We start from the raw sequence: 56,331 nt of genomic DNA on the forward strand, positions 1-56,331 counted from the left end.
GGCTTTCAAGGATTTACGCGAGTTTATCGAGGAACTGGAATCGCGCGGGCTTTTGCGCCGCATCAAGACGGAGGTTGACGCCGAACTCGAAATCACCGAGATCACCGACCGTGTTTCCAAGATGGAGGGCGAGAAGAACGTCGCGCTGCTCTTTGAGAACGTCAAGGGCTACGACATGCCCGTGCTCATGAACGCTTTCGGCAGCATGGAACGCATGAGCATCGCTCTGGGCGTCGAGAGTCTTGACGAGATCGCCGATGATCTGCGCGATTTCATGCGTCTGCCGAAGATCTCGCTCGCGAACAAGATGGATCTCGTCACGCTCATTCCGAAGATGCGCAAGGCGGTGAACTTCCCCAAGTACGTTAAGAAAGCGCCGTGCCAGGAAGTCGTAGAGATGGATAATCCGTCGCTCGACATCCTGCCGATCTTGAAGTGCTGGCCTGAGGACGGCGGCCCCTTCATCACGCTGCCGCTCGTCTTTACGAAGAATCCCGAGACGGGCAAGCGCAACGTCGGCATGTACCGTCTGCAAAAATACGACAAGAATACGACGGGTATGCACTGGCATATTCATAAAAACGGCGCGGAGAACTTCCGCGCGGCGAAAGAGCAGGGCAAGGACCGCATCGAGGTCGCCGTTGCCATCGGCACGGATCCCGTCCTCACGTATGCCGCGACGGCGCCCCTGCCGCGCGACATCGACGAGATGGTTTTCGCGGGCTTTCTGCGCCACAAGTCGGTCGAGCTTGTCAAGTGCAAGACGGTCGACATCGAGGTGCCGGCGACGAGCGAGATCGTCTTGGAAGGCTATGTGCTGGAAAGCGAACGCCGCCGCGAAGGGCCGTTCGGCGACCACACAGGCTATTATTCTCTGGCGGACGATTACCCCGTGTTTCACATCACCTGCATCACGCACCGCAAGAATCCGATTTATCCGGCGACGATCGTCGGCAAGCCGCCGATGGAGGACTGCTTCCTCGCGAAGGCGACGGAGCGCATCTTCCTGCCTCTTTTGCAGCAGATGGTGCCCGAGATCGTCGACATCAATATGCCGCTCGAAGGCGTGTTCCACGACTGCTGCGTCGTCTCCATCAAGAAGACGTACCCGATGCAGGCGCGCCGCGTCATGCATGCGATCTGGGGCATGGGGCAGATGATGTTCTGCAAGATGATCATCGTCGTCGACGCGCATGTGAACGTGCAGGACATGAAGGAAGTCTGGTGGCGTGTCTTCAACAACATCGACGCGAAGTACGACCTTGAGATGGTCGAAGGACCTCTCGACGTGCTCGATCACTCCTCGCCGATGGCGAAGTGGGGCACGAAACTCGGCATCGATGCGACGAAGTCGTGGCCGGAAGAGGGGCATACGCGCGAATGGCCGGACGAGATCGTCATGACGGACGAGGTCAAGGCGCGTGTCGATGCGAAGTGGAGGGAACTCGGACTTGGCTAAACTCGGTGCGCACATCAACAACATCGCGCTCCATCATATCGTCTTCGCCCTGCCGTTTGCCTACATGAGCGCATTTTTGGCGGCGGGGGGGATGCCGCCCGTGATGGATCTCGTCTGGATCACGGTCGCCATCGCAGGCGCGAGGAGCGCGGCGCTCGCCTTGGACAACCTCGCCGACTTGAAGTACGACAAGAAGCAGCCGCGGCTCGCCTCACGCGCCATGGTGCGCGGCGACTTGAAGCCGCGCGAGGCGAAGATCTCGATCGTTTTTTATCTCATCGTCTGTATCTTGGCGGTGGCGCAGCTCAGACCAGTCTGTCTTTGGCTTCTGCCCGTCGCCGTCGTGCCGTTCTTGATCTATCCGTATACGAAGCGCTTCACATTCCTGTGTCACTTGGTGCTGGGAATCGCCATCGCCATGGCGCCGGCGGGCAGTTGGGTCGCGGTGACGGGAGAGCTTCCTCTGCCTGCCGTCGTCCTCTGCGTCGCTGTGGCGCTCTGGATCGGCGCGTTCGATGCCGTCTACGGTTCGCAGGACGAGGCGTTCGACCGCTCGGAGGGGCTTCACTCGCTGGCGACGCAGTTCACGGCGCACGGTGCGCTCGTCATCTGCCGCTTCGTGCACGCCGCAAGCATCGCGTGCTTCTATGGCCTCGGCATCCTCATGGAACTGCAGTGGCCGTACTTCATCGGTGTCGGCGTCGCGGCAGGAACGCTCGTCTACCAGCACCGCATCGTGAGTGCTGACGACTACAGCCGCGTCACGCAGCGCTACTTCATGCGCAACGGCATCGTTTCTATCGCCATGCTCATCTTTACCGTGGCGAGCTTGTACGTTTGATGGGGGAGTGAAATATGACAGCCCGATTGCTCGAAGGCAAGGTCTTTGCCCAAAAGATCAAGGACGAGGCGCGGGAGGAGGCGCTGGCTTTGCGCAGCGTACTCGGCAGGATGCCGGGGCTTGCCGTCGTCATCGTCGGCGAAGATCCGGCATCTGAGGTTTATGTGCGCAACAAGGAGCGCGCGTGCGAGGCGCTCGGTTTTTTTTCCGCTCTGATCGCCTTGCCCGAAACGACGACGAAGGAGGATCTTCTCGCCGAGATCGACCGGCTCAATGCGAGTCGCCGCATCGACGGCATCCTCGTGCAGCTTCCTCTGCCCGCGCACCTCGCGAAGAGCGCGGCAGAGATCATCGAGCGCATCGACCCGAAAAAGGACGTCGACGGTTTCCATCCGATCAATATCGGCCGCCTCGTGGCGGGGGAAACCGCGCTCGTGCCATGCACGCCTGCAGGCTGCATGAAGATGCTCAAGCTCGCGGGGATTCCCGTCGCGGGCAAACGCGCCTGCGTCATCGGCAGGAGCAATATCGTGGGCAAGCCGATCAGCCATCTCTTGCTCGCAGAGAATGCGACGGTCACGGTCTGTCACTCGCGCACGGAAGATCTCGCCGCTGTCGCACGCGAGGCGGACATCCTCGTCGCTGCTGTCGGCAAGCCGCGCTTCGTGACGGCGGATATGGTGAAGCTCGGCGCGACGGTCATCGACGTCGGCATCAACCGCATCGCCGAGAGGAAGCTTGTCGGCGATGTCGATTTTGACGCCGTGAAGGAGGTCGCGGGCGCGATCACGCCCGTGCCTGGCGGCGTCGGACTCCTGACCATCGCCACGCTTATGGCGAACACGGTGCAGGCGGCGAAGATGCGAGTGGAAAAGTGAGGAGGAGCAGCCATGAAATCTGATGTGGAAATCGCACAGGCGGCGAAGATGAAGCCGATCGAGGAGATTGCTTCGAAGATCGGCCTTGCGCCTGATGATTTGGAGCTTTACGGCAAATACAAGGCGAAGGTCACGCTTGACGCCTGGCAGCGCGTCAAGGACAGGCCGAACGGCAAGCTCATCCTCTGCACGGCGATCAATCCGACGCCGGCGGGCGAGGGCAAGACGACGACGAGCGTCGGGCTGGCCGATGCGCTTTCTCGCCGAGGCCGCAAGGCGGCGGCTGCGCTTCGTGAGCCGTCGATGGGGCCGTGCTTCGGCATGAAGGGCGGCGCGGCGGGCGGCGGCTATGCGCAGGTCGTGCCGATGGAGGACATCAATCTGCACTTTACGGGGGACTTTCATGCCATCACGACGGCGCACAACCTCCTTGCCGCCATCATCGACAACCATATCCAGCAGGGCAACGCGCTTGATCTCGACGTGCGCCGCATCACATGGAAGCGCGTCCTCGATCTCAACGACCGCGCACTGCGCCATGTCGTCATCGGCATGGGCGGCAAGGCGCACGGCGTGCCGCGTGAGACGGGTTTTGACATCACGGTGGCGTCGGAGATGATGGCGATCCTCTGCCTCTCGCGCGACCTCATGGACATGAAGGAGCGTCTCGGACGCATCGTCATCGGTTACACGCGCTCGGGCAGAGCTGTGCGTGCCGACGAGCTCGGCGCGACGGGCGCACTGACGCTGCTCTTCAAGGACGCGATCAAGCCGAACCTCGTGCAGACGCTCGAAGGCACGCCCGTCTTCATCCACGGCGGTCCTTTTGCCAACATCGCGCACGGCTGCAACAGCATCATGGCGACGAAGTTCGCGTTGAAGTTCGCCGACGTCGTTGTGACGGAGGCGGGGTTCGGCGCCGACCTCGGTGCGGAGAAGTTCCTCGACATCAAGTGTCGCTTTGCGGGGATTTCTCCCGACGCCGTCGTCATTGTCGCGACGGTGCGTGCGCTCAAGATGCACGGCGGACTTTCCAAGAAGGAATTGGAGAAGGTTGACATGACGGCGCTCAAAAAGGGCATGGCGAATCTCGCCAAGCACATCGAGAACGTGCAGAAGTTCGGTTTGCCCGCCGTCGTCGCCGTCAACGCCTTTCCGACCGATACGGCCGAAGAGCTTGATTTCGTGCGCCGCGAGTGCGAGGCGCTCGGCGCCGAGGTCGCTCTGTCCGAAGTTTGGGCGAAGGGAGGCGAGGGCGGCGAGGCGCTTGCCGAGAAGGTCGAGGCGGCGCTTCAAAAGAAGGCGGACTTTCGCTATATCTACGATGAGAAGGAGACGATTCCTGAAAAAATCGGCAAGATTGCGCGTGAGATTTACGGCGCGGCAGGCGTCGATTTTACGAAGGAAGCGCAAAGAGAGCTTGAGGAATTGGAAGCGCTGGGCTTCGACAAGATGCCCGTGTGCATGGCGAAGACGCAGTATTCGCTTTCCGACGACGCCGCGCTTCTTGGCAGGCCCGAGGGCTTTCGCATCACGGTGCGCGAGCTTCGCCTCGCGGCGGGCGCGGGGTTTGTCGTCGCCCTGACGGGCAGCATCCTCACGATGCCGGGGCTTCCCAAGCATCCGGCGGCGATGGATATGGACATCACGGAAGACGGCAGAATCACGGGATTGTTCTGACAGGAGGCTGACGTTTATGAGCAAAGTGTCGCTTGAACTTGTGCCGCGCGACGAGGCGGCGCTGCGTGAAGAACTCGCGCAGACGAAAAAATATGAGGGAAAGATCGATCTCATCAACGTCCCCGACCTCCTGCGACTTCCCGTGCGCAGTTGGGAGGGCGCGGCGATTGCGGGCGAGACTTTCCCCGCTGTGCCGCACATCCGCGCCATGGACATCGACATCACGAAGCCGCTGCCCATGGCGGACTACCTGCGCGAACATGCGATTCGAGAAGTCCTCGTCATCGAGGGAGATGCGCCGCAGAACATGGCGCACACCGTCTATCCGACGGAGAGCATCGACGTCATACGGAAGTTCCGCGAGGAAATGCCCGAGATTCGAGTCTTTGCGGGCATCGACCAGTATCGCGGCAGCATGAGGCAGGAAGATTACCGCATCCGCCGCAAACTGCAGGCGGGCGCTGTCGGCTTCTTCACACAGCCATTTTTCGATCGCCGCTTCCTCGCGATGTATGCGGACATGCTCGAAGGCATCGAGGTTTACTGGGGGCTCTCGCCCGTGACCTCGCAGCGCTCTGAGAGCTATTGGGAGACGAAGAATCAGGTCGTGTTCCCGAAGGACTTCGAACCGACGCTTGCATGGAGCGTCGCGTTTGCGCGTGATGTTTTGGCAGAAGCGCGGGCAAAGGGTGAACACGTCTACCTCATGCCGATTCGCACGGGGATTGACGAGTATTTGGGCGGCATATTTGCCGAAGGATAAAGGGCGTGTCAGAAATCTGATTCTTTGTTTTTAATGCAGAGGAGGGGCATTGGAATGTACAGAATCTTAAAGAAACAAGAGTTGTCACCGGGCATCCTTGAGTACGATATCGAGGCGCCCCGCGTGGCGAAGAAGGCTTTGCCGGGGCAGTTCATCGTCCTGCGCGTCAATGAGGAGGGCGAGCGTGTACCGCTGACAATCGCCGACTTTGATCGCGAAAAGGGAATCGTCACGATCCTCTTCCAGGTCGTCGGCGCATCGACTGAGCTTCTCGCCTCTCTCCAGGAAGGCGATTCTATTCTTGACTTCGTCGGTCCTCTGGGGCAGCCGTCGGAGCTTTCCAATCACATGGGAACCGTCGTTTTCGTCGGCGGCGGCATCGGCGTCGCACCCGTTTATCCGATCGCACGCGCGGCGCATGAACTTGGCAACAAGGTCATCTCGATTCTCGGTGCGAAGACGAAGGACATCCTCATCTTTGAAGATCGCATGAGGGCGATTTCCGACGAGGTTCTGATCACAACGGACGACGGCTCCTACGGCATCAAGGGGTTCGTCACGAACGCCATCGAAGAACTCGTGAAGCGCGGCGAGAAGATCGACCAGGTCACGGCGATCGGCCCGGGCGTCATGATGAAGAGCGTCGCCGAAGCCACGCGCCCCTACGGCATCAAGACCATCGTGAGCCTCAATCCCATCATGGTTGACGGTACGGGCATGTGCGGCGGCTGTCGCGTGCAGGTGGGCGAGGAGATGAAGTTCGCCTGCGTCGACGGCCCCGAGTTCGACGGTCATCTCGTCGATTTCCAGGGATTGATGGCGCGCGGCAGGATGTACCGCACGCAGGAAGCGAAGGAGAAGGATCACATCTGTAACATCGGCTTGGGGAGGAATTGACATGGCGTTGGTGCTGGAAAAACATAAGATGCCTGAGCAAGACCCGAAGGTTCGCGCCCACAACTTTGAAGAAGTGGCGTTGGGCTACGATGAGGAAACGGCGATCGCCGAGGCTGAGCGCTGTCTCAACTGCAAGGTGCCGCAGTGCCGCAAGGGCTGTCCTGTGTCCGTGCGCATCCCCGAGTTTATCCAGAAGATCAAGGCGCACGATTTTGCGGCGGCGATCGACATCATCAAGGGCGACAATGCGCTGCCCGCCGTCTGCGGCCGCGTCTGTCCGCAGGAGAACCAGTGCGAGAAGCTCTGCATCCTCGGCAAGCGCGGCGAGCCTGTCGGCATCGGCAGACTTGAGCGCTTCGCGGCGGATTGGCAGCTCGCGCAGGAAGAAGAGGTCAAGCCCGTCGAGTTCGCCCCGGACGCGCAGAAGGTCGCAATCATCGGCGCAGGTCCTGCGGGACTTTCGTGCGCCGGCGATCTCGCGAAAAAGGGCTACCGCGTGACGATCTTTGAGGCGCTGCATGTCGCGGGCGGCGTGCTCTCCTACGGCATTCCCGAGTTCCGCCTGCCGAAGGACGGCGTCGTGCAGAAGGAAGTCGAAAACCTCAGAAAGCTCGGCGTGACGATCGAGCTGAATTCCGTCGTCGGCAGGCTCTATACGATCGACGAACTCATGGAAGAAGAGGGATTCGACGCCGTCTTCGTCGGCACGGGCGCGGGCTTGCCGCATTTCATGAACATCCCCGGCGAAAACCTCAACGGCGTCTATTCCGCCAACGAGTTCCTGACGCGCTGCAACCTCATGAAGGCATACCGTTTCCCCGATTTTGCGACGCCGATTCACGTCGGCAGGGGCGTTGCCGTCGTCGGCGGCGGCAACGTCGCCATGGACGCGGCGCGCACGGCGCTGCGGCTCGGCGCGGAGAAAGTCTACATCGTCTACCGCCGCAGCGAGGAAGAACTGCCCGCAAGGCGCGAGGAAGTGCACCATGCGAAGGAAGAGGGCATCGACTTCCGCTTGCTGAACAATCCCGTCGAAATCTTGGGCAACGAAGACGGCTGGGTCAAGGCGATCCGCTGCATCAAGATGGAGCTTGGCGAGCCGGACGATTCGGGACGCCGCCGTCCCGTGCCCATCGAAGGCTCGGAGTTCGAGCTTCCCGTCGATACGGTCATCATGTCCATCGGCACGGGGCCGAATCCCATCGTCGCGACGACGACGCCCGGCATGGATACGACGAAGCGCGGCAACATCGTCGCTGACGAGGAGACGGGCGCTACGACGAAGGAAGGCGTGTTCGCGGGCGGCGACATCGTGACGGGCGCGGCGACCGTCATCCTGGCGATGGGCGCGGGCAAGAAGGCGGCCGCCGCCATCGACGAGTATCTGCAGAAGAAAAAGAACGTCTGAGCTTCGAAGAAGACCGAAGCGGCAGGCGTTTCCGAGGGACGCGGGAAGGGAGCGTCCCTCGGCGTGTGTATGGCGCGGCAGTGCCGCAGAAAGTGTTTTGCGAGGTGATCGCCATGATGAACTATATCGCGATTGATTTTGAAACGGCGACGGGCAGCATGAACTCCGCCTGCAGCGTGGCTACCGTAGAGGTGCGGGACGGACAGCTAAAGGAAGGGTGGACGACGCTCATTCAGCCGCCCGGACTTCGCTTCGACAGCTTCAACATCGGCATCCACGGCATAAGCCCCAAAGATGTGGCAGATGCGCCGACCTTCGCCGAGGTCTGGGAAGAGCTGAAGGAGCGCCTTGCCGGCAAGATCGTCGTCGCGCACAATGAGTCCTTCGACATGGGCGTGCTCAAGGCGTCGCTCCTTGCCAATCGCCTGCAGGCGCCGGATTTCCGCACATGCTGCACCGTGCGCATCGCACGCAAGGTTTGGCCTGCTCTTGATGATCACAAGCTCAATACCGTAGGCGCACACCTCAATATCAATTTCCGCCACCACCGCGCCTTGGACGATGCCAGAACGTGCGCCGCCATCCCGCTTTTTGCAGGCATGGAAACGGGCACCGACGACATAGAAGAGCTTGCGCAGAAAATCGGCGTAAGGATCGGCCGTTTCGGCGTGTGAGATAAGGAATAAAAGAGGCAGCAACTAGCCCTTTGTGAGTCGGTGCTGCCTCTTTTGATATGTGTTTGAAGTTTTTTCTTTGGTTTCAATAGTGCCCTTTGCAGGCTTTTACGATGATATTATCGCCTTCGACGGTGTATACGAGACGATTTTGTTCGTCGATGCGTCTGCTGAAATCGCCGCCGAGGTGCTTCAGCACTTCAGGCTTGCCAAGTCCGTTCAAGACGCCGTCGCGGTCGATGCTCTGCAGAAGTTGATTGATTTTTTTCAGCGTACGCTTGTCTTGCGTTTGCCAATAGAGATATTGTGCAAATGCGGGTTCTGTAAAGGTGATATTACTCATGTTCCATGGCCTTAAGCTCAGCAAACGTCTTCGTGATCGTGCGGCCTTCGCGAAGCGCTTGGTTGCTTTCTTCAAGCATCTTGAGATAGGCGGTTCTTTCTCGCTGGTGAAGTTCGGTAATCAATTTGTTGATGCAGCTGTCAATCGTAATCTTGTTCGATCGTGCGTAATCTTCCAGTATGCGGGCATTGGCATCATCAATCTCTATGGCAAGCGTGGTCATGGAAATCAAGCTCCTTTCCAGAGAATCTTTCGTTTTCTTGAGTATATCATTCTCCATTTCCTTGCGTCAAGTCGAGCGAGAAGTGCGATTCTTCCATGATCCCTGTCTGAAATAAGGCGACGATCTGCGCTGCGCTTACGGCTTGACTTCCTGGACGTTCACGCTAAATCACACGCACAAACGTCCACTTCGTGGACATAGTGCGCCGCCCTTACCAGAAACCTAGCCAATCAGTCTGCACCCTTCGAGTTTGACTTCTTGGGGTTTCGTGGTAAACTACACGCACAAACGTCCACTTTGTGGACATAGTGCGCCGCCCTTACCAGAAACCTAGCCAATCGGTCTGCACCCTTTGGGTTTGACTTCTTGGGGTTTCGTGGTAGAATGAAAAGACCTTGAGGGGGATGATGTGGAAGCAGTCATCAAGGAAGCGCTGAATTTATCAGTGCTTCCTCAAATACCTCTCCCACTTGAAGATTGAAAAGAGGCTATAAAAATGGAAAGACAGAAGAGAGTCTTGGCGATTCATGATATTTCGGGCGTGGGGAAGTGCTCGCTGACGGTGGCTTTGCCGATCATATCGGCGGCGGGCGTCGAGTGCTCGGTGCTGCCGACGGCGGTCTTGTCGACGCATACGGGCGGCTTCACGGGCTTCACCTATCGTGACTTGACCGAGGACATCTCGCCGATGGTCGCGCATTGGCAGTCGCTTCGTCTGAAATTCGACGGCATCTACACGGGCTTTCTCGGCTCTTTCGAGCAGATCAAGCTTGTCGGCGATGCTTTCTCCGCCTTGGCGGACAAGGATACGCTGCTCGTCGTCGATCCTGTGATGGCGGACGGCGGCAAGCTTTATTCCATTTTCGACGAGACATTCCCGCCGGCGATGAAGGGGCTTTGCTCCAAGGCGGACATCATTCTGCCCAACATGACGGAGGCAGCGTTCATGCTCGGCGAGGACTACGCGGAAGGTCCCTACACGCGCGAGTATGTGGAAGGTTTGCTGCGCCGCCTGGCGAAGGCGATTCCCGTCAAGCATATCGTGCTGACGGGCGTCTATTTTGACGACAAGGAACTTGGCGCGGCGGTTTATGATGCGGCGGCGGACAATGTTTGCTATGTCCTCGGCAAGAACATTCCGGGCAGTTACCACGGCACGGGCGATGTGTTCGGCAGCGCCTTCGTCGGCGCAGCGGTCGGTGGCAAGCTGATCGCGGAGGCCGCACGCATCGCCGTCGACTATACGGTGGAGTGCATCGCCTGGACGAAGGAGGCGGGTACGGACATCCGCTACGGCGTCAACTTCGAGCGCTACCTCGGAGACTACAGCAGGAAACTCGGTCTTTGAGGCCGGATATATGCCGGAACGCGCATGTCGAAGGCTTGCAAGGGCGAAGGAACTGTGCTATAATGCCAGAGAAGTTTTAAGGAAACGCTGATAAAATGAAGTTGCCCAGATTTGCACAGATACGCTGTTCCTGTCAAGGAGACAAACCGCAGGCGTAGCAGTGGCTACGTCGAGGATTTGGCGACGACGACAGGGCAGTGTAGATGTGTGAAGATGGGTAGCTGAATTTATCAGTGATTCCTTAAGGAATTCCGTAGCTACGACGCCGATTTCTCCGACGACGCCGTGGCCGCAGGAGAAAAGAAAGACGCTTAGGAGGGCTTATTCATGCTGACACAGGAAGCAAAGCAGAAGATCATCGAGGAAAATGCCGTACACGAAGGCGACACGGGTTCGCCCGAGGTGCAGATCGCGCTCTTGACGGCGCGGATCGTCTACCTCACGGAGCATCTGAAAGAGCACAAGAAGGATCACCATTCGAGACGCGGTCTTTTGAAGATGGTCGGTCATCGCAGGAGGCTTCTGAGCTACCTCTACAACAGTGACATCGAGCGCTATCGCGCGATTATCGCAAAACTGAACTTGAGGAAGTAAGAGAGAGGCGGGGATTTTTCCCCGCCTTTTTTTGCATGTGGCAAGGATAATGCGTTTTTTTGTCGAATAAGGTCATGAATCAAAGAGTGAAAATTTAGGAGGAACTCAAATGCAGAGTTTTGAAATGCAGGTTGGAGGCCGTCCGCTGATCATCGAGCAGGGAAAGATGGCGAAGCAGGCGAACGGCTCCGTTCTTGTCCGCTATGGCGATACGGCGGTGCTCGTCGCGGCGACTGCGTCGGCAGAGCCGCGCGAGGGCATCGACTTCTTTCCGCTGACGGTTGACTTCGAAGAAAAGATGTACGCTGCCGGCAAGATTCCGGGCGGCTTCATCAAGCGCGAAGGCCGCCCGAGCGAATCGGCGATTCTTTGCAGCCGTCTCATCGACCGTCCGATCCGCCCGCTGTTTCCCGAGGGTTTCCGCAACGATGTGCAGATCATCGCGACGGTGCTCTGCGTCGACCAGGACAATGCTCCCGAGATCGCAGGCATGATCGGCGCTTCGTGCGCTCTTTGCGTCTCGGACATCCCGTTTGCCGGACCGATCGCAGGCGTCAAGGTCGGCCGCGTCGACGGTGAACTCGTCATCAATCCGACGGAGGCGCAGCGTGCAGTTTCCGACTTGAATCTGACGGTTGCCGGCTCGCACGACGCCGTCATGATGGTCGAGGCGGGAGCGAACGAGCTTCCAGAGGAAGTCATCCTCGAAGCGATCCTCTTCGGGCACAAGGAGATTCAGCGCATCGTCGAGTTCCAGCAGGAGATCGCCGCTGCCTGCGGCAAGGAGAAGCGCGAAGTCAAGCTCTTCCTCGCGCCGGAAGAACTCGATCGGGCGATTCGCGACTACGCTTCTTCGCGTCTCGACGAAGCTGTGCGCAATCCCGACAAGCTCGACCGCGACGAGCATATCGCCGCCATCGGCGCGGAGGTTCTGGAGCATTTCCTTGCGGACTATCCCGAGAACGCCAAGGAGATCGCCGCCGTCACGCACAAGATCGTCAAGGAGAGCGTGCGCCGCATGATCACGCACGAGAAGATCCGTCCCGACGGGCGTGCGCTCGATGAGGTGCGCCCCGTGAGCTGCGAGGTCGGCCTTTTGCCGCGCACGCACGGCTCGGGGCTTTTCACGCGCGGGCAGACGCAGGTACTCACGATCACGACGCTCGGCTCTGTCGGCGACGAGCAGATCATCGACGGTCTTGGTCCCGAGCAGTCGAAACACTACATTCATCAGTACAACTTCCCCGGCTACAGCGTCGGTGAGGCGCGTCCCGCACGCGGTCCCGGCAGGCGCGAGATTGGTCACGGCGCTCTGGCGGAGCGTGCGCTCCTGCCCATGATTCCCTCGCTTGATGAGTTCCCCTATACGATCCGCCTCGTGTCGGAGGTCTTGGAGTCGAACGGCTCAAGCTCCATGGGCAGCGTCTGCGGCAGCACGCTCTCTCTGATGAACGCGGGTGTTCCGATCAAGCGTCCCGTGTCGGGCGTCGCCATGGGACTCGTCAAGGACGGCGACCACTATACGATCCTGACGGACATCCAGGGCATGGAGGACGCGCTCGGCGATATGGACTTCAAGGTCGCGGGCACGGAGAAGGGCGTGACGGCGATCCAGATGGACATCAAGATTGCCGGCATCACGCGCGACATTCTCCTTTCGGCGCTCTCGCAGGCGAAGCGCGGCCGCGCCTTCATCTTAGAGAAGATGCTCGCCGTCATCGACAAGCCGGCGGCCGATCTCTCGCCCTATGCGCCGCGCGTCACGGTCATGAAGATCCATGTCGACAAGATCCGCGAGGTCATCGGCTCGGGCGGCAAGACGATCAAGAAGATCATTGACGAGACGGGTGCGCAGATCGACATCCAGGAGGACGGCACGATCTTCATCGCGGCGGCGGACGGCGAGGGCGCAAAGAAGGCGCAGCAGATCATCGAGGATATCGTGCGCGATGTGGAGGTCGGCGCTGTTTACAAGGGCAAGGTCACGCGCATCATGAACTTCGGCGCCTTCGTTGAGATCCTGCCGGGCAAGGAGGGGCTTTGCCACATCTCCCAGCTTGCACGCCATCGTGTCGCTCAGGTCGAGGACGTCGTGCATGAAGGCGATGAGCTTGAAGTCAAGGTCGTCGAGATCGACAAGCAGGGACGTGTGAACCTCTCGCACAAGGTTCTTCTCTGAGTATAGGAATCGAAGACTCGCGCTGCTTGCTGCGGCGCGAGTCTTTTGTTGAGACTCATTTCCTATTCTTGCACCGCGTGCTTTTCGTGCTTATTGTCTTTTCTCTTCCATAACGGTATAATGGAATGGGAAGTTTTATTGGGAAGCTTTCGGAAAGGATGAATTTCGATGATAGGCGATCTTCTGCGCAGGGAACGCGAGAGGCAGAATTTATCGATCAAGGATATTGAAAAGGCTACGAGCATACGCGCTTTATATATAGATGCAATCGAGAAAGGCGAATACAAGACATTGCCCGGTGAGGTCTATGCGAAGGGCTTTGTCCGCAATTATGCAAACTATTTGAAGCTTAATGCCAACGAGATCGTAAACGCTTTCAATGAAGAGATGCACCCGCAGGAAGAGCTGCAGGACGCGGCAGGATCTTCTTCGGCGGAAGAAGCAAGGCAGGAGCAGTCTACAGAAAGGAACAGGGAGGAATACCGAGGGCCGAAGATCACCTCGCTTGAAAGTTATCCGATGGAGAAGAGATCCCATGGCGTTCGCAATGCTCTGATGGTGGCGGTGGCCGTCTTCGTCGTTGCCTTCGCGGCGCTCATCGCCTTCGGCGGGGACGAAGAGCCGAGCGCTCCCGCGCCGCGTGCAAAGACGCAGACGCAGCAGGGGCAGAAGCCGGGACAGAAGCAGACGGAGGCCGCGCCGAAGGCGGCGGCTGACGGTGTAGAGGTGAAGCTCAGTTTCACCGATCGCTGCTGGACGGAAGTCGTCGTTGACGGCAAGACGGAGTTCGAGGGGACGGCTGAAAAGGGCAAGGTCTTGACGCTCAAGGGCAAGGACAAGGTGCGCATCACGGCGGGCAATGCCGGAGCGCTCAACTATTCTCTGAATGGCAAGGACATGGGCGCGATCGGGCAGAAGGGCGAAGTGGTGGAGAAGACCTTTACCAAAGAGAATGCGGCGAAGTGATCGATGGTTGGAAGCGTGAAGGATTTTTTGCCGATGAGCCGGACGGACATGGAGGCAAGAGGCTGGGACGAGCTTGATTTCATCTTCGTTTCGGGCGACGCCTATGTCGACCATCCGGGCTTCGGCACTGCGATCATCTGCCGCGTGCTCGAAGCGCACGGCTATCGCGTCGGCATCATCGCCCAGCCCGATTGGCACAGTGCAAAAGATTTTCGACGTTTAGGCAAGCCTCGGCTTGCCTTTCTTGTATCGAGCGGCAATCTCGATTCCGTTCTCGCACGCTTCACGGCGGCGAAGAAACTGCGCCGGCAGGACACCTATTCACCTGGCGGACGCATGAATTGCAGGCCTGAGCGCGCTGTCAGCGTCTATGTGAAGCGGCTGCGTGAGGCTTGGGGTGAGATTCCCGTCATCATCGGCGGCATCGAGGCGAGCCTGCGCCGCATGGCGCATTACGACTATTGGCGCGATGAGGTGCGCCCGTCCATCCTCTTAGAGAGCGGCGCAGACCTTCTGATCTACGGCATGGGAGAGAAGCAGATCGTCGAGATCGCCGCCGAACTTCATGCGGGCGTTGCGATCGAGAACGTGCAGGATGTGCGCGGTACCTGCTACCGCGTGCCGAACCGCGACTATGTATGGGACTATGTGGAACTGCCGCCCTATGAGAAGGTCGCGAAGGACAAGGCGCAGTTTGCCGACGCCTTCCGCGTCGAATATCTGGAGCAGGACCCCCTGCGCGGGCGCAGGCTCATCCAGCAGAACGAAGAGATCTGCGTCGTGCAGAATCCTCCGGCGCTGCCCTTGACGACGGAAGAGATGGACGAGATCTACGAACTGTCGTATCGCTATACATGGCATCCAGTATACGACAAGGCGGGTGGCGTGCCCGCCATCGCCGAGGTCAAGTTCAGTCTCGTCAGCCAGAGGGGCTGCTTCGGCGGCTGTCATTTCTGCGCCATCGTGTCGCATCAGGGGCGCATCATCCAGCATAGGAGCAAGGAGTCGCTGCTGCGCGAGGCGAAGCGGCTCATTGCCCTGCCCGATTTCAAGGGCTATATCCACGATGTCGGCGGGCCGACGGCGAACTTCTATGAGCCGTCGTGCAGCGCCCAGCTCGTGCGCGGGACGTGCCGCGGCAAGGCGTGTCTTTCGCCCTTGTGCGAGAACCTGCGAGCCGATCACAGAGAATACTTGGCTATCCTAGAGAGCCTTCGCACGCTGCCTGGCGTGAAGAAGGTCTTCATCCGCTCGGGCATTCGCTTCGACTACCTGCAGCAGGCGCACGATGATTTTCTGGAAGTGCTGTGCCGTCATCATATCAGCGGACAGCTGCGCATCGCGCCCGAGCATGTATCGAGGCGCGTCACGCGACTCATGGGAAAGCCCGGAAAATCCGTATACCTGCGCTTCGTCAAGGCGTTCGAGGAAATGAACCGAAAGCTCGGTAAGAAGCAGTACCTCGTGCCGTACTTCATGTCAAGCCACCCGGGCGCGCACCTCGAAGACGCCGTCGAGCTTGCGGAGTTCATCCATGAGCGCGGCTACCATCCCGAGCAGGTGCAGGACTTCATCCCGACGCCCGGCACGCTTTCGACCTGCATGTACCACACGGGAATCAATCCTCTGACAGGCGAGAAGGTCTATACGGCGAAAAAGGCGGAGGAGAAGAGGATGCAGCGCGCGCTTCTGCAATATTGGCTGCCCGAGAACGACGCCATCGTGCGCAAGGCGCTGCATCTGGCGGGCAGGGGCGACCTCATTGGCTACGGGAAGAAGTGTCTGCTGCGTCCGAAGCGGCGCGAGACGGTAGAAAAAACGAGAAGAAAACGAAGGAAAGAGAAGGGGATATAGATGCGTTGCCCATTTTGCAAAGAGGAGGACAGCCGCGTCGTCGACTCGCGTGCAGCTGACGACGGCAATACCATTCGCCGCCGCAGGGAGTGCACGTCGTGCGGCAAGCGCTTTACGACATACGAGACAGTGGAGAAGATTCCGCTGATGGTTATTAAAAATGACGGCAGGCGCGTCGTCTTTGACCGCAACAAGCTGCTGAACGGCCTCATACGCTCGTGCGACAAGCGCGACATTCCGACGGAGCGCATCGTCGCCCTGGCGGATGAGATCGAAAAGGAGCTTCGCAACACGATGGATCGCGAGGTCTACACGCGCGACATCGGCGAACTCGTGATGGAGAAGCTCAAGAACTTCGACGAGGTCGCCTACATCCGCTTCGCCTCGGTCTACCGCAAGTTTGCCGACATCAGCGGCTTCCGCGAGGAGTTGGAAGCGCTGCTCAGGGAGAAGAACCCGTCTTGAGCTGGAAGATCAAGCGGCGTCTGCGCGAGCAGTTGGAACGCGAGCAAGGCTATTTTTCGTTTCCGACGGGCACGCGGCGCGCCTTCGCGCTCGTATACCCCAATTCCTACTTCGTCGGCATGTCGAACCTCGGGCTGCACATCATCTACGACCTCTTGAACCGACGCGGCGACACGGCGTGCGAGCGCTTCTTCCTGCCGAGCGACGAGGAACAGCGCGAGCATGAGCGTACGGGCACGCCGCTTCTGAGCCTGGAGAACCAGCAGCCGCTCCATCGCTTCTCTTTGATCGGCTTTGCCGTCTCCTTCGAGATGGACTACTTCAACCTGCTGCGCATCCTGCAGCTTGGCAAGGTCAAACTTCTGGCGGCGGAGCGCGGCGAGCAGGACGCCATCGTCCTCGCGGGCGGGCCTTGCGCCACGTTCAACCCCGAGCCGTTGAGTCTCTTCGTCGACGCCTTCGTCATCGGCGAGGGCGAGGTCGTCATGCCGGCTCTGATGGACGCATACGACGCCGCCGTGCGGCAGGGCCTTTCGCGTGCCGAGCTTCTGCGCGCCCTCTCGAAGGTCGAGGGCGTCTATGTGCCCTCGCTCTACGCGCACGACTACGATGCGTCGGGCCGCCTGTGCGCCATTCGCCCTGCGGCGGGCGCTCCTTCGCGCGTCACGCGCCAATGGGTGCGCGATCTCGACGAATTTCCCGCGCACACCGTCGTCGTCACCGACGATACGGAATTCAACCTTTACCTCATCGAGACGGCACGCGGCTGTGGCAGGCACTGTCGCTTTTGCATGGCGGGCTACTGCTTTCGACAGCCGCGCAATCGCTCGCTGAAGGTCTTGGAAAAGGAAGTCCAAGAGGCGAAGAAGTACGAAAAGCGCATCGGACTCATGGGAGCCGCCATCTCGGACTATCCCGAGATCGACGCTTTGTGCCGCGACATTCTGGCAGAAAATCTCGGTATGTCGGTCGCCTCCTTTCGCGCCGATTCCGTGACCGAGGAGCTTGTCGCGTCCCTTTCGAGGAGCGGGCTGCGCACGATCACGCTCGCCCCCGAAGCGGGCAGCGTGCGCATGAGGAAGATCATCAACAAGGGCATCGAGGAGGAGCATCTGCGCCATACGGTCGATCTCGCGCTGCAGGCGGGCATCCGCCAGTTCCGTCTCTACTTGATGATCGGTCTGCCCTACGAGGAGGAAGAGGACATCAAGGCCATCGTCGATATGACCGTGCGACTGCATGAGCATATTCGGGCGAAGAAGGAGCATGCGCAGATCACCTTGAGCATCAATCCGTTCATCCCCAAGCCATTCACGCCCTTCCAGTGGCTGCCTATGGCGGACGAGAAATGGGTCAAGGATGCGATGAAGACGATCCGAAAGGGGCTGGCGCCCTACAGGAGCATCCGCATCATCGCCGAATCGCCCAAGAGCGCCTATGTGCAGGGCGTGCTCGCGCGCGGCGACCGCCGCGTCGCTCGCGCCCTGCACCGCGCCTTCCTCGCGGGCGGCGCGAAATCGTTCAAGCGTGCGCTGAAGGAAGAGGGGCTTTCCTTTGCGGACTTTCTGCAGGTGCGGCACGCAGAAGATGCGGTATTCCCGTGGGATGCGCTCGACATGGGATTTCCCAAGCAGTACCTCTACCGCGAACTACAGAGGGCGGCGGCGCTGCAATATACGAAACCTTGCTTTTCGGGATGCACACGCTGCGGCGTTTGTGATACAATGGAGGAGAGACATGTTTCAGCTCAGACATAGCGGCGGCCTTTGGCGCGGCTCGTTCTCGCTCTTTCCCGAGGAGGGGCTGGCGCACGGCATTTCCACGCGCTTGGGCGGCGTCTCGAAGCCGCCGTTCGCCGCGCTGAACATGGCGCTCCACGTCGGCGACTGCGCCGCGGACGTCTCGGAGAATCGCTGTCTCTTTGCTGAGGCTCTGGGGCTTGACGCTGCGCGGATCGTCACGCCGCGCCAGGTGCACGGCGATGAAGTGCGCCTTGTCCGCGCCAGCGATGCGGGCATGGGCGCGAGCCGCTATGACGAGTCCGTGCCTGCCTGCGACGCCTTGATGACGGCGGAGTCGGGACTGCCCTTGTTGCTGTGTTTCGCCGACTGCGTGCCGCTCCTCTTCTTCGATCCTGTGCGCCGCGTCATTGCCGCCGCTCATGCGGGCTGGAAGGGAACGGTCGCCAAGATCGGACGAAAGACCGTGCAGCGCATGGCCGAGACGTTCGGCTCGCGTCCGCAGGACATCCTCGCGGGCATCGGCCCCTCCATCGGCGCGTGCTGCTTCGAGGTCGGCGAGGAGGTCGCGGCGGCTTTTCGCGCGGCATTTCCTGAAGCGCCGGAGCTTCTTTCGCACTCGCCCGAGGGAAAGCGGACGATTGACCTGTGGGCGGCCAACCGCCTGCAGCTCGAAGCGGCGGGACTCCTTCCCGCGCATATCGACAGCGCTGACGTATGCACGAAGTGCAATGCCGGACTCTTTTTTTCCTATCGCGAAGAGCACGGGACGACGGGACGCTTCGCCGCGTGGATCGCCTTGAAGTAGTTTGCAGGAGGTAAGCAAGTTGATCGAAGAGAATCTGCATGAAGTTTTGCGCTCCATCGAGGAGAGCAGGGCGAAGAGGACGATTGCCGACGCGAAAGAGCCTGTCCGCCTCGTGGCGGTGACGAAGAATCACGGCGTCGCCGAGATGCGCGAGGCGATCGCGCATGGCGTGACGGACATCGGCGAAAACCGCATACAAGAAGCGCGGGAGAAGTTCGAGACGCTTGAGCGCACGGCTGTATGGCATCTCATCGGTCACTTGCAGAAGAACAAGGCGAAGTACGCCGTGAAGCTCTTCGACCTCATTCATTCCGTTGACACCTTGGAGCTTGCCGAGGCATTGGACAAGGAAGCGGGCAAGATCGGCAAGCGGCAGGACGTCCTCGTGCAGGTCAACCTTGCCAAAGAAGCGTCGAAGTCCGGCATTTACGAAGAAGACTTGCAGCCCCTGCTCGAAGCTGTCGACGCACTGCCGCATCTGCGCCTTCGCGGTCTGATGTGCATAGCGCCCAACTACGACGAGGTCGAGGAGACGAGGCCGCTCTTTCGCCGCATGTATGAAATTTTTCAAAGGACGAAGGAGTTTCCGTGGAAAACGGCGAATATAAGTTATTTGTCAATGGGTATGACACATGATTATCGGATCGCTGTGGAAGAAGGCGCCAATATCGTTCGTGTCGGCACGGCCATTTTCGGGCCACGTCAATATTGAGGAGGGAACAAGATGGGCTTCATTGATAAGGTGTGCGGAAAAATCGGCCTGATCGATCCGGAAGACATCAACGATAAAAGGGATTTGCGCGACGAAGACGACGATTTTGCAGAGTTTGACGAGATGGAGCGCGAGGAAGCGCCGGCGTCGAATGTCGTGAACTTCCAAACGGCAGCGGCGAACGCTGCGATGAACAATGTCGCCGCCTACAAGATGAAGGTCGTCGTCATCGAGCCGAAGTCCTTCGACGATGCGCAGCAGGTGGCGAACTGTCTGCGCGAGAAGCGCCCCGTCGTCATCAACTTTGAGAACACCATCGAGGAGGACGCCAAGCGCATCACGGACTTCATCAGCGGCACGATCTACGCGCTGAACGGCGAGATCAAGAAGGTCAGCAACAACGTCTTCTTCTGTGCGCCGAGCAACGTCAATATCTCCTATTCGGAGGACAAGAAGTCGGTGTCGACGGAGATGCCGTGGCTGAAGAAGTAGGGCGGCGGCGATGAAACTTGCATTGATCGGCGGCGGCATGATGGCGGAGGCCGTCATCGCCGGCGTTCTGCGCGAAGAGGTGCTTCCTGCGGAGGCGGTCTTCGTCTCCGAGCACAAGGCGGCGCGCGCCGAGGAATTGAAGAAAACGTACGGCGTGCAGGCGTTCTGCAGCGCGCAGTCGTTCCTCGGCGATATGGACGTCGTCATTCTCGCCGTCAAGCCGAATGCGGCGGAAGCGGCGCTCTTGGAAATTCGCGGGGCTTTGCGCTCGGATGCCGTCCTCGTGTCCATCGTGGCAGGACTGCCGCTTCCTAAGCTCGAAGCGCTGCTTCCCGGTCAGCCCGTCATCCGCGTCATGCCCAATACGCCGCTCGCCGTGGGCGAGGGAATGTCTGCCTATGCGCTCGGCTCGCGTGCGGGCGCAGCTCACGAGGAAGCGATTCGCACGATTCTCGCGGCGGCGGGAAAGGTCGTCTGCGTCAAGGAGTCTTTGATGGACGCCGTCACGGGGCTTTCGGGCAGCGGACCGGCTTTCGCCTTCCTCGTCATCGACGCGCTCGCGGATGGCGGCGTGGCGGCGGGGCTTTCGCGCAAGGACGCGCGTCTTTTGGCGGCGCAGACATTGCTCGGCTCCGCCAAGATGGCGCTCGATACGGGCAGGCATCCCGACGAGCTGCGCGATCAGGTCACGTCGCCTGCGGGCACGACCATCGCAGGACTGCGCGTCCTTGAACAGCGTGCCGTGCGCGGCGCATTCCTTGACGCCGTCTTGAGCGCGGCGGAAAAATCGAAGTCTTTAGGGGAATAGGAGCACTATGTCGAATCGGGAAAAAATCCTGCGTTTCTATCGCGGCTCGGAAGGCGAAGAAACGGCAGTGAAATTAGTCGATGCCGCAGAAAAGGCGATGAAGAATCAAAAGTTCCGCCTGACGGCGTTCCTCGACCCCTTCGGGCAGGAAATCGCCGAGGTCGTGGCGGCCAACTTCGAAGGTCTCGCCGTCTCTTTCAACGGCGGCTATGCGGGGGCGGAGCGCCAGCGTGCCGTCTTTCAGCATGAAGATTTTCGCGGCACGCCCTCTTGGGAAATCGCCGTCGTGGAGGCGCAGTGGAAGGATGCGTTCGCGCACATCTCGCATCGAGACGTTCTCGGCGCGATCATGGGGCTCGGTGTCGAGCGCGAGATCATCGGCGACATCCAGATTCAGCAGGGCGCGGCGCGTATCGTCACGGCAGAGAACATGGCGGATTTCCTGCTGACGAACTGCGTGCAGTTCGGCGCAGCGCATGTGACGTGCTCGCTCGGCGAACTTTCCGCCCTCCTGCCGCGCGAGGAGCGCTGCAAGGAGATTCGCGCGACGGTCGCCTCCCTGCGCGCCGACTCGATTGCGGCGGCGGGCTTCGGCATGTCGCGCAGCCGGGCTGCAGCGGACATCGCGGCGGAAAAGCTCAAGCTCAACTGGCAGTCCGTAAAGAGCGCCTCCCAAGCCGTCAAGGAGGGCGATGTGCTTTCCATGCGCGGCAGGGGACGGCTTGAAGTGAAGGAGATTCGCGGTCAGACGAAGAAGGGGCGCATCAGCGTGCTCCTGCACCGCTATCTGTGATGACGAAACGAGGTTTCTCTAAGAGAAAGGACTGAGGCGGTTCTCGTGCCGATTTTTTTGAGCATTTGCATCGTAGTCTTGGATCAAGTCGTGAAATTCCTTGTCGCCCATGAGATGTTTCCGGGAATGTCAATCCCCGTCATACAAGATGTCTTTCATATCACGTTCGTTTTGAATCCCGGCGCTGCCTTCGGCATCCTCGCCCATCAGCGCTCTTTTTTTATCGTCATGGGCATCGTCATCGTCATCTTGGGCGGCCTTTTCTCGCCCTACATCCGCCGCCAGTGCCGCATCTTTCGCTGCGGCACGGCACTCCTGCTCGGCGGCGCCCTGGGCAATCTGATCGACCGCGTGCGCTTCGGGCATGTCATCGACTTCTTTGATTTCCGTATATGGCCGGTCTTCAATATCGCGGACATCGCCATCGTCGTCGGCGTCGCGGCCATCATCTACGCCATCCTCTTCAAGATGCACCCTGCGGAGGACGCTTGACATGAAGGAACGGCTGATCGTCGACGAAGGGGCTGCGGGAGAACGTCTCGACCGCTTTCTCGCCGGCAGGGAACTGGAGGTTTCGCGCTCCCATATCCAAAAGCTGATCGAAAGCGGCTGCGTCCTCGTCAACGGCAGGACGGCGAAGGCGAACGCCAAGCTGCGCGAAGGGGATGCCGTGGAGACGGAACTTCCCGAAGCGCAGGAGTTGGAGATCCTGCCGGAAGACATCCCCTTGGACATCCTCTACGAGGATTCGGACGTCATCGTCATCAATAAGGCGCGCGGCATGGTCGTTCATCCGGCGGCGGGAGCAGCGGACGGCACGCTCGTCAATGCGCTGCTCCATCACTGCGAGGATTTGTCGGGCATCAACGGCGTCATACGGCCGGGCATCGTGCACCGGCTCGACAAGGACACGTCGGGCGTCATGGTGGCGGCGAAGAACGATCGGGCGCACGTCGACCTCGCCGAGCAGATTCGGGAGAAGACGGCGCAGCGCATCTATCGGGCGATCGTCTGCGGCACGATTGCCGAGGACAGGGGCGAGATCCGTGCGCCGATCGGCCGCCATCCGACGGAGCGCAAGAAGATGGCAGTCGTGCCGGGCGGCAAGGAAGCGACGACGCTCTTTCGCGTCGTCGAGCGCTTCCCTGCGCACACGCTTGTCGAGTGCCGCTTGAAGACAGGGCGCACACACCAGATTCGCGTCCACATGGCCTATATCGGCCATCCGCTGCTCGGCGATCCGAAATACGGCAGGAAGACGCCCGATATAGCGGGGCAGGCGCTTCATTCCTGCGAGCTCTCGTTCACGCATCCGCGCACGAAAGAGCGCATGACATTCGCGGCAGAAATGCCCGAGGATATGAAAGCGATCCTTTATGCCTTGCGGCGAGGGCGCTGAAGCGGCTGAACACATGGAGAAGGCAGGGCAGTTGATGGACGAAAACGCCATCGAAGGACAGAAAGGGGCGGGATGATATGGCGACCTTAGTCGACAAGACGGTTCTGATGGATGAAGATGCGATCCGTCGCGCACTCACGCGCATTTCGCACGAGATCGTGGAGAGGAACAAGGGCACGGCGGGAATCGTCCTCGTCGGCATACGAAGCCGCGGCATTCCGCTCGCGGAGCGCATCGCGGCGGCGATTGAGAAGATTGAGGGTTCGAGGCCTGCCATCGGCGTCCTCGACATCACGCTGTACCGCGACGATCTCTCGACCCTCGCGTATCAGCCCGTCGTGCGCGAGACGGAGATTCCCGTCGACATCACGGGAAAGACCATCGTGCTCGTCGACGATGTGCTCTACACGGGGCGGACGATCCGCGCGGCGCTCGACGCTCTGATCGACATGGGGCGTCCGAAGAGCATCCAGCTCGCCGTCCTCATCGACCGAGGCCACAGGGAGCTGCCGATCCGCGCCGACTTCGTGGGAAAGAACGTGCCGACCTCCTCCAAGGAGGAGATTCGCGTCATGCTCGAAGAGCACGACGCAGAGGAGCGCGTCGTGCTTGCCGAGAGGCAGGAGGCGTGACATCTGCATACAAAAAAGAGAAGAGGCTGCAGCACTTTTGCCTGCAGCCTCTTCTCTTTTTCGTATCGTATCGGTCACAGCATCGCCTTGTATCGCGCTTGTTCCTCATTTGCCGTACATGCGAGCGAGCGGATTGTCCTTGAAGATGTTTCCCTGCTCAATGTAGCGGTGCACCATCTTCTCCGATTTGTGGCGCGTCTGGCGCATGATGGTCAAGGCGTCGACATCGTGCTGCGCGGCGCTCGTCGCGAAGCCTCGGCGCAGGCTGTGCCCGGCAAAATCCTCCTCGCTGAGGCCGGCTTTTTTGATGTACTTCTTGACGATGAGCGCCACGGACTTGTCCGAAAGCTGTGTATCGCGCAGTTCATGATTGCGCTTGAAGGGGCGGAAGAGCGGCCCTTTTTTGATGCCGCTGAGGGAGAGCCACGCACGCAGCGCACGAACGGCGCAGATTTCCTTGTCGGGCGCATAGGGAATGCCAATATAGCTTCCCTTGCCGAGTTGGTCGCCCTTCGATTTGCCGATGAAGACGACCATGCCTTCGGCGGAGAAGCTGACATCCTCGACCGTGAGCGCGACGAGTTCCGAGCGGCGGAACGCTCCTGCAAAGCCGAGGAGGAGCAGCGCCTTGTCACGAATCGAGGCCTCGTCCGTGCCGAAGCCGTCGGCGATCAGATAGAGCGTCTCCAGGAGGATCGGCGCCTTGCCGTGCTGGAAAGTTCCCTTCTCCCTGCGGATGGCGGACATGGCGTTTCGCACGAGTCCCGAGTGGGCGGGATTGTCGCGCTTGTAGCCGGCGGCGATGTGGTTCTCCGAGATGGCGGTGACGCGGCGCGAGACCGTGTTCGCCTTCGCATTGTCCGCGAGGTCATTGATGTAGTTGACGATGGTCTCGGGCTCTGCGGGCAGGGAAGCAGTCTGGTGATGCTCGCACCAGTCGGCGAAATCGTTCCAATCGCTCGCATACGATTTGATCGTATTGAACGATTTGCTCTTCTGCATGCGCCGCTTGCTCTTGGCGGAAAGTTTCTCGTTCTGCTCGACCTGCTGGTTCTTGGCGAGCAGGAAATCGTCGCGTACATCCATCACAAAACACCTCATGTGTCAAAATTCATTCAGCAGTATCACCATTATACAAGAATCTTGGATTTTTTCCAGATGGAAAAAGCGGATGCAGCTCGATGGCTTCGAGGTGCATCCGCTTTCTTTTCGGGAAAGTTTGTGAAATCGGGTTCTTCTTTTGCAGCGGCAGGCTTACTGTAGCGCCGTCTTCAGCGTTTCCATGTTCTTCTTCATGGTGTCGATGTAGGCATTGAGTGCCTGATCGTTCGCCTCGCCTGTGACGACGGGATCGAGCGTGTAGATCTTCGCGCCTGTCTCGCGCGCGATGGTTTCAGCGGCGCTTGGCGAGTACTGCGGCTCGGTGAAGAGAACCTTGACGGGCAGTTTCTTGACCTGTTCGATCGTCGCCTGCAGCTCGGCGGGCGTCGGCTCGGTGCCCGGCTCGCGCTCGACGACGCTGATGATGTTGAGGCCGAATTCCTTGGCGAAGTAGGGGAAGGCTTCGTGGAAGGTCACGATGTCCTTGTTCGGCACCGTGTCGAGTTCGGCGTGCATCTCGGCCTTGAGCGCTTCGAGTTTCTTGATGTAGGCGGCGGCGTTCTTCTCATAGGCGTCGGCGTGCTTGGGGTCGGCTGCCTTGAGCTGCTCGGCGATGTTCTTCACTTGCAGGATGGCGTCGGTGACGCTGAGCCAAACGTGCGGATTTTCCTCATCGTCGTCTTTCAGAAGCTCGATGCCCTTGGAGGCGTCGATGATCTTGAGGTTCTTCTGCTGCTCGACGACCTTGTCGAGGAAGCTCTCCATGCCTGCGCCGTTGATGACGAAGGCATCGGCCTTTTCGAGCGTCTTCATGTCCTCGGTCATGAGCTGGTAGTCGTGCAGGCAGCCTGTCTGCGGCTTCGTCATGTTGGTGACGGTCACGCCGTCGACGCCCTGCGTGATGTTGATGGTGGCGACGTACATGGGGTAGAAGGACGTGACGATGTGGAAAGATCCGTCCTTGCCGCCTCCCGCCGTGTTCGTGCTGCCGCATCCCGTGAGGAGCAGGCAGAGAGAGGCGAGAAGGCAAAAGAGCATGTTTTTGCGTTTCAAAAGAATGACCTCCTGTGCGTGGGGAAACGTCATGAACGATTTCCCGTGAGTAGTAATTTTACTATTTGATAGAATAGCACAGGAGATTTCATTTGACAAGCTTATTTTTTGTTGGAAAGAGGGATTCAAAGGCCTTTCTTTTCACGGCACTCTTGGCAGATGCCGTAGAATTCAAAGATGTGTCCCGTGATGAGGAAGCCTCTTGCCTCGGCTTCCTTCGTGTAGGCTTCCTGCATGGGACAGATGTCGATGCATTCCGTTTTGCCGCATTCCGTACAGACGAGGTGGTGATGGTGATGACCTGGCTCGACGATCTCGTAGACGTTTCCCGCTGCGCGGTAGATTTCATGAATAACGCCGAGATTCGAGAGGAGCGCGAGGTTGCGATAGATCGTATCGAGAGAAACATTGGAATGCTTCTTGCGCACGGTGGCAAGAAGCTGCTGCGCCGTGGGGAAGGGATCGCATTCATGGAAAGCGTCGAGGACGGCGCGCCGTTGCGGGGTCAGTTTGTAGCCTTTGGAGCGCAGGAGTTCCAGATGATCTTCAGTCATGACATCCTCCTTTGTTCGAGGGTATACACGGTTTTTCTCATCATACCATAGGAAGGCGGAAAGGGATAGAGTGCGGAAGAAAGAATCGTTGGGCAGATGCTTTGTTCTGTGTGATAGAAACTTGATAATATGGAAATGAAATCGTACAGACGCTCAGAAAAGGGCACACGTAACAGAGCCTTCCCAGAGAATCTCAAAAAGCTGGGAACAGGTACATCGACGGAGTTGGAATTAGATTTTCGTGTCTGTTTTCTGTTGTCAAGCGCAAACGATAACATCGTGATCTCATTGGTTGCATCCCTTCGCTGACAGCTGCTAAAATATACTATGGATATGCTTCTTTTTCCATGCTATAATGATTCCATGCTATAATGATTTCGTGAGATCTCTGTAATAAAAATGTGGACATGATGAGAACCCATGACTAGTAAGGGGAGCGTATATGTGGAAGAAGATTTTTGGCAAGTCCGCAACAAAGAAGAATGAAGTGACTCCCGTCGATATCGAGCGCTCGCGCCTGCCGCGCCATGTTGCCGTCATCATGGACGGCAACGGACGCTGGGCGAAGGGGCAGGGATTCTTGCGCACGGTCGGTCATCGCGCGGGTGTAGATACGCTGCATGATATTTTGGATACAGCGATCGATTTGAAGCTGGAAGTTCTGACGGTCTATGCGTTTTCCACGGAAAACTGGAAGCGGCCGCACGACGAGGTCGACTTCCTCATGCGGCTCTTTTCCGAGTATCTCGATAAGGAAGAAAGGGAGATGCACGAGAAGAATGTGCGCATCCGCTTCATCGGGCGCGTCGATGAATTGACGCCCGAGCTGATTCGGCGCGTGCGCCATGCCGAAGAACTGATGAAGAACAATACGGGCGTGCACTTCTGCGTCGCCGTCAACTACGGCGGGCAGGACGAGATCTGCCGTGCCGTGCAGGGATTGGCTGGGAAGGTACAGGCGGGGGAACTTTCGCCGGAGGAAATCACGCCGGAGCTTTTTCAGGCATCGCTTGATACGAAGGAATTGCCGCCCGTTGACCTTGTCATCCGCACGAGCGGCGACATGCGTCTGAGCAACTTCCTGTTGTGGCAGGCGGCGTATGCGGAGTTCTGGTTCACGGAAACGAATTGGCCGGATTTCAAGCCTGAATGCTTCATGGAAGCGCTTCGCGACTATGCGAGCCGCGAGCGGCGCTTCGGTGGAATCAAGGAAAAATAAGAGGGAATAAGGGGATCGCCCAACAAAGAGGTGCTTGACTTGCTTACAAGAATTATCACGGGCGTTGTCGGCATAGCGCTCGCAGCCTTCGTCATCATGCAGGGAGGCTGGCTCTATGCCGTTTTTGCCATCGCGCTTTCGTTTGCCGCATGGCATGAGTATGCGTCGGCGTTCGACCATCTGGGAATGCCGCTCGCGAGGCTCGTCGGCTTCGTCGCCATCTCGCTCTTCGGCACTGCCGCCTGGCTGTGGGGAAGCGCGTGGCTCGTCGCAATCGCGACGTTTGCTGTGCTCCTCGTTTTTGCCGAGGCTGTCTTTCGCCATGAGGCTTTTGCCGTCGATCAGGCTTGCTTTTCCATCGCGGGGATCGTCTATGTCGGCTTTTCTTTCGCGCATCTGATCCTGCTGCGCTTCCTGGCGCAGGATGTCGTTCTCGCAACACCCGCCGGCGATATGACGCTTGGCTGCGCGTTCCTTTGGATCATGTTCCTCGGCACATGGTCGAGCGACACGTTCGCTTACTTCGCCGGCTCGTTCTTCGGCAGGCGTAAACTGTGCCCCGCAATCAGTCCGAAGAAGACGGTCGAAGGATTTCTTGGCGGCCTTGTCGGCACGACGGCAGTCGTCGCGGCGCTCGGCTGTGCTCTTGGCTTTTCCGTGCCGTTGATGGCGCTGCTCGGTGTGCTTCTCGCGCTCACAGCGACGGTTGGCGATCTCGCTGAATCCGTCATCAAGCGCTATGCGGGCATCAAGGATTCGGGGCGGCTCATCCCGGGGCACGGCGGCGTCCTCGACCGTTTTGACAGCGTGATGTTCACAGCGCCTTTCGTCTATTATTTTATTCAGGTCTTCGGCTTGGCAGGAGTTTGATGTATGAAGAATATTGCAATCTTGGGTTCTACGGGTTCGATTGGACGCCAGACGGTTGATGTGGCGCTTGCACATCCGGAGCTTTTTACTGTTTCCGTGCTCGCGGCGAACGCTAGCGACGAATTGTTGGAGAAGCAGATCGAAGCGCTCTCCCCTGAGCTTGCCGTGCTTGCCGATGAGGCGGCGGCGGCGAGGCTCAAGGCGCGGTACGGCGGCAAGACGCGCATCGAAGGTGGTCGCGACGCCTTCATCGAGGCGGCGGCATATCCGGCGGCGGACATCGTCGTCACGAGCATGATGGGGTTTGCGGGGCTTGCACCGACGATGAAGGCGCTCGAAGCGAGGAAGGATATCGCGCTCGCGAACAAGGAGACGCTCGTCGTCGCGGGCGAACTCGTCATGGCGAAGGCGCGTGAGATGGGCGCGGCGATCCTGCCCGTCGACAGCGAGCACTCGGCGCTCTTTCAGTGCCTGCAGGGCGAGGAGGCAAGATGCGTCGAGCGCATCATCCTCACGGCTTCGGGCGGCCCCTTCCGAGGAAAGACGCAGGACGCGCTCAAGAAGGCGACGGTCGAGGAGTGCCTTGCGCACCCGACGTGGCAGATGGGGCAGAAAATCACGATCGACTCTGCTACGCTCGTCAATAAGGGGCTTGAGGTCATCGAGGCGCATTGGCTCTACGATGCGCCATACGATGCGATCGAGGTCGTCGTCCATCCTGAGAGCATCATCCATTCGATGGTTGGCTTCAAGGACGGCGCCGTCATAGCACAGATCGGACCGGCCGACATGCGCCTGCCGATCCAGTACGCGCTGACGTATCCGAAGCGTCAGTCTTCGACTTTTGAGCGGTTGGACTTTTCCAAGCTCGCGCATCTTTCTTTTGAAAAGCCCGACACAGCGACGTTTCGCGGACTTCCTCTCGCCTACGAGGCGGGGCGTGCGGGCGGCACGATGCCGTGCATCATGAACGCAGCGAACGAGGTGGCCGTCGCGGCATTCCTGGCGGGGAGAATCCACTTCCTCGACATCTATGCGATCATCGAGCGCACGATGGAGAAGTGCGCCGTGCAGAAGGCGCCGACGCTGGACGATCTCTTCGCCGCCGATGGCGAGGCGCGGCGCGTGGCGCAGGGCTTCCTGCAGGAAATAGGGGGTTGAGATGGTCGTAACGCTTCTAGCATCCATTTTCGTCTTCGGCATCCTTGTCCTCGTGCATGAGGTCGGGCATTTCGTGGCGGCGAAGCTCACGGATATGCGCGTCGATCGTTTCGCGATTGGCTTCGGGCCGAGGATCGTCAAGTACACGCACGGCGAGACGGAATACTCCCTGCGTGCGCTTCCGCTGGGCGGCTTCAACGATATCGCGGGCATGGATGCCGCGAACAATACGGCGGGTGAGCGCGGCTATTGCGCGAAGTCGATTCCCGCGCGCATGATCGTCATCCTTGCCGGCTCTTTCATGAATCTCATCCTGCCGATCTTCCTTTTCTTCGGCATTTTCTTTTTCGCCGGCGTTTCTACGCCTTCGAGCGAGCCTGTGCTCGGCACGGTGGTACCGGGGCATCCTGCTGCCAATGCGGGACTCCTTGCGGGCGATCGCATCGTCGCCATCGAGGGTGCGCCCGTGAACTCGTGGCAGGACATCACGAGCCTCATTAAGGACGCGGACGGCAAGGTCCTGCACGTCGAGTACGAACGCGCAGGCGAGCATCAGACGGTGAGCGTCATTCCTGCTTACAACGCGCAGGAGAAGCGCTCGCTCATCGGCGTCAGTTCGTCCGTCACGACGCGCATGCCGGGCTTCTTCGAAGCCGCTGAGCTTGCCGTCACGCGCACGGGCACGACGCTCATGATGATGCTCTCGATGCTCGGGCAGATGGTCACAGGCGCACAGCAGGCCGATCTCGCGGGGCCCATCGGTGTCGCGCAGATCGCAGGCGAGGCGGCGCAGATCGGCGTCGTGCCGCTTTTGAGTCTCACGGCTCTCTTGAGCCTCAATCTCGCGATCATCAACTTGTTCCCGATTCCGGCGCTCGACGGCGGTCACTTCCTGACGCTCGTCGTCGAGGCCGTGCGCGGCAAGCCCCTTTCAGCGAAGGCGATGCACTACGCGCAGATGTTTGGTGTATCGCTTCTCGTGCTCTTGATGCTCTACGCGACGAAGAATGACATCATGCGCATCTTCGTTGGCGGTTGATATTTTTTGTTGAAAAAAGAAGGGTAGACCATGCAGAGGAAGATCACGCGGCAGATTCATATCGGCGCTGTCGCCATCGGCGGCGGGGCTCCCGTCTCCGTGCAGTCCATGACGAATACGAAGACGCAGGACGCACAGGCGACGGTTCGCCAGATCGAGGCGCTCGCGGCTGCAGGCTGCGACATCGTGCGCCTCGCCGTGCCCGACAAGGAAGCGGCGGCGAATATCGGCAAGATCAAGGCGCAAACGAAGGTGCCGCTCGTCGCCGACATCCATTTTGACTATCGCTTGGCGCTTCAGGCCATCGAGCAGGGCATTGATGCGCTCCGGCTCAATCCCGGCAATATCGGCGGAGCGGAGAACGTGCGCCGCGTCGCTGAGGCGGCAAAGGCGCGCGGCATACCGATCCGCATCGGCGTCAATGCAGGTTCGTTGGACAAGCGTCTTCTGGCAAAGTACGGTGGCGTCACGGCGGAAGCTCTCGTAGAATCCGCATTGGAGCATGTGCGCCTGTTGGAGGAGCAGGATTTTCATGATATGAAAATTTCGCTCAAGGCGCATGACGTGCCATTGACGCTCGCGGCATATCGCCTGATGAGCGAGAGATGCGACTATCCGCTGCATCTCGGCATCACGGAGGCGGGCACCGTACGCTCGGGCATCATCAAATCGGCAGTCGGCATCGGTGCACTTCTCGCTGAAGGCATCGGCGACACCCTGCGCGTATCTTTGACGGGCGATCCGATAGTCGAGGTGCGCGTCGCGCGAGAGATTTTAAAGTCCCTGGGGCTCAGAGATTATGGCCCGACGCTGATTTCCTGTCCGACGTGCGGCAGAACGGCCATCGACCTTCCTTCGATTGCCGAGCGTGTGGAGGAAAGGCTCAGCGGCATCGCGCGTCCCATCCAGGTCGCCGTCATGGGCTGCGTCGTCAACGGCCCGGGCGAAGCGCGCGGCGCCGATGTCGGCATCGCGGGCGGCAAGGGCGTCGGCCTCGTCTTCAGAAAGGGCGAGGTCGTGCGGCAAGTCAAGGAAGAAGAGCTGGTTGAAGAACTGTTCCGCGAGATAGACAGTATCTTGGAGGAAGAGCAGGTTTGAATAAAAGCGTCCGCTTGCCTTGAGCGGCAAAGTGCTTTCATAGATGGGGAATGCAGCGAACGAAGCGCACGCCCTAAGAGGAGGAAGTTTTCATTGCTTACATCGAAGTTATACGCGCCGACGTTGCGCGAGGTGCCTTCCGACGCTGAGATCACGAGTCATCGTCTCATGCTGCGTGCGGGAATGATCCGCAAGGCGGCGGGCGGCGTCTATACGTATCTGCCTCTGGCGTGGCGCACGATCAAAAAGATCGAGCAGATCATCCGCGAGGAGATGGATGCGGCGGGCGGGCAGGAACTGTGCATGCCGATCATGCAGCCGGCGGAGATCTGGCAGGAGTCGGGGCGTTGGAGCGTATTCGGACAGGAGATGTTCCGCCTGAAGGACTGCCATGGTCGTGAATTCTGCCTCGGCCCGACGCACGAGGAGATGATCACGACGCTCGTGCGCGATGAGGTGCGCTCCTACAAACAGCTGCCGCTCCTTCTGTATCAGATTCAGAACAAGTATCGCGACGAGATTCGTCCGCGCTTCGGACTCATGCGCAGCCGCGAGTTCATCATGAAGGATCTCTATTCCTTCGATAAGGACGAGGCGGGAGCCGACATTTCCTACAAGAAAATGTACGACGCCTATACAAACATCTTCACGCGCTGTGGCCTGAAGTTCCGTCCCGTCGAGGCGGACGCGGGTGCGATCGGCGGCAATCACACGCATGAGTTCACGGTGCTCGCTGCCGCCGGCGAGTCAGAAATTGCGTGCTGCACGGCGTGCGACTACGCGGCGAACGTGGAAAAGGCGGAGCTTCTTCCTATCGACGCATCCGAAGAAGAGGCGCAGCCTTTGAAGAAGGTCGAGACGCCTGCCTGCAAGACCATCGAGCTTGTTGCCGATTTCCTGCGCGTGCCGCTCGAAAAGACGATCAAGGCGGTCGCCTTTCAGGATGAAAATGACGCCCTCGTGCTCGCTTTCGTGCGCGGCGACCATGAAGTCAACGATGTGAAGCTGCAGAATGCCGTGGGGGCGCTTGAACTGCGCATGGCGGATGAGGCGGCGATTTCGGCAGCGGGCGGCGTCGCGGGCTTCATGAGTCCCATCGGCATCAAGAAGGGCACGAAGATCGTCGTCGACAGCACGGTCATGAAGATAAAGAATGCCGTTGCGGGTGCGAACGAGGTCGACGTGCATTATACGGGTGTGAATCCCGTGCGTGATTTCACGGGTGTCCTCACCGCAGATATCCGCTTGATGACGGCGGGCGATCCTTGCCCGCACTGCGGTGCGCCCGTTGAGATCACGCGAGGCATCGAGGCGGGACAGGTCTTCAAGCTCGGCACGAAGTACAGCGAGGCGCTCGGCGCGACCTTCCTCGATGAGAACGGCAAGGAGAAGGCGCTCTTCATGGGCTGCTACGGCATCGGCGTCGGCAGAACGATGGCGGCGGCCATCGAGCAACACAACGACGAGCACGGCATCATCTGGCCGCGTGCCATTGCGCCCTACGAGGTCGTCGTCGTTCCCGTCAATGCGAAGGCGTCCGAGCAGCTGGCGCTTGCCGAAGAGGTGTATGAGACGCTTCTGGCCGCAGGTGTCGATGCGATTCTCGACGACCGCAAGGATCGCGCGGGTGTGAAGTTCAAAGACGCCGACCTCATCGGCTATCCGCTGCGCATCACGATCGGCCCGAAAGCTTTGGAAGAGGGCAAGATCGAGCTGAAGGTGCGCCGCTCGGGCGAGAGCTGCGATTGCACGAAGGCGGAGTGCTTGGCGAAGGTACAGGAGCTTTTGAAAGATCTTTGAGTTTTTAGGAAGCGCAGATGTGTGAAGATGGGCGACTGAATTTATTAGTGCTTCCTTGATATGGGAGACTGCTGAGAAAGGAGTGGGAGCATCATGGAAGGAGAAATCCTCTGGAAGAAGGATCATTACGCCATACGTTACTTCGAGGATGGCGATGAACATCTGCAGTCGCTGGCATTGGGCGATGAGATCGAGATCCTCGTCAACGACGCATGGAAAAAGGTGAAGGTGGAGGCGAAGAACGGCGAGCCGGTTCTCGTCGGCGTCGGCTATGGCGACGGCATCGGCTGCCAGGCGCGTTTTGAGAAGAAGTAGCCGGAGGCGATGAGTATGGAGAAGATGGGCATAGTGTTCGCCGGCGGCAACGGCAACAGCGCTTATCAGATGGGCGCATGGAAGGCGCTGCGCAGCTACGAGCTTGAATCTTCCGTCAGCGTCGTCTCCGGAACGTCTTTCGGTGCGCTGAACGCCATGATGTTCGCGAGCGACGGCTACGAGAAGGCGGAAGTCATGTGGCAGAATGCCGCGAAGCTCAAGATTTCCAACGTGCCGATCACGAAGCTCAAGGAAATCTACGACATCATCGTGACGAGCGGGCTTTCCGGCGTATCGTTTGAGCAGTTTCTCGCACTTTTCGGGCATGGTCTTTTCGATGAAAAGAGTTTCGCTGCGTTCTTGGAAGAGCATCTGGATCTTTCCAAGGTGCGTGAAAGCATCGAGCACATCTTCGTCGGAGCAACGAAGTTTCCGACAGTCGAGCCTTCTTACTACGATGTCCTGCGCTATCCGGAGAAGATGCGCAAGGTTCTTCTGACTGCGGCGAATGCTCTGCCGATCCTCTACTCGCAGCTGCGCTTTTCCAACGGCGTCGTGCTCTGGGAGGGAAGCTTCACCGATCTTTCTCCGCTCCTGCCCGTCTACGAGGCGGGCGTGCGGCTGATCTTCGTGCTGCACCTGTCGCAGAGGAGCACTGTGCAGAAAAACCTTTATCCCGACGCGAAGATTTACGAGCTTTTTCCGCGCCCCGATTTCTCCGATCGCCCGGGCTGTGTCGATTTCACGCGTCTCGCTGTCGAAAAGCGCATGAAGGAAGGCTACGGCGATATGGTCGACTTGATTCAGAAGCTCATGAAGGAGGGCGTCGTAAGCTGCCCCATCGGTGATAAGATCAAGGAGGTCAAGGCGAAGGAAGGGGACTTCCTCAAGCAGGCGAAGCGGACGGAGGATCGCGAAGCCGAGCGAAAGCGCAGTGAGATCATGGAACTTTTGACGGAAAAATGAGGCGGGCGGCGCTTTTCTGCTGCCGCTTTTCTTTTGAATTTGTGTGAAAGGTGGAGGCGCATGCGGTATGGAAGGGCTGTGGTCTGGCTTCTGACGGGGATCTTGGCAGGGATGTCACCGACGGTGCAGACGGTTGATGCGGCGGCTCAGTCGAAACCGCCGGCTTCGTCCGCCGCCCAGGGTGCGGACGGCAAGACGAATACTGCGGGGACGGCGATGGATGAGGCGGCGTGGGAAGCCGCCTTGGCTGCAGGCGCGACGGTCAGCGCCGTGCATGGGACGGTGACGCCGGATCCGGCTGCAGCGCAAGCGACGCCGGATGCGAGTGCGGCCGCTGGCAAGGCGGATGTTACGCCAGCGGAAAATACGGGCGCAGCTCAAGCGGAGCGTCCTGCTGAGTCACCGACAGCAAATGAAAAGTCTGATGCAGCGCAGGCGGCGCTGACGCTCGATGGAGGCGCAGAGATGCAGCAGATGCAGCCTGCGCAGCAGATGCAGCAGGAAAGCGCGGTCGTACAGATGACGCCGTCCGAGGTTCAGGCGGCAAAGACGACGGCAGTTCCGAATGCGCCAGCACGCGTGCAGGAAATCATGCAGAAGTTCCGACTCTCGGGCAATCCGCGAAGCGGCGCCTACAGCTGGGTCTACACGTCGCCGACGTGGACGGCGGAAGCCATCAGCCGCCCGGCGGCGGGCAGCAGTTACTTCCTGCTCGCCGGCTCGGAAAACCTGCGCTTCCAGTCCTTTGACTGCGATGAAGTATGGTACTTTCATGAAGGCTGCGGCATGAGGCTGACGGTGCTCGGCGCCGACGGCACGGTGCGCACCTTCGAGCTTGGCGTGGGCGGCGCGGCTATGCCGATGGTTCTGATTCCCAAGGGACAGATCTTCGCGGCGGAGAATGTTGACTCTGCGGGCTACAGCTTCATCAGCTGCATGACGATTCCTGCCTTGGAGACGGCGGGAATCCGCGTCTGGCAGCGTGAGGAGCTTTTGGCAAGGTATCCGCAGGCGAAGGAAGCGATCGAGCGCTACACCGATGCGCCATGGGGAGCGGCTCGGACGCAGGAGACGGCACAGGCGGGAGGCGATATTCATGGCTGAAATGGTGCGCATGGAAACTTTGGAAGAGATCCGCGAAGGCTGCCATAAGAGTGTCAAGCGGTATGCGGTGCTGGGTGCGGCGAATGCGGTCAATCCGATTCCTGGACTCGACATCGGCGTTGATGCGGGACTCTGCCTGCGCATGATGGCGGATATGCGCGCACGTTTCGGATTGTCCAAGGAAGCCGAGAGCAAGCTGCGCCACTACGATGTCCTCGTACCGCTCGTCAAGAAGGTGTTTGACTTCGCGACGAAGGAGGGCGTGATGATCGTTTTGAAAAGCTTCGGCAAGCGCTACCTCGGCAAGACGACGGCGAAGTATGTGCCTTTCATCGGACAGGGAATCGCAGCGGCCGCTGGGTATGGCATGATGCGCTGGTTCGCACGCCAGTATATCGAGGACTGCTACGAGCTTGCACGCTTGGCGCGTGAGAATGCGGTCACAATCGATGCGGAGGCGAAAGTACTTCCTTAGTCTTATGGAAAAAATCTGGCAGACATGGTAGCCTTTATACTTGGATTTAAGAATCGACGGGAAGAGGAGAGACAGCGTGAACAGGGTGATCGTAAAAGTCACGGGAGAGCAGAAGGATGCGGCAGGCGATGTCAGCCGCATAGAGATGACGGCCATGGGCGAACATTACTTTCGCAACGGCAAGCACTACATCATCTATGAGGACACATCCCTTGCCGAAGGCGCGCCCGCCTCGACGATGCTTAAGGTCGCGGCAGATTCCCTGACGCTGACGCGGCGCGGCGCCGTCGAGCAGAAGCAGCGCTTCTCACCGCAGAGCGAGAGCCGCAGCCGCTACCGCACGCCCTTCGGCGATCTCGACCTCTGCGTTGCGACGCAGCGTCTTGATATCGCTTACGGCTCCGTCTCAGGTCGGATCGACGTCTCCTACGACATGCACATCAACGGCGAATGGCAGTCGGCGAACGAACTGCACATCGAGGTTGAGGCGGACGCATCGGAACGGCAGAAGCTGAACTGAGACGCCTTTTTCGCGGAGAAGATTAGGAGGATTTTTTTGGACATCAAGGAACAGTTGAGCGCAGCCATTCGTCAGGCGGCGGAACAGGCGATCGCCGACGGCGTGTTTCCGGCAGGAGAGCTTGCCGACATCCTGCTCGAAGTGCCGCCGGACAAGAAGTTTGGTGATTTTGCAACGAACTTTGCCATGCAGTCGGCGCGCGTCTTTCGCATGAATCCGAAGAAGATTGCCGAGGAGCTTATATCGCGCATCGAGGGCGACTGGCTCGATCATGCGGAGATCGCAGGGCCGGGCTTCATCAATTTCTATCTCAAGGGCAATGTGCTCTATGATCTGCTTCGCCATATATACGAAGGGGGCGAGGCGTGTTTCAACCTGCCGCAGAAAGATACGGCGCGCATCATGGTCGAATATGTGAGCGCGAATCCGACAGGCCTGCTGCACGTCGGGCACGGACGCGGCGCAGCGGTCGGCAGCGCCCTCGTCAATCTCCTGCGAGCGGCCGGCTATCCCGTTCACAGCGAATACTACATCAACGACGCGGGCAATCAGATCGACAACCTCGCGTCATCGGTCAACGCGCGCTACTTGGAACTGCTGGGCAAGGAGACGGCCTTTCCGGAAAATGGCTACCACGGCGCGGACATCATCGACACGGCGAAGCGCATCGTGGAAGCGGATGGCGAGAAGTATCTCTCGCTGAGCGAGGAACAGCGTCTCACCGCCTTCAAGGAGATTGCCTTGAAGGAAAAGCTTGCACAGCTGAAGGAGGATCTCGCCGCGTTCAACGTGACGTTCGACGAATGGTTCAGCGAGCGCACGCTCCATCCCGAGGCCGTGCGCGACGCTTGTCAGACGCTCAAGGAGAAGGGAAAGGTCTACGACAAGGACGGCGCCCTGTGGCTGCGCTCGACGGATTACGGCGATGACAAGGATCGTGTCGTCATACGTGACAACGGCGTGCCGACGTACCTTGCAGCGGATATCGCCTACCATCAGAACAAGTTAGAGCGCGGCTTCGGCCATCTCATCAACATCTGGGGAGCCGATCATCACGGCTATGTCTGCCGCGTCAAGGCGGCGCTCGCGGCGCTTGGCTATGCACCCGAGCAGTTGGAAGTGCTCCTCCTGCAGATGGTCAGTCTGTATCGCGGCGGCGAACTCGTGAAGATGTCGAAGCGCACGGGCGAGAGCGTGACGCTTGAAGAACTCATCGAGGAGGTCGGTACGGACGCGGCGCGCTACTTCTTCCTCATGCGCTCACTGGACAGTCAGCTCGACTTCGACCTCGACCTTGCGAAGTCGCATTCCAACGAGAATCCCGTCTACTATATCCAGTACGCGCATGCACGCATTTCGAGCATCTTTCGCCAGGCGGCCGACGCTGGAATCGAGACGGGCGGCACACCCGAGTTTTCGCGGCTCATCGATGAGACGGAAATCGCCCTGATCAAGAAGATCGAGGAATATGCGGAAGAGATCGAGCGTGCGGCGCGAGAGCGTGCGCCGCACCGCATCGCGCGTTTCGCTTACGATACGGCGGGGCTGTTTCACAGCTTTTACAACAAGTGCCGCATCGTAGGCGTGGAGCCGGCACTCTCGGGCGCACGCTTGGCGCTTGTGGCGGTCGCGAGGAATGTCCTGCGCCATGCGCTGGGGATTCTTGGCATTTCCGCGCCGGAGAAGATGTGACAGGAAGCAGGAGGTCATGATTTTGGAAAACATGGATTACGCGAAGCGCTCGGAAACGGATGTGGCGCATGACATTTTGAGTGAAAAGAACGAAGCGATGTACTACAAGGATCTCGTTCTGGAGGTCATCGACAAGAAGCGAAAGCCTGTGCAGTCGCTTTCTCATGCGATTTCGGAGGTTTACACGCTGATCAATATGGACAGCCGTTTCCACTACGAGGGAGAGGGGAAATGGGGACTGACGGAGTGGAATCCGCCTGAAGTGAAGCGCACGCACGCCTCGCGCACGGGCGCTTCTTCCAGCCCCAAGACGTCGCGCCGCCGCGAAAAGCTCTTGGAGGGCATACAGGAGGAATAAGGCTTTTGTGGATGCAGCTTGGCAGAGCATTTGGCCGAGACTGCAGGTGAAGTCGGTCTTTTTCGCAGGATATGCCGGAAACAGGGCAGGAGGAAAAAATGGCAAAGTATATTTTCGTTACGGGCGGCGTCGTTTCGTCCCTCGGCAAGGGCATCACGGCTGCTTCCTTGGGGCGGCTCTTGAAGAATCGCGGCATCAAGGTCACGATCCAGAAGTTCGATCCGTATATCAACATCGACCCCGGCACGATGAGTCCATACCAGCACGGCGAGGTGTTCGTCACGGACGATGGTGCGGAGACGGATCTCGATCTCGGACACTATGAGCGTTTCATCGATATCAACCTCACGAAAAACTCCAATATCACGGCGGGCAAGGTCTACAACAACGTGCTGACGAAGGAACGGCGCGGCGATTATCTGGGCAAGACGGTGCAGGTCATCCCGCACATCACGAATGAGATCAAGCAGCGCGTCTATGATGTTGCGGCCGCTGACGGCGCCGACGTCGTCATCACGGAAATCGGCGGCACGGTAGGCGATATTGAGAGTCTGCCGTTTCTCGAAGCGATCCGCCAAGTCAAGAAAGAGGTTGGACGCTACGATGTGCTCTACATCCATGTGACGCTCGTGCCGTACATCGCGGCGGCGGGCGAACTGAAGACGAAGCCGACGCAGCACAGCGTCAAGGAACTTCGCGGCATCGGCATTCAGCCCGACATCCTTGTTTGCCGCGCGGAAAAAGAAATTTCGAGCGATATGAAGGAAAAGCTTGCTCTCTTCTGCGATGTGGACAAGAGCGCCGTCATTGAAAACCTCACGGCGCCGACGATTTACGAGGTTCCTCTGATGATGGCGAAGGAAGGCCTCGACAAGATTGTGCTCGAAAAGCTCCACATGGATTACAGCCCCGCGAACATGGAAGAGTGGGAGAAGATGGTCTTCAAGATCAAGCATCCCGCGAAGAAGGTCAAGGTCGCCGTTGTCGGCAAGTATGTGGATCTGCCCGACGCCTACATGTCGGTGACGGAGGCGCTGCACCATGCGGGCATCGCGAACGATACGGACGTCAAGATCGCTTGGGTCAATTCGGAGGCAATCGAGGCGGCGGACGTCGAGCTCAGCGAGGTCTTTGCAGGGTGCAAGGGAATACTCGTTCCGGGTGGCTTTGGCGACCGCGGCGTCGAGGGCAAGATTCGCGCCGTGCAGTACGCGCGTGAGAATGCGATTCCGTTCCTCGGACTGTGCCTCGGCATGCAGTGCGCCGTCATTGAGTTTGCGCGTCACGTCTGCGGCATGACAGACGCCCATTCGACGGAATTCAATCACGAGACGAAGCATCCCGTCATCGACCTCATGCTCTCGCAGAAGGACGTCGAGGACAAGGGAGGTACAATGCGCTTGGGGACTTACCCGTGCAAGCTTCGGGAAGGCTCGAAGAGCCTTGCCGCTTACGCGGAGGAAGAAATCAACGAGCGCCATCGCCATCGCTACGAGTTCAACAACGATTTTCGTGCCGAGCTTGAGCGTGCGGGGCTTGCCGTCGCGGGAACACTGCCCGACGACAGCCTCGTCGAGATCGTCGAGGTCAAGAACCATCCGTGGTTTGTCGGCTCGCAGTTCCACCCCGAGCTGAAATCGCGTCCGAACCATCCGCATCCGCTGTTTCGTGATTTCGTGAAGGCGGCTCTTGAAGTGAAATGAAGATCTTCCTGACATTGCTCTTGGCGGCGCTTTTCTGCAGCGTCGCCCTTTTTTCGGAAAACGCTGCATTCGCCTCGACACTGGGGGAAAATGCACGGACGGCACAAGGGCGAAGGCCGGAGAGCGGTATCGTCGAAGGATTCTACGGCAGACCGTGGACGGAGGCCGAGCGGCGCATGATGCTGCACTTCTTGGGCGAGCACGGCATGAATCTCTACGTCTACGCGCCGAAGGACGATCCGTACCATCGCGAGAAGTGGCGAGAGCCGTATCCGCCGCAGGAGATGCTCGCGCTGAAGCGCCTTGCCGCCGAGGCGCGGACTGTGGGCGTGGAGTTGGTTTTCGCTGTATCGCCGGGACTCGACCAGCGCTTTTCGGGTTGGGCAGGCGAGGCGGATGAAAAGGCCATGCTGCGAAAGCTGGAATCTGTTCATGCGATGGGCGTTGAGCGTTTCGCCATATTCTTCGACGACATCGAGAACAAGGACGGCAGGGCGCAGGCTCTTTTCGTGAATCGCCTGAATGAGGAGCTTTTAGCACGTCACCTCACGGAAAAGCCACTGTTTGTCGTGCCGACGGAATATTTTCTGCAAGATATGGAGACTGCTGGCGTGGCGAAGTCCTACACGCGCGAATTTGCCGCGCAGCTCGATGACGATATCGTCGTTCTGTTCACAGGAGAAGGCGTCGTGCCCGAAGGCATAAGCGCCGAAGATATGACGGAGGCTGAGCGCCTTTATGGGCGGACGCTCGGCATCTGGTGGAACTATCCAGTGACGGATTACTTGCCGGGCAAACTCGCGCTCGGCCCCATACAGGGATTGGATGAAACTGTGGCGGAGCGTGCGCCCGTGTTCTTGATGAATCCGATGGACAAACCCTATCTTTCGCGCATCGCCTTGGCTACGGGCGCAGAGTGGCTCTCTTCGCCCGCCTCGTATGATGCGGAAAGAGCTTGGTATACCGCCATCCGTGAGCAATACGGCGGCTTGGCAGGGGCGATGGAACTTTTCGCGCTTCATTCGCGCCGCATGGAAAAGGATTGGGCACATACGGGCGCACTCGATGCGCCTGTGCTGAAAGAGCAGATGGAAGCTTTCTGGCAAAAGGTGGAGCGTGGGGAAAGGGCCGAAAAGGAAGCGGAAGCCCTCGCAAAGGAATTTCGTCGCCTGAAGCGTGCTGCCAAGCAGTTGAAGGAGAAGCTTCCACCGGAAACTCTTGCCGAATGCCTGCCGCAGCTCCAGCTCTTTGCTCAATATGCGGAGTCGGCGGAAACGTCCCTCGCGATGGTGAAAGCGCAGCGCGAAGGAAGCTTTGCGCACGAGGCGGCGCTTTATCAAAAAATCAAGGATGTTCCAACAGAGCAGCAAAAAAAGGAAGAACCGCGTCTCTCCGAGCAGGTGCTCGCAGATTTTATCGCGAGGGCGAAATCGTGGCATGAAATGCAAGAGGTTGGCGTAGGACGGAGGGAAAACTAGCCGATCGGTCTGCGCCTTGACCTCTTGGGAGGTTATGCTAGAATATATCAAAGATGTATGGATGTGCATTTTTCGTAGAGGAGGAGTTCTTTATGTCGTTTCTTGATTTGGCGAAAAAGCGCTATTCTTGCCGCAAGCTTTCGGCGCAGCCCGTGGAGGAGGAGAAGCTGCAAAAGATTTTGGAGGCGGGGAATCTCGCGCCGACCGCCCACAACAATCAGCCGCTTCATATCTGGCTTCTTGAGAGCGCTGAGGCGATGGAGAAGGTTTCACAGACGACATCCTTCATCTTCGGCGCACCCGTCGCCTTTGTTGTGGGCAGCAAGGCGGATGATGCTTGGGTACGTCCCTCTGACAAGAAAAACTTCGCCGATGTGGATGCGAGCATTGCGGCGACGCATATGATGCTGGCGATTGAAGACTTGGGACTTGGGACGACGTGGGTCGCGCATTTCGATGCGCCGAAACTCAAGGAGTTTTTCCCCGAGATGGCGGATTATGAGCTTGTGGCGATTTTTCCCGTCGGCTATCCTGCCGAGGATGCTGCGCCCTCGCCGCGTCATGCCGAGCGTGTGGGTGTAGAGAAGCTTGCCGATTGGCTTTGAGAGATTGTTGTTGCCCCGCTGCACGCATGTTGCGGCGGGGTTTTCCTTATGGAGCGGATTTTGTTGAATGCGAGGAAGATTTATGACATACGTTGAGCGATTGCAGGATATTGTGCGCACGCTGCGCTCCGAACATGGCTGCCCATGGGATCGGAAGCAGACGCATGAGAGCATCAAGCCAGGCTGCATAGAGGAGGCGGTCGAGGTACTCTGCGGCATCAACATCTTAAGGGAGACGGGGAAGGCGGACAACTTGCGCGAAGAGCTTGGCGATCTCCTGCTGCAAGTGATCTTTCACGCACAGCTTGCAGAAGAGGCGGGGCTTTTCACGTTGGAGGATGCAGCGAGAGCCGCTGCAGAAAAGATGGTGCGCCGCCATCCGCATGTGTTTGGCGAGCCTGTCAAGGATGCGGCGGGCAAGTCTCTGACGGAGTGGACGGCGATCAAGGCATGGGAGAAGCGCGGGCGCGAATGGGAGGAAGCGTACCTGCCCGACGCATTTGAAGAGGCGGCGCTGCTCTTGCAGAAGGCGAGGGAACGCAAAAAGCTGTAACCGATGGGCGTTTCAGCTCCTCAACGCCCATTGACACATTGTTCGTTTTATTGTAAGCTGAATCCGAAAACAACTTCATATTTTGCCGATCGGGTGCGCGCTGCGCTTAATAGAGAAGCAGGTGAAAGACCTGCGCTGTTCCGCAGCTGTAATGCAGAGTCGACCTCATGATGTCACTGGGAAACTGGGAAGGCGAGGAAGACGAGGATGCAGAGCCAGAAGAACTGCCCGATCGAAGCGCTGTTATTATTCCTGCGAGAGACAGGAAGGCGTGGCTCGTGTTTCGTGCGCCTTTTTGCTCTTTAGCAAAGAGGCTTTTTATATGTCTGGGCGAAAGTGATGGAAGGAGGTGGATGGAAGGCGCAGAATGATAGGATTGTCTGGAGGAAGGTATGCTGTGAGTATTGGGTGTTATATGCGAGGAGGCATGACAGTGAGGAAACTTTGTATGTTTCTGCTGGCGGCGATGATGATGCTCACCGTCGGCTGCGGAGGCGCGGATCAGGCGAAAAACGAGCGCGCAGAGAAGGGCGAAATCGTGATCTCGGTCGGCAAGTATATGGTAGGCGAGGGTTTCGATCCGACGATGGGATGGGGTCTCTGGGGGCCGGATCCGTTCCACAGCGCATTGATGGGACATGATGAAAAGAATCAGCTCATCAAGGAGCTGGCTACAAACGTTGAACGTTCAGAGGATGGGCTGAAGTATACCTTTACGATCCGGGATGATGCGAAATTCTCTGACGGTCAGCCGCTGACGGCAGAGGATGTCGTCTTTACCTACGAAACGGCGAAGAAGGCGGCCAGCGCCGTGGATCTGACCGCGATGGAGTCGGTGCGCGCCCTGTCCCCGACGCAGGTGGAGTTCAAGCTGTCACGCCCGTGGTCTGTTTTCCTCGAAACGGCGGCATCCCTCGGCATTGTGCCGAAGCACGCCTATAAAGAAGGGTATGCGACGGCGCCGGTCGGCAGCGGTCCCTGGAAGGTCGTCTCGTTCCAAAAGGAACAGCAGCTTGTGATGGAGCCGAACGAATATTATTACGGAGAAAAGCCGAAGCTGAAAAAGGTGACGGCGCTGAATCTGGGCAATGATGCTGTGCTTGCAGCAGCGCAGTCCGGACAGGTCGATCTCGTCTTTGCACCGCCCGAATTTGCGGCGGCAAGCGTGCCGAATATGAAATTGGTAGTGATGGACACCATCGACAGCTTCTGCGTCAATATGCCGCAGGAGCCGGAGCATGACGAAAACGGCATGCTGGTCGGCAACAATGTGACGAGCGATCCTGCCATCCGCCAGGCGCTCAATATCGGCATTGACCGCAAGGCGATCATTGAGAACGCGCTCGACGGTTTCGGAAAGCCGACGATGAATTTTGCAGAAGCTCTTTCTTGGGCGAATAACGATTTGCAGGAATCGGACAACCGCGTGGACGAAGCCGTGAAGATTCTTGAGGCTGCGGGCTGGGTGGATACGGACGGCGACGGCATTCGCGAGAAGAACGGGCAGAAGGCGGAATTCGTCATCAATGGCCGTTCCAATGACCTGCAGCGTTACAATACAGCGGTGGCGCTTGCACAGGATGCGAAGAAGCTCGGCATCAACATCATCGCAAAGTCGACGCCATGGTCGGAGGCCCGCAAGATAGCGCGCAACATCCCGACGGTATGGGCGGGCGGCGACTATACGCCGCAAGTGATCTACAATTATTTCCATTCCTCGCAGGTCGGGGTGAATGTCATCAACAACTCTGCCATGTATCGCAACCCGACGGTTGATGTGCATATCGATCGGGCACTTGCCGCTGCGACCGATGAGGAGATGCTGCGCGAGTTCCGTGCGGCACAGTGGGATGGCATGACAGGGCCGAAGGTCGATATCCCCTATCTTTGGATTGCGACGGTTCAGATGCCGTATTTCGTCAACAATCAGCTCGATCTCGGTCAGCTGCGTGCGGGTGAGCGCGGACAGGGCATGGGGATCCTTATAACACTTGACGAATGGCAGTGGAGGAAGTAAATGGATAAGAGAATCTTCTGCTTTCTTGGGGGCAATCTGTTTCGGCTTGTGCTCCTCCTCGCTGCGGTGAGCGTCATCAGTTTTATCCTGCTCGCCAATTCGCCCATCGATCCCATCGACGCGTACTTTATCAATAAGGCGGCATCGGCGGAGCAGCATGCGCTCATTGCCTCTTATTGGGGCTTTGACAAGCCGCCGCTCGAACGCTTCCTGCTTTGGGCGGGGAATATTTTGCATGGTGATTTCGGCACATCGTTCATCTATCGCGCCCCTGTACTCGAAGTCATCGGAGAAAAGTTTCGCCTTACGCTTCTCTTGATGATGACGGCGTGGACGTTGTCGGGCGCAATCGGCTTCGTTCTGGGCGTGCTCGCGGGAATGTACCGTGACAGCCGCCTGGACAAGGCAATTCAGGGATTTTCCCTTCTGTGCGTCTCCGTACCGGTCTTCTGGCTCGGGCTTTTGTTCCTCATGATCTTCGCGGTCAAGCTGCAGTGGTTTCCGCTGGCGCTCGCCGCTCCTATTGGAAAATTGCATGAGGAGGTGACGCTGGCCGATCAGATTCATCATCTGATTTTGCCGGCGTTGACGCTCAGCGTCACGGGGATTTCTGCCATCGCGCTGCAGACGCGTGAAAAGATGATCGAGGTGATGGGGACGAACTACATGCTCTTTGCCGAGGCGCGCGGCGAGAATCTTTGGCAGCGCGTGCGGCGGCATGGTCTGCGAAACATTCTGATGCCCGCGATCACCTTGCAGTTTGCTTCCTTCAATGAGCTGTTCGGCGGAGCGATTCTCGCCGAGACGGTGTTCTCCTACCCGGGACTGGGCAGTACGGTCACGATGGCGGGGCTGCGCGGTGATCTTTCGCTGCTGCTCGGCATTGCGATTTTCAGTGCGGTTTTTATCTTTGTTGGCAATCTCATCGCCAACATCCTATATGGGATTGTGGATCCGCAGCTGCGAGAGGGGAGGGGGATGTCATGAACAAGGCGCTTCCCCTCGTGCAAAGCGGTCTGAGTGTCCGTCAGCGCCGACTCATCTTTGCCGTGTTTGCGACCCTGTTCATTTTGGGACTGCTCCTCTGGGGTACGACGATGGATGAGAGTTCCTATGCCGTCGACTTTGGGCAGAAAAATCTTGCACCGTCCTTTCTACATCCGTTCGGTACGGACAACATGGGGCGCGACATGTTTCTGCGCTCCGTCAAGGGCATGTCGATCAGTCTGCAGATCGGTTTTGCCGCCGCGTTTTTCAGCTCCTGCATCGCGCTCATCCTCGGAACGTTGTCGGCGGCATTCGGCGGCAAGGTGGATCGCTTCGTTCTTTGGCTCGTCGATCTCTGCATGGGAATTCCGCACATCCTCCTCATCCTCATGATTTCGGTGATGATGGGCGGCGGAATCCTCGGCGTATCCATCGGCGTCATCGTCACGCATTGGCCGCGTTTGACGCGTGTCATCCGTGCGGAAGTCATGCAGCTGCGCTCGCAGCCCTATGTTCTGGCGGCACGGCAGTATGGATATTCGTGGTTCTCCATCGCGCGCCGTCATTTTGTGCCGCATGTCGCGCCGCAATACATCATCGGACTTGTCTTGCTCTTCCCTCACGCGATCATGCATGAGGCGGCAATCAGCTTTCTGGGCTACGGACTGCCGCTCGATATGCCGGCCATCGGCATCATCTTGTCGGAGTCCATGAGCTATCTGGCGCTCGGCATGTGGTGGTTGGCGTTTTTCCCCGGCTTCTTGCTGCTGCTGGTCGTACTGATCTTTGATCGTCTCGGCGAGACGCTGCGCGATATTCTTGATCCGCAGTCTGGACAGAAATAGGAGGCTTTATGGGACAAGAACTTCTCGAAGTAAAGAATCTGTCCGTGTCCTTCCGCATGTATCAGGGTGCGTTGAAGCATACGCTGGTGACAGGGATGCACGGCGTCAATCTGCGTCTGACGACGGGAGAGATCCTTGCCGTCGTCGGCGCAAGCGGTTCCGGCAAGAGCCTTTTGGCGCATGCCGTACTCGGCATACTGCCGTACAATGCCGTGACGAGCGGCGAGATGCTTTATCGCGGAACCGCGCTGGATGCGGCGCGGCAGGAAGAGCTTCGCGGACGGGAGCTGGCGTTGATTCCGCAGTCCGTGACATATCTCGACCCGCTCATGCGCGTTGGCGAAGAGGTGTGTGGGCTTCACGGTTCTCCAGTGGATATGGCGGCAACATTCCGGCGGCTGCACTTGGAGGAAAAGGTTCAGCGCCTGTATCCATTCCAGCTCTCGGGCGGCATGGCACGGCGCGTGCTCTTTTCGACCGCTGTCATCACGGACGCCGCCCTCATCATCGCGGACGAGCCGACGCCCGGCATGGATGTCAAGAGCGCCGTTGAGGCATTGCAGCTTCTGCGCGAGCTTGCCGATGCGGGAAAGGGCATTCTGCTCATCACGCACGACATCGATCTCGCCGTCGAGGTTGCCGACACGGTTGCCGTTTTCTATGAAGGCCGAACCGTGGACAGGGTTCCGGCCGCTGCATTTCGCGGCGACGGCAGCGATCTGCAGCATCCCTATACACAGGCGCTCTATCATGCCCTGCCGCAGAACAGTTTCAAGGTCTATTCGGCGCAAGAGGTGCGGCAGATGACGGAAGCGGGAGGTGCATGAGATGCTCGATGTGAAGAATCTCTCCTATCGCTATGGGATGAACGCTCCCGTTCTGCAGAATATATCTTTGCATATTGCAGACGGGGAGCGGCTCGCTCTTTTAGGATCAAGCGGGCGCGGCAAGAGCACGCTCGCGCTGCTCCTTGCAGGCTATCTGCCGCTGCAGGAAGGGTCTATTGCATTGGACGGTGCAGCCTTGCCGAAGGGCGGTTACAATCCCATCCAGCTCATCTATCAGCATCCGGAAAAGGCGATGGATCCGCGCTGGAAGGTGAAGGATTCCCTGAGCGAAGCATGGGATGTGCCGGATGAACTCCTCAGGGCGATCGGCGCCGAGCCTGATTGGCTCACACGCTGGCCGAACGAGCTCTCGGGCGGTCAGCTGCAGCGGCTGTCGATTCTGCGCGCGCTCAGTCCCCAGACGCGCGTGCTCATCGCCGACGAGATCACGGCAAGCCTTGATCCCATCACACAGGCGCAGATCTGGTCGGTCATCTTACAGGAAGTCGAAAGACATGATATGATCCTCATTGCTATCACGCACAACGAGGCATTAGCGCGGCGCATTTGCACGCGCCTGGTGCATGTCGATGATCTGCAGGCATGAATAAAAAACGGCATCTGTCCTTGACGGGTGCCGGTTTTTATTCATGCCCCAAAAATTTGCTGCATGTGCAGATTATTTTGCTGCAGAAACTGTAGGTCTGTGCCGTGTGTGGATTTTTTTGATGTCTTTAGATGATACAGCGGGACGAGAAGATTTGTTGACAAAATGGGGCAGTCACTATATAATACCATATAATATACTAAACATATATGAATTAGAGAGGCAAAACATTATGTCAGCTATCGAAAACATCGAAGCATATATCGAGGAAGAATTTCAGTGGTTTCACAGCCATCCGGAGCTTTCCTATGAAGAAGTGGAAACGACGAAGCGTATCCGTGCCTCCTTGGAATGTGCGGGCATACGCATTCTTAAATTGCCGCTTTCGACAGGAATTGTTGCGGAAGTGGGCGAGGGTGAGCCTGTCGTTGCCTTGCGTGCCGATATCGACGCCCTGCCCATCGAAGAGCAGACGGATTTGCCGTACCGCTCGGAGAATGAGGGACGCATGCACGCCTGCGGGCATGATTTTCATACAGCATCCGTTCTCGGTGCGGCGCTTCTGCTCAAAGAGCGCGAGATGGAGCTGAAAGGGCGCGTGCGCCTGTTCTTCCAGCCAGCAGAGGAGGCGCCGGGCGGGGCTAAGGTACTCATGGAGGCAGGAGCCCTGCGCGATGTACAGGCAATTTTCGGACTCCACGCGTCGCCCCTTTTGACGGTTGGCACGGTCGGCATATCGGAAGGTGCTGTCACGGCGGCAGTCGACCGCTTCGTATTTCGCTTCATCGGCAAGGGGACGCATGCCGCGCATCCGCAGCGCGGCATCGATCCGATTCCTTTGGCGGCGGGGTTCATCCAAGCGGTGCAGACCGTCGTCGCGCGCAACCTTCATCCGTTTTCGGCAGGGCTTGTGAGCGTCACGCATGTCGCCGCGGGCAATACGTGGAACGTCATCCCTGAAGAAGCGCTCGTCGAAGGAACGACGCGCAGCATGGATGGAGAAGAACGCGCCTTGATTCGTAAGCGCGTCTGTGCTTTGGCCGAAGGTCTGGCACAGGCGCATGGCGCTGAGGTGGTGACGGATTGGTACGAAGGGCCGCCGGCGACGGCGAACGATGTTTTTTGGACATCGTTTTCCAAGCGGGTGGCAGAGGCGTGTGATTTGCAGATTGTGCCTGCTCCGAAATCTTTGGGCGGCGAGGATTTTGCCTTCTATCAGGAAAATGTGCCTGGCTGTTTCGTGCTGGTTGGAACGGGATTGTCCGCTGCCATCCACAATCCGAGCTTTCGCGTAGATCCCGCTGCGCTCGCGCTGACGGCGCATTATCTAGCGGAACTTGTGCAAGGGACGCTTATTCAGAGCGCTCCCTGAGCAGGGCAATCTCTCTTGCATATCCTGCATCGTCGTTCGGTGTTTCCAAGATGAAAGGCAGATGGCGAATCTTCGGGTGACGGATGACGCGCGTCAGGGCTTCGAGTCCGATTTCTCCTTCGCCGATGCGTGCGTGACGATCCTTGCGGGCGGCGCGGACGTTGAGGCTGTCGTTGAGATGGACGGCATGAAGGCGGGAGAGGCCGATTACACGGTCGAATTCTTCAAGTACGCCGTCGAGATCGTTTGCGATGTCATATCCTGCATCCCAAACGTGACAGGTATCGAGACAGACGCCGAGCCGTTCCTTGCAGTCTGTGCGCTCGATGATGGCGGCGATTTCCTCGAAGCTGCGCCCGACCTCCGTTCCCTTGCCCGCCATGGTCTCTAGGAGCACGATCGTCTTCTGCGCTGGATCGAGAACGTCGTTCAAAAGGTCTGCGATAAGTTCGATGCCTTTTTCTGCGCCCTGCTGTACATGACTGCCGGGGTGGAAGTTGTAGAGCGTGTTCGGGATATGCTCGAGACGTGCGAGGTCATCTACCATCGCCTCGCGTGCGAAGGCGCGTAGAGTATCCTTGGCGGCGCAGGCGTTCATTGTATAGGGTGCATGGGCGACGAGCGTGCCGATGCCGTGCTCTTCGCGATATTTGCAGAAGGCGCGTACGTCGTCCATGTCGAGCGGTTTCGCCCTGCCGCCGCGCGGGTTGCGTGTGAAGAAGGCGAAGACGTCGGCATCGAGGTTCACTGCGGCCTTTCCCATGGCGAGATAGCCGCCGGCAGACGAAAGGTGACAGCCGATGTGAAGCGTATGGTTTGTCTTTTGCATGGCAGGAACTCCGTTTCATTGAGATGGGACGCTCATGTGCGGGCGGCACGCTTGCGATTTTTCTTCTTCGGCGGTTCTGCCGTATGCTTTTTGAAGCCGAGCCAGAGGAAGAAGGCGAGTGCGATGGCAAAGGCGACGAGACTCGTCATCTGTGCGGATTTGAACAGTCCAAGGACGAGTTCGTTGTAGTCGCCGCGCAGGTATTCGAGGAAGAAGCGTGCGGCGGAGTAGAGCATGACGTAGAGAGCGAACGCCTGTCCCTTCGCATGATTCGTCGCGCGAAAGATGAGGAGAAGCGCGAAGATGAAGACGTCAAGCTGGCATTCCCAGATTTCCGCCGGCCACAGGGGCTGGCTGCCGTAGGTGTGGAAGGCGAGCGTCGTCTCGGGATAGAGTATGCCGAAAGAGGAGCCGGTCGGTGCGCCGAAGGCGTCGCCGTTCAGAAGGTTGGCCGAGCGGCCGAGCGCTTGTCCGAGGATGATGGCGGGCGCTACGATGTCGGCGAGCGCCCACGTGTCGATGCCGTGACGGCGTGTGTAGAGGATGCCAACGACGGCGCCAAGCAGCACGCCGCCCTGGATCGCCATGCCACCCTGCCAGACGTTCAAAAGCTCCGTCAGGTGGTTCTGGTAGTAATCCCAATCGAAGAAGAAGACGTCCCAGAGCCGTGCGCCCAAGAGCCCGGCAATGCCGCAGTAAATGCCCATGTCGACGATGTGACTGTGGTAGCGTCCATCCTGTTTGGCGAGGAAGTAGGCAACGCCCGTCGCCAGGATGATGCTGAGGCTCAGGATCAGCCCGTAAGCGCGCACGGGAAAGTCTCCGATGAAAAACAAGTATTGGTGCATGAGAAGTGCCTCCGTCGAATCAGTATTTTAGGCTACAAGGATTGTATCATTTTACGACTTACTCTGTCTACTGTCTGCCTATATTGCATTCACTTATGAAAAACACCCCCGGAACGGGGGCGTTTCTTGTATGGTGTCAGGGTGTAGGAATGAAGCGTGCACAGGTATCGTGACCGCCGCTTAGAAGTTCCGTGCGCACGTTTTGCAGGCGGGAGAAGATTGGAGTGAAGAGGAGGCGCAGCTTGAAGCGCAGGAAGGAGTGAGAGTTGGAGCCAAAGATCGGTATGCGGTTGAGCGCATATTGGTCGTCGCCGGGATGGTCGAGCCCGTAGTTGACGGTGAAAGCCGTGCGGTAGCCGGCTTCCCTTACGACACGCTGCACTTCGTCATTGTAAGCGCCGCAGGGGTAGGCGATAGAAGTGACTTTTTTATTGAGGTGTGATTCAATCGCTTTCTTGGAGTCGACAGCTTCGTGCTGCAGCTCTTCGGCAGAGGAAAGCTCGCTGAGCGCGACATGGGTCATTGTGTGGCACTCGATGTCGATGATGCCCGAGTCCTGCATCTCTTGGCAGATTTCCCATGTGAGATAGTTCGGATAGACGTTTAGATAGTCCGTGATGATGAAGATGGAACCTTTAAGCCCGTATTTTTGCAGGATAGGATAGGCGTTTTCGTAATTGTCGATATAGCCATCGTCGAAGGTGAGGAGGATGGGTTTTTCGGGCAGAGGGGCGCCGTTTTCGAGGTGATCGGCAAGTTCGTTCGGCGTAATGGGATGGTAGCCGTTTTCGGCGAGATACTGCATCTGCGCTTCGAACTCGGGCGTGCTCAGCGTCAGGGCGTTGTGGTCACGGTCGTTGATCTGGTGATAGTTGAGAACGGGAACGCCGCCTTGGAAGCTGCTCGAGCATAGGTATGCTGCAGCGAGGAGCAAGACGAAGAGTGAAAGTATGATGGCAAGAAATTTTTTCTTTGAAGTATGCATGGAGAACACATCCTTGGTTTGTATGATATAGGGGGTCACGAGAAGGTTCGTATGTGATACCCTCTAGTACCCTATCATATAGCAGGGGATTTTCTCTGTCAAGATTGGAAAATCCTGCAAAGAAAAAGGCAAGACAGCATATCGTTTGCTGTCCTGCCTTTTCTTTGCAGATTCTTGGAAAGAATGATCTGCGCTTTCTCAGGTGATGGAGGCCTTGTAGATGCCGTCGACGGCGGTCTTCAAAACCTTGTCGAACTCGGCGTCGCTCTGGCTTGCGCGAAGATCCTGGGCGAGGGCGCGTGAGAAGCTGGCGATGAGGCCGCGATTCTTGGCAAGCTTCTCATTGGCCTCATCCTGCGGGTAACCGCCGCTCAAAGCGACGATGCGCACGACGTGTGGATCCTTCATGAGTTCTTCATAGAGATTTTCCTTCGTCGGAATCGTGACTTTGAGCATGATCTTGTCGGCGGCGAGAAGCTTCGCCACATGCGCTTTGATCTCTTCGAGCATGATGGCTTCTGCATCTTTCTTCTTGGCGCAATGGATGTCGACTTCAGGCTCTAGGATGGGGACGAGTCCCTTGGCGAGGATCTCTTTGCCGACGGCAAACTGCTGCTCGATGACAGCCTTGATGCCCTCTTTGTTCGCCTCCTTGATGACGGAGCGCATCTTCGTGCCAAAGATATGGTGCTCTACTGCGCGGTCGAGGAGGGCGGAGAGTCCGTCGATGGGCTTCATGAGCTGTACGCCGTTCTTCTCGGCGGCGAGTCCCTTGTCAACCTTCAAAATCGGCACGATGCCTTTCTTCTCCCACAGGTAGTCCGCCGTATAGAGGCCGTCGATCTTGCGATCCATCGTGTTTTCGAAGAGGATGGCCGCAAGAATCTGCTCCTTTGTGAACGAGGGGCTTTTGATGATGCGCGTGCGCATCTCATGAACGCGCGTGAACATCTCCTCGTCGTTAGAATAGGCGCTCTCATCGACGCCATAAGCCTTCAGCGCCTTCGGTGTCGAACCGCCGCTCTGGTCGAGGGCGGCGATGAAACCCTTGCCGCTGGTCATGCGATTGAGCTGCTCTTGATTCATTTTGCATACCTCCTTAAATCGTTTCCAGTTCTATTATACATCTATGCATGCAGAAAGTAAACGAAATTGAAAATAAATATCAAAATATAAAAATCGTGCAGAAAGCTGCTTTCTGCACGATTTTGGGAGAACGTTTATTGAGACGGTGCACAATATTCGTAAAGCGTCTGAGCTTACTTCAAGAGTGCCATGACCTCTGCGGCCTTGCCGTCTGAGCCGAGGACTTCCTTGATCTTGTGCTCGACGAGTTCGCGGATGTAGTCGCGTCCTGGTGCGATGTACTGGCGCGGATCGAAGTGCTCGGGATGCTGCTTGAAGTGCTCGCGGATGCCTGCTGTCATGGCGAGGCGCAGGTCGGAGTCGATGTTGATCTTGCAGACCGCCGACTTCGCCGCCTTCCTCAGCTGATCCTCGGGGATGCCGATGGCGTCAGCGAGGTTGCCGCCGTTGTCGTTGATGATCTTGACGTACTTGGGAATGACGGACGAGGCGCCGTGCAGTACGATGGGGAAGCCCGGCAGGCGCTTTTCGATTTCCGCGAGGATGTCGAAGCGCAGTTCGGGCGGTACGAGCACGCCCTGGGCGTTCTTCGTGCACTGCTCGGGCTTGAACTTGAAGGCGCCGTGGCTCGTGCCGATGGCGATCGCGAGGGAGTCGACGCCCGTGCTAGAGACGAATTCCTCGACCTCTTCGGGACGTGTGTAGTGCGCATCTTCAGCGGCAACCTTCACATCGTCCTCGATGCCCGCGAGCTGTCCAAGCTCGCCCTCGACGACGACATTGTGTGCATGGGCGTACTCGACGACGCGCTTCGTAAGTTCGATGTTCTCCTTGAAGCTCAAGTGCGAGCCGTCGATCATGACGGAAGTGAAGCCGTCGTCGATACAGGATTTGCAGGTCTCGAAATCCGGGCCGTGGTCGAGATGCAGGGCGATGGGCAGATCCTCGCATTCGAGTGCAGCCTGCACGAGGTGCTTGAGGTAGGCGGGCTTCGCATACTTTCGCGCACCGGCGGAAGCCTGCAGGATGATGGGGGACTTCACAGCCGCTGCCGCTTCGGTGATGCCCTGAACAATCTCCATGTTGTTGACGTTGAAAGCGCCGATGGCGTAGCCGCCCTCGTGGGCTTTCTTGAACATTTCTTTTGTTCCGATGAGTGGCATGATCTCAACCTCCTATGAATAGATGATACTCGTTTACCACTCTATTATATCATAATTTAATGAAAGCGTCATGAATCTTTCGTGAAAAGAGAAAAATTACCGTAGATTTCGGGGAAAAAGACGGACATATCTGCAGGCAGAGGTGCGTGCACGGTGATTTCTTCGCCACTCGACGGATGACGAAGGTGTAGGCGATGGGCGTGCAGCGCTTGACGGGCGATGCGATCCGTTCTGCCGCCGTAGAGGTCATCGCCGAGGAGCGGATGAGCGAGGTGCGCGAGGTGGACGCGGATCTGATGCGTGCGTCCCGTTGCCAGGCGAAGCGCGAGAAGCGAAAGCCCGCCATGCTCTGCAAGCGTTTCATAGTGCGTGACGGCGTATTTTCCCGCAGGTGAGACCATGCGCTCGATGATGCTGCCGGGGCGGCGCGCGATGGGCGCAGTGATCGTGCCGCAAGGCTCGGGCAGTTTGCCTTCGATGACGGCAAAGTAGATGCGCTCGATTGCGTCATGTGCGGACAAGAGGTGCTGCATGTGCGCCTCCTTGGCGATGAGCACGAGTCCGCTCGTCTGGCGGTCGAGGCGGTGCACGGGATGAAAGGCGTGCTTTTCACCGTGCGCTTCATAGTGAAAGAGCACGGCATTGGCGAGTGTATGACTGTGCTCGCCGCCCGTCGGATGAACGAGTATGCCTGCAGGCTTGTTGACGATGAGAAGAGCCGCATCCTCATAGAGAATGTCGAGCGGAATGTCTTCGGGCGAGATGCGGCTCTCTTCCGCCAGATGCCAGCAAAGTTCATCGCCGCTTTTGATGCGGGTCTGTGCGGCATTGGCGGGGAGTCCGTTCAGCGAGAACGTGCCCGAACGCCGCAGTTTTTTCCAGAGCGTCGTGGAGAAGCCGCACTCCTTCTGCAAAAACTCCCGAAGCGCCATACAAGTCAGTCCTTCCGGCACGATAAGCCGCGTCTTTCCCATGCAATCACTTCCTTTTCCAGCAATATAGCATGGAGAAGCGTGGTTGTCCATTTGCATTTTGTATTTTTTTGTTTCTCGCTAGACGTGGACATGAAATTCTTGTATAATATAAGGCGGTCAAGCTCATTTCTTGAGATTTTGTAACGAATGACCATTCTCAAAGGACATTTTT

The 56,331-nt window shown here is 58.5% G+C and carries 57 protein-coding genes and 1 riboswitch (1 of these 58 only partly in view); of the genes, 46 read left to right on the forward strand and 11 right to left on the reverse strand.

Annotated features, from left to right (window positions below; genetic code table 11):
- The 8 genes from HMPREF1153_RS04105 to HMPREF1153_RS04140 form a co-directional block, all read left to right on the forward strand.
- Window positions 1–1,459, forward strand: the 3' portion of a protein-coding gene (locus HMPREF1153_RS04105) for a menaquinone biosynthesis decarboxylase (protein ID WP_009645724.1). 2 nt of this gene lie to the left of the window's left edge; 1,459 of the gene's 1,461 nt are visible here — the last part of the coding sequence; its start codon straddles the left edge of the window (only 1 of its three bases is visible, at window position 1); the stop codon is at window positions 1,457–1,459.
- Window positions 1,452–2,300 (forward strand): 4-hydroxybenzoate octaprenyltransferase, encoded by an 849-nt coding sequence (locus HMPREF1153_RS04110; RefSeq protein ID WP_009645718.1) that lies wholly within the window; start codon window positions 1,452–1,454, stop codon window positions 2,298–2,300. The genes HMPREF1153_RS04105 and HMPREF1153_RS04110 overlap by 8 nt, the downstream gene beginning before the upstream one ends.
- 14 nt (window positions 2,301–2,314) lie before the next feature.
- Entirely contained in the window at window positions 2,315–3,178 is an 864-nt protein-coding gene (gene folD / locus HMPREF1153_RS04115; RefSeq protein WP_009645658.1) for a bifunctional methylenetetrahydrofolate dehydrogenase/methenyltetrahydrofolate cyclohydrolase FolD, read from the forward strand.
- Window positions 3,179–3,190: 12 nt separating this feature from the next.
- Entirely contained in the window at window positions 3,191–4,858 is a 1,668-nt protein-coding gene (locus HMPREF1153_RS04120; protein WP_009645734.1) for a formate--tetrahydrofolate ligase, read from the forward strand.
- Between the two features lie 16 nt (window positions 4,859–4,874).
- Window positions 4,875–5,621 carry a methylenetetrahydrofolate reductase gene (locus tag HMPREF1153_RS04125; protein WP_009645641.1) on the forward strand — a complete coding sequence of 249 codons (747 nt, stop codon included), beginning with the start codon at window positions 4,875–4,877 and terminating at the stop codon, window positions 5,619–5,621.
- A gap of 54 nt (window positions 5,622–5,675) precedes the next feature.
- Window positions 5,676–6,518 (forward strand): sulfide/dihydroorotate dehydrogenase-like FAD/NAD-binding protein, encoded by an 843-nt coding sequence (locus HMPREF1153_RS04130; RefSeq protein WP_009645656.1) that lies wholly within the window; start codon window positions 5,676–5,678, stop codon window positions 6,516–6,518.
- Between the two features lies 1 nt (window position 6,519).
- A complete protein-coding gene (gene gltA / locus HMPREF1153_RS04135) occupies window positions 6,520–7,926 on the forward strand; it encodes an NADPH-dependent glutamate synthase (protein ID WP_009645622.1) in 1,407 nt (468 codons plus the stop codon).
- A 65-nt stretch (window positions 7,927–7,991) separates the two neighbouring features.
- Window positions 7,992–8,600, forward strand: coding sequence for a 3'-5' exonuclease (locus HMPREF1153_RS04140; RefSeq protein ID WP_009645652.1), 609 nt, complete (start codon window positions 7,992–7,994; stop codon window positions 8,598–8,600).
- Window positions 8,601–8,685: 85 nt separating this feature from the next.
- On the opposite strand, the gene HMPREF1153_RS04145 is transcribed toward HMPREF1153_RS04140, so the two are convergent.
- The gene (locus tag HMPREF1153_RS04145; protein ID WP_009645629.1) at window positions 8,686–8,943 is read right to left on the reverse strand and encodes a Txe/YoeB family addiction module toxin; all 258 of its coding nucleotides are present in this window, start codon (window positions 8,941–8,943) and stop codon (window positions 8,686–8,688) included.
- Window positions 8,936–9,166 (reverse strand): hypothetical protein, encoded by a 231-nt coding sequence (locus HMPREF1153_RS04150; protein WP_156810547.1) that lies wholly within the window; start codon window positions 9,164–9,166, stop codon window positions 8,936–8,938. Before HMPREF1153_RS04150 ends, HMPREF1153_RS04145 begins: the two co-directional genes overlap by 8 nt.
- Window positions 9,167–9,662: 496 nt before the next feature.
- Between HMPREF1153_RS04150 and HMPREF1153_RS04155 the strand changes: the two genes are divergently transcribed.
- From HMPREF1153_RS04155 to pyrR, 15 genes are all read left to right on the forward strand, one after another.
- Window positions 9,663–10,514, forward strand: coding sequence for a pyridoxamine kinase (locus tag HMPREF1153_RS04155; protein ID WP_009645612.1), 852 nt, complete (start codon window positions 9,663–9,665; stop codon window positions 10,512–10,514).
- Between the two features lie 327 nt (window positions 10,515–10,841).
- A complete protein-coding gene (gene rpsO, locus HMPREF1153_RS04160; RefSeq protein ID WP_006192940.1) occupies window positions 10,842–11,108 on the forward strand; it encodes a 30S ribosomal protein S15 in 267 nt (88 codons plus the stop codon).
- A 109-nt stretch (window positions 11,109–11,217) separates the two neighbouring features.
- Window positions 11,218–13,287, forward strand: a complete 2,070-nt coding sequence (locus tag HMPREF1153_RS04165) for a polyribonucleotide nucleotidyltransferase (RefSeq protein WP_009645713.1) — start codon at window positions 11,218–11,220, stop codon at window positions 13,285–13,287.
- Window positions 13,288–13,455: 168 nt separating this feature from the next.
- The gene (locus HMPREF1153_RS04170; RefSeq protein ID WP_009645642.1) at window positions 13,456–14,253 is read left to right on the forward strand and encodes a helix-turn-helix domain-containing protein; all 798 of its coding nucleotides are present in this window, start codon (window positions 13,456–13,458) and stop codon (window positions 14,251–14,253) included.
- A gap of 3 nt (window positions 14,254–14,256) precedes the next feature.
- Window positions 14,257–16,107 carry a YgiQ family radical SAM protein gene (locus HMPREF1153_RS04175; protein ID WP_009645706.1) on the forward strand — a complete coding sequence of 617 codons (1,851 nt, stop codon included), beginning with the start codon at window positions 14,257–14,259 and terminating at the stop codon, window positions 16,105–16,107.
- On the forward strand, window positions 16,108–16,572 hold the full coding sequence (gene nrdR, locus HMPREF1153_RS04180) for a transcriptional regulator NrdR (RefSeq protein WP_009645711.1): 465 nt from the start codon (window positions 16,108–16,110) through the stop codon (window positions 16,570–16,572).
- On the forward strand, window positions 16,569–18,329 hold the full coding sequence (locus HMPREF1153_RS04185) for a TIGR03960 family B12-binding radical SAM protein (RefSeq protein ID WP_009645679.1): 1,761 nt from the start codon (window positions 16,569–16,571) through the stop codon (window positions 18,327–18,329). Before nrdR ends, HMPREF1153_RS04185 begins: the two co-directional genes overlap by 4 nt.
- Window positions 18,310–19,119 (forward strand): peptidoglycan editing factor PgeF, encoded by an 810-nt coding sequence (gene pgeF / locus HMPREF1153_RS04190; protein ID WP_009645650.1) that lies wholly within the window; start codon window positions 18,310–18,312, stop codon window positions 19,117–19,119. The genes HMPREF1153_RS04185 and pgeF overlap by 20 nt, the downstream gene beginning before the upstream one ends.
- Before the next feature lie 19 nt (window positions 19,120–19,138).
- The gene (locus HMPREF1153_RS04195; RefSeq protein ID WP_009645693.1) at window positions 19,139–19,831 is read left to right on the forward strand and encodes a YggS family pyridoxal phosphate-dependent enzyme; all 693 of its coding nucleotides are present in this window, start codon (window positions 19,139–19,141) and stop codon (window positions 19,829–19,831) included.
- A 12-nt stretch (window positions 19,832–19,843) separates the two neighbouring features.
- Window positions 19,844–20,323, forward strand: coding sequence for a cell division protein SepF (locus HMPREF1153_RS04200; RefSeq protein WP_009645637.1), 480 nt, complete (start codon window positions 19,844–19,846; stop codon window positions 20,321–20,323).
- A 10-nt stretch (window positions 20,324–20,333) separates the two neighbouring features.
- Complete coding sequence (gene proC / locus HMPREF1153_RS04205) at window positions 20,334–21,131, forward strand: pyrroline-5-carboxylate reductase (protein WP_009645708.1); 798 nt, start codon at window positions 20,334–20,336, stop codon at window positions 21,129–21,131.
- 7 nt (window positions 21,132–21,138) lie between these two features.
- The gene (locus HMPREF1153_RS04210) at window positions 21,139–21,924 is read left to right on the forward strand and encodes a YlmH family RNA-binding protein (RefSeq protein ID WP_009645625.1); all 786 of its coding nucleotides are present in this window, start codon (window positions 21,139–21,141) and stop codon (window positions 21,922–21,924) included.
- A 45-nt stretch (window positions 21,925–21,969) separates the two neighbouring features.
- Window positions 21,970–22,416: a signal peptidase II gene (gene lspA / locus HMPREF1153_RS04215; protein ID WP_009645640.1), complete on the forward strand. Its 447-nt coding sequence runs from the start codon at window positions 21,970–21,972 to the stop codon at window positions 22,414–22,416.
- 1 nt (window position 22,417) lies between these two features.
- On the forward strand, window positions 22,418–23,323 hold the full coding sequence (locus HMPREF1153_RS04220; RefSeq protein ID WP_009645639.1) for an RluA family pseudouridine synthase: 906 nt from the start codon (window positions 22,418–22,420) through the stop codon (window positions 23,321–23,323).
- A gap of 77 nt (window positions 23,324–23,400) precedes the next feature.
- Window positions 23,401–23,955 carry a bifunctional pyr operon transcriptional regulator/uracil phosphoribosyltransferase PyrR gene (gene pyrR / locus HMPREF1153_RS04225; RefSeq protein WP_037369802.1) on the forward strand — a complete coding sequence of 185 codons (555 nt, stop codon included), beginning with the start codon at window positions 23,401–23,403 and terminating at the stop codon, window positions 23,953–23,955.
- A 105-nt stretch (window positions 23,956–24,060) separates the two neighbouring features.
- On the opposite strand, the gene HMPREF1153_RS04230 is transcribed toward pyrR, so the two are convergent.
- The 3 genes from HMPREF1153_RS04230 to HMPREF1153_RS04240 all read right to left on the reverse strand — a co-directional run bounded on the left by HMPREF1153_RS04230 (window position 24,061) and on the right by HMPREF1153_RS04240 (window position 26,663).
- Complete coding sequence (locus HMPREF1153_RS04230) at window positions 24,061–25,041, reverse strand: site-specific integrase (protein WP_009645647.1); 981 nt, start codon at window positions 25,039–25,041, stop codon at window positions 24,061–24,063.
- Window positions 25,042–25,209: 168 nt separating this feature from the next.
- Window positions 25,210–26,142, reverse strand: coding sequence for a metal ABC transporter substrate-binding protein (locus tag HMPREF1153_RS04235; protein WP_009645689.1), 933 nt, complete (start codon window positions 26,140–26,142; stop codon window positions 25,210–25,212).
- A 92-nt stretch (window positions 26,143–26,234) separates the two neighbouring features.
- The gene (locus HMPREF1153_RS04240; RefSeq protein WP_009645621.1) at window positions 26,235–26,663 is read right to left on the reverse strand and encodes a Fur family transcriptional regulator; all 429 of its coding nucleotides are present in this window, start codon (window positions 26,661–26,663) and stop codon (window positions 26,235–26,237) included.
- Window positions 26,664–27,105: 442 nt separating this feature from the next.
- Between HMPREF1153_RS04240 and HMPREF1153_RS04245 the strand changes: the two genes are divergently transcribed.
- From HMPREF1153_RS04245 to HMPREF1153_RS04355, 23 genes are all read left to right on the forward strand, one after another.
- On the forward strand, window positions 27,106–27,882 hold the full coding sequence (locus HMPREF1153_RS04245) for an isoprenyl transferase (RefSeq protein WP_009645667.1): 777 nt from the start codon (window positions 27,106–27,108) through the stop codon (window positions 27,880–27,882).
- A gap of 39 nt (window positions 27,883–27,921) precedes the next feature.
- Window positions 27,922–28,752, forward strand: coding sequence for a phosphatidate cytidylyltransferase (locus tag HMPREF1153_RS04250; RefSeq protein ID WP_009645726.1), 831 nt, complete (start codon window positions 27,922–27,924; stop codon window positions 28,750–28,752).
- 3 nt (window positions 28,753–28,755) lie between these two features.
- Complete coding sequence (locus tag HMPREF1153_RS04255) at window positions 28,756–29,913, forward strand: 1-deoxy-D-xylulose-5-phosphate reductoisomerase (RefSeq protein WP_009645627.1); 1,158 nt, start codon at window positions 28,756–28,758, stop codon at window positions 29,911–29,913.
- Between the two features lies 1 nt (window position 29,914).
- A complete protein-coding gene (gene rseP, locus HMPREF1153_RS04260) occupies window positions 29,915–30,952 on the forward strand; it encodes an RIP metalloprotease RseP (protein ID WP_009645685.1) in 1,038 nt (345 codons plus the stop codon).
- Window positions 30,953–30,982: 30 nt separating this feature from the next.
- Entirely contained in the window at window positions 30,983–32,050 is a 1,068-nt protein-coding gene (gene ispG, locus HMPREF1153_RS04265) for a flavodoxin-dependent (E)-4-hydroxy-3-methylbut-2-enyl-diphosphate synthase (RefSeq protein WP_009645698.1), read from the forward strand.
- A gap of 93 nt (window positions 32,051–32,143) precedes the next feature.
- A complete protein-coding gene (locus tag HMPREF1153_RS04270) occupies window positions 32,144–33,850 on the forward strand; it encodes a proline--tRNA ligase (RefSeq protein ID WP_009645646.1) in 1,707 nt (568 codons plus the stop codon).
- Between the two features lie 93 nt (window positions 33,851–33,943).
- Window positions 33,944–34,165 (forward strand): DUF5348 domain-containing protein, encoded by a 222-nt coding sequence (locus tag HMPREF1153_RS04275; protein ID WP_009645619.1) that lies wholly within the window; start codon window positions 33,944–33,946, stop codon window positions 34,163–34,165.
- Window positions 34,166–34,180: 15 nt separating this feature from the next.
- Window positions 34,181–35,131, forward strand: a complete 951-nt coding sequence (locus HMPREF1153_RS04280) for a patatin-like phospholipase family protein (protein ID WP_009645655.1) — start codon at window positions 34,181–34,183, stop codon at window positions 35,129–35,131.
- A gap of 60 nt (window positions 35,132–35,191) precedes the next feature.
- Complete coding sequence (locus HMPREF1153_RS04285; RefSeq protein ID WP_037369807.1) at window positions 35,192–36,235, forward strand: cupin domain-containing protein; 1,044 nt, start codon at window positions 35,192–35,194, stop codon at window positions 36,233–36,235.
- Window positions 36,228–36,710, forward strand: a complete 483-nt coding sequence (locus tag HMPREF1153_RS04290; protein ID WP_006191867.1) for a DUF697 domain-containing protein — start codon at window positions 36,228–36,230, stop codon at window positions 36,708–36,710. The genes HMPREF1153_RS04285 and HMPREF1153_RS04290 overlap by 8 nt, the downstream gene beginning before the upstream one ends.
- A gap of 76 nt (window positions 36,711–36,786) precedes the next feature.
- Window positions 36,787–37,230: a DUF1934 domain-containing protein gene (locus tag HMPREF1153_RS04295; RefSeq protein WP_009645703.1), complete on the forward strand. Its 444-nt coding sequence runs from the start codon at window positions 36,787–36,789 to the stop codon at window positions 37,228–37,230.
- A gap of 36 nt (window positions 37,231–37,266) precedes the next feature.
- Window positions 37,267–38,922 carry an arginine--tRNA ligase gene (argS, locus tag HMPREF1153_RS04300; protein ID WP_009645635.1) on the forward strand — a complete coding sequence of 552 codons (1,656 nt, stop codon included), beginning with the start codon at window positions 37,267–37,269 and terminating at the stop codon, window positions 38,920–38,922.
- Window positions 38,923–38,953: 31 nt separating this feature from the next.
- Complete coding sequence (gene rpoE / locus HMPREF1153_RS04305; protein ID WP_037369833.1) at window positions 38,954–39,280, forward strand: DNA-directed RNA polymerase subunit delta; 327 nt, start codon at window positions 38,954–38,956, stop codon at window positions 39,278–39,280.
- A 98-nt stretch (window positions 39,281–39,378) separates the two neighbouring features.
- Entirely contained in the window at window positions 39,379–40,983 is a 1,605-nt protein-coding gene (locus HMPREF1153_RS04310; protein ID WP_009645692.1) for a CTP synthase, read from the forward strand.
- On the forward strand, window positions 40,980–42,461 hold the full coding sequence (locus HMPREF1153_RS04315) for a protein O-GlcNAcase (protein WP_009645715.1): 1,482 nt from the start codon (window positions 40,980–40,982) through the stop codon (window positions 42,459–42,461). The genes HMPREF1153_RS04310 and HMPREF1153_RS04315 overlap by 4 nt, the downstream gene beginning before the upstream one ends.
- A gap of 92 nt (window positions 42,462–42,553) precedes the next feature.
- Window positions 42,554–43,066: a nitroreductase family protein gene (locus HMPREF1153_RS04320; RefSeq protein ID WP_009645614.1), complete on the forward strand. Its 513-nt coding sequence runs from the start codon at window positions 42,554–42,556 to the stop codon at window positions 43,064–43,066.
- Between the two features lie 82 nt (window positions 43,067–43,148).
- Window positions 43,149–43,619 (forward strand): MazG nucleotide pyrophosphohydrolase domain-containing protein, encoded by a 471-nt coding sequence (locus tag HMPREF1153_RS04325; protein WP_009645696.1) that lies wholly within the window; start codon window positions 43,149–43,151, stop codon window positions 43,617–43,619.
- A 74-nt stretch (window positions 43,620–43,693) separates the two neighbouring features.
- Window positions 43,694–43,866: riboswitch (cobalamin riboswitch) on the forward strand.
- A gap of 180 nt (window positions 43,867–44,046) precedes the next feature.
- Window positions 44,047–45,636 (forward strand): ABC transporter substrate-binding protein, encoded by a 1,590-nt coding sequence (locus HMPREF1153_RS04330; RefSeq protein WP_198003314.1) that lies wholly within the window; start codon window positions 44,047–44,049, stop codon window positions 45,634–45,636.
- Window positions 45,637–46,623: an ABC transporter permease gene (locus tag HMPREF1153_RS04335; RefSeq protein WP_009645678.1), complete on the forward strand. Its 987-nt coding sequence runs from the start codon at window positions 45,637–45,639 to the stop codon at window positions 46,621–46,623.
- Entirely contained in the window at window positions 46,620–47,468 is an 849-nt protein-coding gene (locus HMPREF1153_RS04340) for an ABC transporter permease (RefSeq protein ID WP_006695673.1), read from the forward strand. Before HMPREF1153_RS04335 ends, HMPREF1153_RS04340 begins: the two co-directional genes overlap by 4 nt.
- 8 nt (window positions 47,469–47,476) lie before the next feature.
- Window positions 47,477–48,295 (forward strand): ATP-binding cassette domain-containing protein, encoded by an 819-nt coding sequence (locus tag HMPREF1153_RS04345; protein WP_009645644.1) that lies wholly within the window; start codon window positions 47,477–47,479, stop codon window positions 48,293–48,295.
- Between the two features lies 1 nt (window position 48,296).
- On the forward strand, window positions 48,297–48,902 hold the full coding sequence (locus HMPREF1153_RS04350) for an ABC transporter ATP-binding protein (RefSeq protein WP_009645672.1): 606 nt from the start codon (window positions 48,297–48,299) through the stop codon (window positions 48,900–48,902).
- 232 nt (window positions 48,903–49,134) lie between these two features.
- Window positions 49,135–50,274, forward strand: a complete 1,140-nt coding sequence (locus tag HMPREF1153_RS04355) for an amidohydrolase (RefSeq protein ID WP_037369811.1) — start codon at window positions 49,135–49,137, stop codon at window positions 50,272–50,274.
- On the opposite strand, the gene HMPREF1153_RS04360 is transcribed toward HMPREF1153_RS04355, so the two are convergent.
- The 6 genes from HMPREF1153_RS04360 to HMPREF1153_RS04385 form a co-directional block, all read right to left on the reverse strand.
- Window positions 50,255–51,103 carry a deoxyribonuclease IV gene (locus HMPREF1153_RS04360; protein WP_009645613.1) on the reverse strand — a complete coding sequence of 283 codons (849 nt, stop codon included), beginning with the start codon at window positions 51,101–51,103 and terminating at the stop codon, window positions 50,255–50,257. The genes HMPREF1153_RS04355 and HMPREF1153_RS04360 overlap by 20 nt on opposite strands.
- Window positions 51,104–51,135: 32 nt before the next feature.
- Window positions 51,136–51,951, reverse strand: coding sequence for a prolipoprotein diacylglyceryl transferase (gene lgt / locus HMPREF1153_RS04365; protein WP_009645716.1), 816 nt, complete (start codon window positions 51,949–51,951; stop codon window positions 51,136–51,138).
- A gap of 136 nt (window positions 51,952–52,087) precedes the next feature.
- Window positions 52,088–52,936, reverse strand: coding sequence for a polysaccharide deacetylase family protein (locus tag HMPREF1153_RS04370; RefSeq protein WP_009645691.1), 849 nt, complete (start codon window positions 52,934–52,936; stop codon window positions 52,088–52,090).
- Between the two features lie 198 nt (window positions 52,937–53,134).
- Entirely contained in the window at window positions 53,135–54,022 is an 888-nt protein-coding gene (locus tag HMPREF1153_RS04375; protein ID WP_009645632.1) for a fructose bisphosphate aldolase, read from the reverse strand.
- Window positions 54,023–54,195: 173 nt separating this feature from the next.
- Entirely contained in the window at window positions 54,196–55,185 is a 990-nt protein-coding gene (gene fba / locus HMPREF1153_RS04380; protein ID WP_009645733.1) for a class II fructose-1,6-bisphosphate aldolase, read from the reverse strand.
- A gap of 68 nt (window positions 55,186–55,253) precedes the next feature.
- Window positions 55,254–56,159: an RluA family pseudouridine synthase gene (locus tag HMPREF1153_RS04385; RefSeq protein ID WP_232208184.1), complete on the reverse strand. Its 906-nt coding sequence runs from the start codon at window positions 56,157–56,159 to the stop codon at window positions 55,254–55,256.
- Window positions 56,160–56,331 lie beyond the last annotated feature (172 nt).

The organism is Selenomonas sp. CM52 (genome assembly GCF_000292955.1).
GTDB lineage: Bacteria > Bacillota > Negativicutes > Selenomonadales > Selenomonadaceae > Selenomonas.

Excerpts from the sequence above, each read along its gene's own strand:
- HMPREF1153_RS04330 (WP_198003314.1), top strand. The coding sequence starts at position 44,047 with ATGACAGTGAGGAAACTTTGTATGTTTCTGCTGGCGGCGATGATGATG.
- HMPREF1153_RS04245 (WP_009645667.1), top strand. The coding sequence starts at position 27,106 with ATGTGGAAGAAGATTTTTGGCAAGTCCGCAACAAAGAAGAATGAAGTG.
- HMPREF1153_RS04385 (WP_232208184.1), bottom strand. The coding sequence starts at position 56,159 with ATGGGAAAGACGCGGCTTATCGTGCCGGAAGGACTGACTTGTATGGCG.
- HMPREF1153_RS04285 (WP_037369807.1), top strand. The coding sequence starts at position 35,192 with ATGCGGTATGGAAGGGCTGTGGTCTGGCTTCTGACGGGGATCTTGGCA.
- proC (WP_009645708.1), top strand. The coding sequence starts at position 20,334 with ATGAAACTTGCATTGATCGGCGGCGGCATGATGGCGGAGGCCGTCATC.
- HMPREF1153_RS04120 (WP_009645734.1), top strand. The coding sequence starts at position 3,191 with ATGAAATCTGATGTGGAAATCGCACAGGCGGCGAAGATGAAGCCGATC.
- fba (WP_009645733.1), bottom strand. The coding sequence starts at position 55,185 with ATGCCACTCATCGGAACAAAAGAAATGTTCAAGAAAGCCCACGAGGGC.
- HMPREF1153_RS04155 (WP_009645612.1), top strand. The coding sequence starts at position 9,663 with ATGGAAAGACAGAAGAGAGTCTTGGCGATTCATGATATTTCGGGCGTG.
- HMPREF1153_RS04130 (WP_009645656.1), top strand. The coding sequence starts at position 5,676 with ATGTACAGAATCTTAAAGAAACAAGAGTTGTCACCGGGCATCCTTGAG.
- ispG (WP_009645698.1), top strand. The coding sequence starts at position 30,983 with ATGCAGAGGAAGATCACGCGGCAGATTCATATCGGCGCTGTCGCCATC.
- HMPREF1153_RS04370 (WP_009645691.1), bottom strand. The coding sequence starts at position 52,936 with ATGCATACTTCAAAGAAAAAATTTCTTGCCATCATACTTTCACTCTTC.
- HMPREF1153_RS04220 (WP_009645639.1), top strand. The coding sequence starts at position 22,418 with ATGAAGGAACGGCTGATCGTCGACGAAGGGGCTGCGGGAGAACGTCTC.
- HMPREF1153_RS04280 (WP_009645655.1), top strand. The coding sequence starts at position 34,181 with ATGGAGAAGATGGGCATAGTGTTCGCCGGCGGCAACGGCAACAGCGCT.
- HMPREF1153_RS04210 (WP_009645625.1), top strand. The coding sequence starts at position 21,139 with ATGTCGAATCGGGAAAAAATCCTGCGTTTCTATCGCGGCTCGGAAGGC.
- HMPREF1153_RS04355 (WP_037369811.1), top strand. The coding sequence starts at position 49,135 with ATGTCAGCTATCGAAAACATCGAAGCATATATCGAGGAAGAATTTCAG.
- HMPREF1153_RS04290 (WP_006191867.1), top strand. The coding sequence starts at position 36,228 with ATGGCTGAAATGGTGCGCATGGAAACTTTGGAAGAGATCCGCGAAGGC.
- rpsO (WP_006192940.1), top strand. The coding sequence starts at position 10,842 with ATGCTGACACAGGAAGCAAAGCAGAAGATCATCGAGGAAAATGCCGTA.
- HMPREF1153_RS04255 (WP_009645627.1), top strand. The coding sequence starts at position 28,756 with ATGAAGAATATTGCAATCTTGGGTTCTACGGGTTCGATTGGACGCCAG.
- pgeF (WP_009645650.1), top strand. The coding sequence starts at position 18,310 with ATGTTTCAGCTCAGACATAGCGGCGGCCTTTGGCGCGGCTCGTTCTCG.
- rpoE (WP_037369833.1), top strand. The coding sequence starts at position 38,954 with ATGGATTACGCGAAGCGCTCGGAAACGGATGTGGCGCATGACATTTTG.
- HMPREF1153_RS04240 (WP_009645621.1), bottom strand. The coding sequence starts at position 26,663 with ATGACTGAAGATCATCTGGAACTCCTGCGCTCCAAAGGCTACAAACTG.
- HMPREF1153_RS04275 (WP_009645619.1), top strand. The coding sequence starts at position 33,944 with ATGGAAGGAGAAATCCTCTGGAAGAAGGATCATTACGCCATACGTTAC.
- HMPREF1153_RS04315 (WP_009645715.1), top strand. The coding sequence starts at position 40,980 with ATGAAGATCTTCCTGACATTGCTCTTGGCGGCGCTTTTCTGCAGCGTC.
- HMPREF1153_RS04320 (WP_009645614.1), top strand. The coding sequence starts at position 42,554 with ATGTCGTTTCTTGATTTGGCGAAAAAGCGCTATTCTTGCCGCAAGCTT.
- HMPREF1153_RS04165 (WP_009645713.1), top strand. The coding sequence starts at position 11,218 with ATGCAGAGTTTTGAAATGCAGGTTGGAGGCCGTCCGCTGATCATCGAG.
- HMPREF1153_RS04340 (WP_006695673.1), top strand. The coding sequence starts at position 46,620 with ATGAACAAGGCGCTTCCCCTCGTGCAAAGCGGTCTGAGTGTCCGTCAG.
- gltA (WP_009645622.1), top strand. The coding sequence starts at position 6,520 with ATGGCGTTGGTGCTGGAAAAACATAAGATGCCTGAGCAAGACCCGAAG.
- HMPREF1153_RS04335 (WP_009645678.1), top strand. The coding sequence starts at position 45,637 with ATGGATAAGAGAATCTTCTGCTTTCTTGGGGGCAATCTGTTTCGGCTT.
- HMPREF1153_RS04145 (WP_009645629.1), bottom strand. The coding sequence starts at position 8,943 with ATGAGTAATATCACCTTTACAGAACCCGCATTTGCACAATATCTCTAT.
- lgt (WP_009645716.1), bottom strand. The coding sequence starts at position 51,951 with ATGCACCAATACTTGTTTTTCATCGGAGACTTTCCCGTGCGCGCTTAC.
- HMPREF1153_RS04230 (WP_009645647.1), bottom strand. The coding sequence starts at position 25,041 with ATGGATGTACGCGACGATTTCCTGCTCGCCAAGAACCAGCAGGTCGAG.
- HMPREF1153_RS04310 (WP_009645692.1), top strand. The coding sequence starts at position 39,379 with ATGGCAAAGTATATTTTCGTTACGGGCGGCGTCGTTTCGTCCCTCGGC.
- HMPREF1153_RS04375 (WP_009645632.1), bottom strand. The coding sequence starts at position 54,022 with ATGAATCAAGAGCAGCTCAATCGCATGACCAGCGGCAAGGGTTTCATC.
- HMPREF1153_RS04150 (WP_156810547.1), bottom strand. The coding sequence starts at position 9,166 with ATGACCACGCTTGCCATAGAGATTGATGATGCCAATGCCCGCATACTG.
- folD (WP_009645658.1), top strand. The coding sequence starts at position 2,315 with ATGACAGCCCGATTGCTCGAAGGCAAGGTCTTTGCCCAAAAGATCAAG.
- HMPREF1153_RS04235 (WP_009645689.1), bottom strand. The coding sequence starts at position 26,142 with ATGACGTTTCCCCACGCACAGGAGGTCATTCTTTTGAAACGCAAAAAC.
- rseP (WP_009645685.1), top strand. The coding sequence starts at position 29,915 with ATGGTCGTAACGCTTCTAGCATCCATTTTCGTCTTCGGCATCCTTGTC.
- HMPREF1153_RS04345 (WP_009645644.1), top strand. The coding sequence starts at position 47,477 with ATGGGACAAGAACTTCTCGAAGTAAAGAATCTGTCCGTGTCCTTCCGC.
- HMPREF1153_RS04200 (WP_009645637.1), top strand. The coding sequence starts at position 19,844 with ATGGGCTTCATTGATAAGGTGTGCGGAAAAATCGGCCTGATCGATCCG.
- HMPREF1153_RS04125 (WP_009645641.1), top strand. The coding sequence starts at position 4,875 with ATGAGCAAAGTGTCGCTTGAACTTGTGCCGCGCGACGAGGCGGCGCTG.
- HMPREF1153_RS04360 (WP_009645613.1), bottom strand. The coding sequence starts at position 51,103 with ATGCAAAAGACAAACCATACGCTTCACATCGGCTGTCACCTTTCGTCT.
- HMPREF1153_RS04175 (WP_009645706.1), top strand. The coding sequence starts at position 14,257 with ATGGTTGGAAGCGTGAAGGATTTTTTGCCGATGAGCCGGACGGACATG.
- nrdR (WP_009645711.1), top strand. The coding sequence starts at position 16,108 with ATGCGTTGCCCATTTTGCAAAGAGGAGGACAGCCGCGTCGTCGACTCG.
- HMPREF1153_RS04350 (WP_009645672.1), top strand. The coding sequence starts at position 48,297 with ATGCTCGATGTGAAGAATCTCTCCTATCGCTATGGGATGAACGCTCCC.
- HMPREF1153_RS04170 (WP_009645642.1), top strand. The coding sequence starts at position 13,456 with ATGATAGGCGATCTTCTGCGCAGGGAACGCGAGAGGCAGAATTTATCG.
- pyrR (WP_037369802.1), top strand. The coding sequence starts at position 23,401 with ATGGCGACCTTAGTCGACAAGACGGTTCTGATGGATGAAGATGCGATC.
- HMPREF1153_RS04325 (WP_009645696.1), top strand. The coding sequence starts at position 43,149 with ATGACATACGTTGAGCGATTGCAGGATATTGTGCGCACGCTGCGCTCC.